A 57,671-nucleotide genomic window follows, 5' to 3' on the forward strand; every position below is an offset into this window, starting at 1 on the left:
TTCCGCGTCGCCGGGCAGCTGCACGACGTACGGGGTTTCGCCCGGACGAACGTAGTGCAACCGCCGCCGCGCCTCGGCCTCGACCTGCGCCGGGTCCGCGAGCTGCTGCTTGCGCTGCTCCAGCTGACCCACCTCGGCCCGCAGCGTCTCCTGCGACGAGGTGGTCTGCCGCAACTCCTCGCGCTGCGCCAGGTAGGTCCGCAGCGGCACCGCGATGCTCAGCGCCAGCGCGCACACCACCATCGCCAGCAACGCGGCCCGCCGGGTGCCGGTCATCCCGAACGCGCCGCCCGTGCCGGCGCCGGCCCGGGTGCGCGCCCGCGACTGCGGACGTGCCTTCGGCCGGGGCTTCGGAGCCGCCTTCGGCTTCTTCTCCCGGCCGGCCTTCTCCTCCCGGGCAGGGCGGGACCCCGACGCGGCCTTGCGCCTGCGCCCGCGTCGCGAGTCCCGCTCCCGCTCGGCCATCAGCCCTCCGCGGTGAACCGGGGGAAGGCCAGGTCGCCCGCGTAGCGCGCGGCGTCGCCCAGCGCCTCCTCGATGCGGAGCAGCTGGTTGTACTTCGCGGTGCGCTCGCCGCGGGCGGGCGCGCCGGTCTTGATCTGACCCGCGCCCACCGCGACCGCGAGGTCGGCGATGGTGGTGTCCTCGGTCTCGCCGGAGCGGTGGGACATCATCGACTTGTAGCCGTAGGACTTGGCCAGCTCGACCGCGTCCAGCGTCTCGGACAGCGTGCCGATCTGGTTCACCTTCACCAGCAGCGCGTTCGCGGCCCGCCGGGAGATGCCCTCCTCCAACCGCTCCGGGTTGGTCACGAACAGGTCGTCGCCGACGATCTGCACGCGCTCGCCCAGCTCGGAGGTCAGCTGCACCCAGCCGTCCCAGTCGTCCTCGGACAGCGGGTCCTCGATCGACACCAGCGGGTAGGCGTTGACCAGCTCGGTGTAGTAGCCGGTCATCTGCTCGGCCGAGCGCTTCTGCTTCTCGAAGGTGTAGGCACCGTCGGAGAAGAACTCGGTGGCGGCCACGTCGAGCGCCAGCGCGATGTCGCGGCCCGGGGTGTAGCCGGCCTTCTCGATCGCGACCAGGATCAGGTCGAGCGCGTCGCGGTTGCTGGACAGGCTCGGCGCGAAGCCGCCCTCGTCGCCCAGACCCGTGCCCAGGCCCTTGCTCTTCAGCACGGACTTGAGCGAGTGGTAGACCTCGGCGCCCCAGCGCAGCGCCTCGCGGAAGGAGTCCGCGCCGATGGGCGCGATCATGAACTCCTGGATGTCGACCTCGGTGTCGGCGTGCGCGCCGCCGTTGAGGATGTTCAGCATCGGCACCGGCAGCACGTGCGCGTTCGGCCCGCCGACGTACCGGAACAGCTCGAGGCCGCTGCTGGCCGCCGCCGCTTTGGCGACCGCGAGCGACACGCCGAGGATGGCGTTCGCGCCCAGCCGCGACTTGTCGGGCGTGCCGTCCAGGTCGACCAGCTTCTGGTCGACCACGCGCTGCTCGACGGCCTCGATGCCCACCAGCTCGGGGCCGATCTCGTCGAGCACGGCGGTGACCGCCCGCTCGACACCCTTGCCCAGGTAGCGCTTGGCGTCGCCGTCCCTCAGCTCGACCGCCTCGTGCTCACCCGTCGACGCACCGGACGGAACCGCGGCGCGCTCCAGGGTGCCGTCGTCCAGCGCCACCTCAACCTCGACGGTGGGGTTGCCTCGCGAGTCCAGGATCTCGCGGGCGCCGACCTGCTCGATGACCGCCACGTGCGCTCCCTCGTCAGACCTTCTGCCTGCCAACGGGCACGAGCCTAGTTGGTGCCGCCGAACCCGGCGTTGTCGCACCCGCGGACATCTGAACCGTTTCCGAAAACCGCACCCAGAACCACCCCGCTGAGACCATTGCGCCCGGTGGCACCACCCTTCGCGACAGTCCACGCGGGACATCCCGTCATCCGGTCGGCCGTCGATCCACGACCGACTCGCGGGTAGCGTTGATCCGACCATGACGGACAGCACATTCGACGCCTTCAGGAGGGCCGAGGCCCTCCTGGCCGACCGCCGCCCCCTGGAGGCGCTGCGGGCGTTGCAACTCGTCCTGGAGGAGGCGGGCGACGAGCCGAGCGTCCAACTCCTCGCCGGCCGCGCCTACCTCGGCTCGGCCCAGCTGAAACGGGCCGAGGAGGCCTTCCGCAAGGTCCTCGAGCTCGACCCGAGCGACTACTACGCGAGGTTCGCCCTCGGTCGGACCCTGCAACGCCAGAACCGGCTCCCGGAGGCGCTGGCCCAACTGCGGATGGCCGCGGCGATGAACCCGACGCCCGAGTACCAGGAGGCGCTGGGCGAGGTCAGCGCGCGGATCGCGGTGGAGCGGGACCGGTAGGCCGGGCCGACGCGCGACCCGCCCGCGCGACCCGCCCGCGCAACCCGCACGGCCGGACTGCACGGCTCACGGCGTCTGGCTGGCCTTGGCGTAGGCGTCGGCGCCGGAGTAGACCTCCTGGCCGTACTCCACGGAGTTGTTGTAGTCCATCACCGCGGCCCACCAGCCCTCGCCGGTGCCGAGGTCGCGGCCCGAGGAGCACAGGTAGCGCGCCGCGGCCAGGGCGGCGTCGTCGATGTTCTGGGGGTCGGGCGCGAGGCCGTCGCCCGAGGCGCGCACCGCGTAGCGGACCCACGTGGTGGGGATGAACTGCATGGGGCCGACCGCGCGGTCCCACTTGAGGTCGCCGTCGAGCACGCCGCCGTCGCTGTCCGCGATGGCCCGGACGCCGGGTGAGCCGTCCAGCGGGATCCCGACGATCGGCACCGACGGCCGGCCGTCCTCGCCGAGCTTGGCGCCGCCGATCGTGCCGTGGTGCGACTCGATGCGGCCGATGCCCGCCAACGTCGCCCACGAGATCCGGCACGCGGGCGACTGCTCGCGCATGAGCAGGTCGGCGACCGCGTAGGCCTGCAACGCCCGCGCCGGCACGTCGGTCTTCTCCGACACGGCCGCGGCCCACCCGGCCAGGGTCGGCACGGACGCGGTGGCGGACGGGACCCCGGAGGGCACGACGGCCGCGCCGGGTGCCGCGACACCCGGTCGGACGGCCTGGAAGGGCACCGGGAACGGCGGGTCGGCCACGGTCTCGGACCGCCGGTCGAACACGCTCAACGCGTACGCCCCACCGCCGATCACCGCCAGCAGCAGCGCGACCAGGGCGACCCGCCCCAGCACGTGGCCCGCGCCGCCCTTGGAGGACGCACGCGGTTCGACTTTGGACGGCGGCGGTACGACCACGAGCCCAGGCTACGTGCTCCACGCCACGTCACGTCCCGAAGGAACCGTTTCGTCCGATTCATCACCTCGACGCAACCCGGGGCGCCCCCGCCGCCCCCGTCCCGAATCGGACGGTAATCGCCCTGATCGACACGAATCACCCCCGGGCGGCCACGCACCGACACCACCCGAACACAAACCCGCTGCTCATGTGACACGGGCGTGCTGGACAGACCAAGCCAGCCTTGCCTAAGTTCGAACAGCCTAAGCTCACTCCCGGTTAGGAAAGATCAAGTGCTGCTCGCCAACGGCCTCATCGGCTTGCGCGAGGGTTTGGAAGCAGCCCTCGTCGTCAGCATCCTGGTCGCCTTCCTGGTGAAGACCGACCGCCGGGAACGCCTGCCCTACGTCTGGCTGGGCGTCGGCGTCGCGGTGGTGCTGTCCGTCGCCGTGGGCGCGCTCATCACGTTCACCACCGCGACGCTGACGTTCGAGCAGCAGGAGGCGTTCGGCGGGAGCATGTCGCTGCTCGCGGTCGCCTTCGTGACCGGGATGATCTTCTGGATGCGGTCGACGGCCCGCACGATCGCCGCCGAGCTGCGCGGGAAGATGGACCAGGCGCTGAACGTGGGCCCGGTCGCCGTCGTCGGCCTCTCCTTCATGGCGGTCGGCCGCGAGGGCCTGGAAACCGCCGTCTTCTTCTACTCCAGCGTGCAGAGCGCGGGCGGCGGCACGACGCAGCCGCTGATCGGCTTCCTGATCGGCATCGCCGTCGCGATCGCGCTCGCCTACGGCCTGTACCGGGGCGCGATCCGCTTCGACCTCGGCAAGTTCTTCACCTGGACCGGCGCGCTGCTGGTGTTCGTCGCGGCGGGCGTCCTCGCCTACGGCCTGCACGACCTCCAGGAGGCCGCGATCCTGCCCGGCCTGAACACGCTCGCCTTCGACCTGAGCGACGCGCTGCCCGAGGGCGAGTGGTTGGGCGCCCTGCTCAAGGGCATCTTCAACTACTCGCAGCGCACCACCTGGTTGCAGGCGATCGCGTGGCTCGCGTACGTGGCGATCGTCCTGCCCCTGTTCCTCATCCGCCCGCGCGCCCGCGCCGCGGCCAAGTGAAAACCGGAGAACCACCCGTGACCATCGCCGCGAGAAGCCTCGGCATCGGATCCCTGCTCCTGCTCACCGCCGCGTGCGGTGGAGGCGGCACCGACGCGAAGTCCGCCGACGGCCCGATCGCGGTCGAGGCGTCCGACGACGCGTGCAAGGTCGCCAAGAGCACCGCGAACACCGGCAACGTGACGTTCGAGGTCACGAACAAGGGCACCAAGGTGACCGAGTTCTACCTCTACGCCGAGGGCGACCGGATCCTGGGCGAGGTCGAGAACATCGGACCCGGCCTGACCCGGCGGCTGATCGTCGAGGTCACCGAGGCGGGCAAGCTCCAGACCGCGTGCAAGCCGGGCATGAAGGGCGACGGCATCCGCGCCGACTTCACCGTGTCCGGCGAGGGCAGGAAGTCCACCGACGACAACGCGAAGCTGGCCGAGGCGACCGCGGGCTACAAGCGGTTCGTGAACTCCCAGGCGGACAGCCTGCTGACCAAGACGACCGAGTTCGTGGACGCGGTCAAGGCCGGCAAGGCCGAGGACGCCAAGGCCCTGTACCCGATCGCGCGCACCTACTGGGAGCGCATCGAGCCCGTCGCGGAGAGCTTCGGCGACCTCGACCCGAAGATCGACGCCCGCGAGGACGGCCTGGAGCCCGGCCAGGAGTTCACCGGCTACCACCGCCTCGAGAAGGACCTGTGGACCACCGGTCTCCAGGCCGACTCGGCGAAGATCGCCGACCAGCTGCTGACCGACGTCAAGGAGATCGCGGACAAGGCCAAGGGCGTCGAGCTGACGCCCGTGCAGCTGGCCAACGGCGCGAAGGAGCTGCTGGACGAGGTCGCGACCGGCAAGGTCACCGGCGAGGAGGACCGCTACTCGCACGCCGACCTGTACGACTTCCGCGCCAACGTCGACGGCTCGCAGGCCGCCATCAGCGCGCTGCGCCCGGTGATCGCGGAGAAGGACGCCGCGCTCGCCACGTCTCTGGACGAGAAGTTCAAGGCGCTCGACGCGCTGCTCGAGTCGCACCGCAAGGGTGACGGCTTCAAGCTCTACACCGATCTGACCCCGGACGAGGTCAAGGCGCTCGCCGCCGCCGTCGACGCGCTCGGCGAGCCGATCTCCCGGGTCGCCGAGGTGGTCTCGAAGTGACCGGGCTGCCGCGCCGCCGCCTCCTCGGCCTGGCCGGGGCGGGTGTCGCGCTCGCCGGCGCCGGCGCGGCAGTGGGGTCGCTGGCCTCCTCCTCACCGCGGATCGAGACCACGTCGGCGTTGGCCGACGCGGTGCCGTTCCACGGCGAGCACCAGGCGGGCATCGTCACGCCCGCCCAGGACCGGATGCACTTCGTGGCGCTGGACGTCACGACCACCAAGCGCGACGAGCTCGTCGCGTTGCTGGAGGAGTGGACCGAGGCGGCCAGGCGGATGACCGCGGGCCAGGAGGCCGCCGAGGGCGGCGCGGTCGGCGGGCACGCCGAGGCGCCGCCGAAGGACACCGGCGAGGCGCTGGACCTGCCCGCGTCCGCGCTGACCCTGACGATCGGCTTCGGCCCGTCGCTGTTCGACGGGCGGTTCGGGCTGGCCGACCGCAAGCCCGCCGGGTTGATCGACCTGCCGCGGTTCCCCAAGGACGACCTCGACCCGAAGCGCGTCGGCGGCGACCTGTGCGTCCAGGCGTGCGCGAACGACCCGCAGGTCGCCGTGCACGCGATCCGCAACCTGGTGCGCATCGGCTTCGGCCGGGTGTCGGTGCGCTGGTCGCAGCTCGGCTTCGGCCGCACGTCGTCCACCTCGACCGCGCAGCCGACGCCGCGCAACCTGTTCGGGTTCAAGGACGGCACGAACAACGTCAAGGCCGAGGACGGCGACGCGCTGCGCGACCACGTGTGGGTGCAGCCCGGCGACGGGCCGGACTGGCTGACCGGCGGCACCTACCTGGTGGCCAGGCGGATCCGGATGCACATCGAGATCTGGGACCGGACGTCGCTGACCGAGCAGGAGGCGATCGTCGGGCGGAACAAGGGCGTCGGCGCGCCGCTCGGCCAGCTCGCCGAGTTCGACCCGATCGACCTGCACGTGCGCGGCAAGGGCGGCGAGTACGCGATCGCGCAGGACGCCCACGTGCGACTCGCGTCGGCGGAGGCGTTGGGCGGCACCAGGATCCTGCGCCGCGGCTACAACTTCACCGACGGGTCGGACGGGCTGGGACACCTGGACGCCGGACTGTTCTTCGTGGCGTTCAACCGGGACACCGCGAAGCAGTTCGTGCCGATGCAGCAGGCGCTGTCCACAAAGGACAGAATGATGGAGTACCTGGAGCACAACGGCTCCGGGCACTTCGCCGTGCCGCCGGGCGTCCGCGAGGGCGGCCACTGGGGCGACACGCTGTTCCGCTGAGCCGGGGGGCATGGCCCGGGAACCGTTGCCCGGCAACGAAAGCTCCGGGCCTACGGGTGGTGACCGGAGCCGGTGGGCGGGCGGTTCGCTGCGACGAAAGTCCGGACCCGCGCGGCGGCGGCAAGGACGTTGTGCGGCACCAAAGCCCCGAGCCGCAGGGCGAGCCCGCGGTCCGCTGCGGCAAACCCGGACCCGTGGCAGCCACCGGACCTCGTGCGGCACCAACGTCCCCGGACCGCAGGGCGAGCCTGCGGTCCGCTGCGGCGAAAACCCCGAGCTACAACGGCGGCAAGGCGGGTGGGGTGGCGGCCGGGCGTTGTGCCAGGGCCTCCAGGGCCAGGCGCACGGCCGTGTCCAGCTGTGGGTCGCGGCCGGCCACCCGGTCCTGCGGCGTGATCACGACCTCCACGTCCGGGTCCACGCCGTGGTTCTCCACGCCCCAGCCCGGACCGCCGAACCACGTCGCGTAGCGGGGTTGGGTGACGAGCGTGCCGTCGACCAGGTGGTAGCGCATGTCGATCCCGATCACCCCGCCCCACGTGCGGGTGCCGACGACCGGGCCGATGCCCATCTCCTTGATCGCCACGTTGACGATGTCGCCGTCCGAGCCCGCGAACTCGTCCGCGATCGCCACGACCGGCCCGCGCGGCGCGTCGCCCGGGTAGCTGTCGGCGGTGGTGAAGCCGCGGGCCACCGACCAGCCGATGATCTTGCGGCCGAGTTTTTCCACCACCAGCTCGGAGGTGTGGCCGCCGCCGTTCTCGCGCACGTCCAGCACCACGGCCTCGCGGCCCAGCTCCACCCGCAGGTCGCGGTGCAGCTGCGCCCAGCCCGCGCCCATCATGTCCGGCACGTGCAGGTAGCCCACGCGACCGTCGGACAGCTCGCGCACGCGGGCCCTCCGGTCGGCCACCCACGCGTGGTAGCGCAGCGGCTCGTCGTCCTCCAGCGGCACGACGACCACCCGGCGCGGCTCGCCGCCGCCACCGGGCCGCACGGTCAGCTCCACGGGCTTGCCCGCCGTGCCGACCAGCAGCGGCGCCGGACCGAGCCGGGAGGAGACCTGGCGGCCGTCCACCGCGACGATCCGGTCGCCCGCCCGCACCGCGACACCCGGCGCGGCGAACGGCGAGCGGGCCGCCGGGTCCGACGACTCGCCGGGGATCACCCGGTCCACCCGCCACTCGCCGGACTCGTCGCGCGACAGGTCCGCGCCGAGCAGCCCCACCCGACGACCGCGCGCACCGCCGCCGGCCGGGATCACGTACGCGTGCGAGGTGCCGAGCTCGCCCTGCACCTCCCACAGCAGGTCGACCAGGTCGCCGTAGCTGCCCAGCCGGTCGACCAGCGGCCGGTACCGGGTCAGCACGCCCTGCCAGTCGACGCCGCCCATGTCGGTGCGCCAGAAGTGGTCCCGCATCAGCCGCCCGGCCTCCGCGTAGGCCTGGCGCCACTCGGCGGCCCGGTCCACGACCACCCGCACCCGGCCGAGGTCCACCTCGACGCAGTCGTGGTCGTCGCCGTCGACCTTGCGGTCCGTCGGCACGATCCGCAGGTCGCCGCCGTCCAGCACGGCCATCCGCTGGCCGTCGCCGGTGACCGCGAACCCGTCCGCGCCGTCGACCAGCACGTCGGTCCGCGTCTTCGCCAGGTCGAACCGCTCCAGCACGGCGCGCGGCGGCCGGGTCTCGGCGCTCGGCAGGTTGTCGCCGAGCACGCCCCGGGTCGGGTTGCGCAACCACAGCAGCCCGCCCTTGGCCGCCGTCAGGCCCTCGTACCGGGCCGCGCCGACCGGCACCGTCACCACCCGGTCGGCCAACCCCTCCAGGTCCACCACGGTGATCGGGTTCTCGTCGTCCTTCTTGTCGTCCTTGTCGCCGCCGTCGTCGCCGACCGGACGACCGAGCCGCAGCGGGTCGAACGGGCTGGGCGTGGTCGCGGCCAGCGGCAGCAGGTAGGGCCGGCAGCCGGTCGGGAACGACAGGTCGAACACGTGCGCGTCGTACACCGGGTCGAAGCTGCGCACCGAGAGGAACGCGAGGTAGCGGCCGTCCTCGGTGAACGTCGGCGAGAAGTCGGAGAACCGCAGCGGCGTCACGTCCACCACGGACAGGTCGGTCGTGTTCGTCATCCTGATGTGCTGCAACGGACGCGGGCCGGGGTGCGACCAGGCCAGCCAGTTCGAGTCCGGGGAGAACGCCAGGTCGCTCACGTGCGGGTTGGCGTCCCGCAGCACGTCGCGCACCTCGCCGGACTCCACGTCGACCAGCAGCAGCCTGCCGTCGTGGGTGGCGACCGCGAGCCGCCGCCCGTCCGGCGACACCTCCAGCTCCAGCACCCGACCGAGCCTGCCGACCGCGACCCGGCGCGGTGCGTTGCCCGGCTCGACCCCGCCGACCGGCGAGAACTCCAGGCCCTCCTCGCCGTCCGCGTCGGTCACCCACACCACGCCGTCGCCGACGACCCTGGGCAGCCGCGCCCGCACGCCCGGCTGCTCGGCCAGCGCGCGCACCGGGCCGTCCCGGTGGGTCACCCAGTGCACCGTGCCGCGCACCTCGACCACGCTCGCCCGACCGGTGCGGTCCGGGTGCACGTCGTCCGGGCGCGGCGGCACGTGGCGGGGCCGGCGCGCGGTGCGCGGACCGCCGAGCGCGATCTCCAGCGGGCGCGGCTCCGCGTCGAGCGAGTCGAGGATCCACAGCTCGCCGGCGTGCTGGTAGACCACCCGCTCGCCGTCGGTGGTCGCGGCGCGGGCGTAGAACTCCTGGTCGGTGTGCCGGCGCAGGTCGGAGCCGTCGGGCGCGACCGAGTACACGCTGCCGACGCCCTCGTGGTCGGACAGGAACGCGATCCGGTCGCCGATCCACATCGGGCTCGTCAGCGACGCGGTGAGGTCGGTCAGGATCCGGGTGAACTCGCGGTCCGGGCCCGCGACCCACAGCTTGCCCGCCATGCCGCCCCGGTAGCGCTTCCACCACGCCGGGTCCCGGCCGTAGACGCTGGTGACCACGACCCGGTCGTCGGGGCCGAACGAGACGTCGTCCACCCAGCCGAAGGGCAGCCGCTGCGCCGGGCCGCCGTCGACGGGCACCGAGTACGCCCACTGCCGGTTCGTGGTGGCCTGGCCGACCGAGCTGACCGCGAGCACGTCGCCGCCGGGCGTCCAGCCGCGCACCCCGGTCGAGTGGTCGCCCCAGTAGGTCAGCCGCTCGACCGCGCCGCCCTCGACGTCGGCGAGGTGCACCTCGGGCGCGCCGTCGCGCCTGCTGGTCCACGCGAGCGCGGCGCCGGAGGGCGAGAAGTGCGGTGAGGACACCGGGACGTGATCGGCGCTCACCCGCCAGGCCCGGCCGCCGCCGGTCGGGGCGAGCCACACGTCGTCCTCGGCGACGAAGGCGACCAGGTCGCCGTGGACGTGCGGGAAGCGGAGGTAGCCCGGTTCGGCGGTCACCCCGACGACGTTAGCGCCGACGACCGACAATCGCGATCATGTCCGGCGGACCCGCGCCGAATCCCACCCCGCGGGGCGGAGATTCGCCCACGAAGATCACCGCGGTGCGGCGGTCGCCGGGGGTGGTGGCGACCGCGGCCGTGCCTCGCGCTGCCCGGGGGTGGTGGGCCGGAGGCGGTCGGTGGGCGCGGTGGTGCTGGTGGGGCGCGGTGGAGCGGAAACGGTGGTGCGGTGGGGTTCCTAGCGGCCGTAGGTGGCGGAGCAGGTGGACGACGGCGAACCGTCCTCGACGCACTTCGCGCCGTCCACGAGGTTCGGCGCGAGCCGGAAGTCGTCGGGGTCGCCGCCCGTCTCGCCCTTCGGGTTGTCCGCGGTCTTGCGGCCGGCGAGCACCCACATGACCTTCAGCGCCGGCGCGGACGGCTTGAGGCCGAACGTGGTCAGCGCGGCCGGGCTCTTGACGTCCTGCGGGTCGTAGCAGGTGTAGGCGCGACCGGTGGTCTGGACGGTCTTGCCGTCGCCGTAGGCGAACGTCAGCGCCTTCGACTCGGGCCACGCCACGCCGCCGGCGGGGAACTCCGCGGACACCTCGGCGACGACCGCGTTCAGCACCACGTCCATCCCGGTCTGCGAGGTCATCAGCGACCGGCAGGCCGGCAGCAGGGCGTCCAGCGGGAGCACCTGCTGGGTCTTCCACGTCACGGTGATCCGGGCTTCGGCGCCACTGCCGTCGGTGACCTCCAGCAGGTTCTTCTTCTTCACCGCGGCCGCGGCGGGAGACGTCGCGGTCGGCGGCAGGGTGAGCACCGCGGTGGTCGTGATCATGGCGGCGGAGCCGGTGCCGACCGATCCGGGCTTCGCTCCACAACCGGAGACCAGTACCGCCACACTCAGCAGGGCACAGGCGGAACGCTTCATCATGCGACCGTATCGCCGACCACTCGATCGGCGTAACAACTATCACTGCCAGTAAGTGCGCCAGTCCTCTGCGGTCATCGAAACGACCCCCGCGGCCCGTGCCGCGTCCTCCGCTTGGCGCACCCGCGTCTCGAATGCCCGCGCGACCGCGCGCAGCGCCGCCTCCGGGTCCTCGCCCGCGAGCTTCGCCCGCGCCGCCACCGCGAACAGCGCGCCGCCCGCGTCGCCCTCCGGGTCGGGCAGCAGGTCGGCCGGGAAACCCGCACGTGCGACCCGCTGCGCCAGCTTGCCCGCGAGGGCCGCCGCCGGCTGGCCGAGGGCGACACCGTCCACGCTCGACGTCCGCTGCTTCTCGGCCTGCTTCAGCTCCTCCCAGCGGTGCTCCTGGGTCGACGCGTCGCGCACCGCCGGGTCGCCGCCCGCGAACACGTGCGGGTGCCTGCCGACCAGCTTGGCCACCAGGTCGCCCGCCACCTCGTCCACGCCGAACGGCTCGAGGTCCTCGGCCGCGACCCTGGCGTGGAACAGGACCTGGAGCAGCACGTCGCCCAGTTCCTCCCGCATCGCCGCCCGGTCGCCGTCCTCGATGGCCTCCAGCAGCTCGTAGGTCTCCTCGACCAGGTACTGCCGCAACGACTTGTGGTCCTGCTCGGCGTCCCACGGGCACCCGCCGGGCGACCGCAGCCGGTCCATCACGGCCACCGCGCGCAGCAGCGACGTGCCGACGGGGTTGCGCACCACCGCCGCGCCGCCCGCGAGCAACTCCGCCGCGGCCGGCTCGGCGAGCGACGTCGTCAGCAGCACCACCGGTCCGTCGACGGTCACCGCCGAGCCGACGCCGAGGGCGCCCCAGAACTCCGGGTCGAGCCCCTCGCCCGCGAACACCGCCGCCGCGCCCCGCAGAGCGGGAAGCGCGGCGGCGGGCAGCACGGTGTCGTCCGGACCCAGCAGGACGACGGTGTTCACGACTTCGTCTGGCGCGTGGGCGCGGTGAAGCCGGCCAACTCCTTCTCGCTGGGCGAGAGGTAGAACAGGGTCGGGTCCCACACGCCGTAGCGCGGGTTCACCTCGATCTTCACGTCGTTGGTCAGCGACTGCACCACGCGCAACCCGATGAACTGGAGGATCTGCGGCGACAGCGCGGCCGACGACGACTCGCCGGTCGACCTGGCGTTGGTGTTGCGCTCCTTGAGCAGCGTCACCATCCACACCGACGACTCCTGGCGCGGCTGGAACGCGGCCACCGTGCCCTCCGCGACGCCGAACACCGGCAGCGTGGCGAACTCGGGGTCCTCGTCGGACCGGACCTTCTGGTTCTCCGCGGCGAGCTGCTGGTTGTCCGTGCCCTTCGGCGCGGCCGCGACGTACTCGGCCATCTTCTCCGGGTGCGCCGCGACGTCCTTGGCCTTGTCCCGCGCCTCGGTCTCGTCCCGGGCGTAGAAGTAGTCGAACGTGACCTCGGTGCGGTCGATGTGCCGCCGGCCGATCTCGACCATCAGCAGCTGGTCGGCCGCGCGGGTGCGGAAGTTCGACGCGCTGTAGACGGTCGCCTCGGACGCCGCCTCCGCGCCGCCGGCGTCCTCGATCGCCTGGGACACCGCGGCCTCGTCCACCTGGACGCCCTCGCGCTGCGCGGCGGTCGCGATCAGCTCGTGCCGGATGATCGTGCCCGCGACACTGCGCGCCACGTCACCGAGCTTGTGCTGCTGCAACGCCTGTTGCGCGGCGGGCTTCTCCTTGAGGACGGTCGAGGTCCAGTCCTGGACCTGCTCCAAGGGGATGACCTTGTCGCCGATGATCATGGCCGTGCCGACCCGGCTCGGACCCGTGCCGCATCCGGACGCGACCAGCAGTGCCGCCGCCGCGCCGACCAGGGTGAAGCGCCTGTGCAGTGTCCTCACGCCCCGTACCTTCTCACGAACCCGTGACGCTGCTCACGGGAGTACCCGCCAACGCTTCGAGGAAGTGCGCGCACCAGTCCAGCAGTTCGCCGTCCCGCAGCTGGGGCGCGCCCATCCGGCCGCCGGCCGCTCCCTCGGTCGGCCGAGGCGTCGTCACGGTGCGCGTCGCGGGCTTGTGCACCGCCTTGGGGAACAGCCGGCGCAACCGGACGAGCTGCGAGTCCCGCAGCTCCAGCGGCGCGAACCGGACCGCGCTGCCCTGGAGCGCCACCTCGGTGACGCCGTGCCGGCGGCAGGTCTGCCGGAACCGCGCCACCGCGAGCAGCCGCTCCACGGGCAGCGGCGGGGTGCCGTAGCGGTCCTTCAGCTCGTCCCAGACGGCCTGGAGCGCCGCCTCGTCGCCCGCCGCCGCGATCTTGCGGTAGGCCTCCAGCCGCAGCCGCTCGCCCGGCACGTAGTCGTGCGGGATGTGCGCGTCCACCGGCAGCTCCACGCGGACCTCGGCCAGCTCCTCCTCCGGCTCGCCCTCGGCGCCCGCGTGCCGGCGGAACGCCTCGACGGCCTCGCCGACCAGCCGCACGTACAGGTCGAACCCGACGCCCGCGATGTGCCCGGACTGCTCCGCGCCCAGGATGTTGCCCGCGCCGCGGATCTCCAGGTCCTTCATCGCCACCGCCATGCCCGCGCCCAGCTCGGTGTTCTGCGCGATGGTCGCGAGCCGGTCGTGCGCGGTCTCGGTGAGCGGTGCCTCCGGCGGGTACAGGAAGTAGGCGTACCCGCGTTCCCGGCCGCGGCCGACGCGACCGCGCAGCTGGTGCAGCTGGGACAGGCCGAGCATGTCGCCGCGCTCCACGATCAGCGTGTTGGCGTTGGAGATGTCCAGGCCGGTCTCCACGATCGTCGTGCACACCAGCACGTCGTACTCGTTCTCCCAGAACCCCTGGATGATCTTCTCCAGCTTGTCCTCGTTCATCTGGCCGTGCGCGGTGATCACCCGCGCCTCGGGCACCAGGTCGCGCAGCCGCCTGGCCGCCTTCTCGATCGAGGACACCCGGTTGTGCACGTAGAACACCTGGCCGTCGCGCAGCAGCTCGCGCCGGATCGCCGCGCCGACCTGCTTGTCGTCGTACGTGCCGACGTAGGTCAGGATCGGGTGGCGCTCCTCGGGCGGGGTGAGGATCGTGGACATCTCGCGGATGCCCGCGAGCGACATCTCCAGCGTGCGCGGGATCGGGGTGGCGGACATGGTCAGCACGTCGACGTGCGTGCGCAGCGCCTTGATGTGCTCCTTGTGCTCCACGCCGAAGCGCTGCTCCTCGTCCACGATCACGAGGCCGAGGTCCTTGTAGCGCAAGCCCTTCTGCAACAGCCGGTGGGTGCCGATGACGACGTCCACGTCGCCCTCGGCCAGTCCCGCGATCGTCTGCTCGGCCTCGAGCTGGTCGGTGAACCGGGACAGGCCCTTGACCTTCACCGGGAACGCGCGCATCCGCTCGGTGAACGTGTTCAGGTGCTGCTGGGCGAGCAGCGTGGTCGGCACCAGCACCACCACCTGCTTGCCGTCCTGCACCGCCTTGAACGCCGCGCGCACCGCGATCTCGGTCTTGCCGTAGCCGACGTCGCCGCAGATCACCCGGTCCATCGGGACCGAGCGCTCCATGTCCGCCTTCACCTCGTCGATCGCGGCCATCTGGTCCACGGTCTCGGTGAACGGGAACGCGTCCTCCAGCTCGCGCTGCCACGGGGTGTCCGGCGCGAACGCGTGGCCCGGCGCGGCCTGGCGGGCCGCGTAGAGCTGCACCAGCTCGGCCGCGATCTGCTTGACCGCCTTGCGCGCCTTGGCCTTGGTGTTCTTCCAGTCGCTGCCGCCGAGCTTGTTCAGCGTGGGCAGCTCGCCGCCGACGTACCGGGACACCTCGTCCAGCTGGTCGGTCGGCACGAACAGCCGGTCGCCCGGCTGGCCGCGCTTGGAGGAGGCGTACTCCAGCACCAGGTACTCGCGGGTCGCGCCGGCCACCGTGCGCTGCACCATCTCGACGTACTTGCCGATGCCGTGCTGCTCGTGCACCACGTAGTCGCCCGGTCGCAGCGCCAGCGGGTCGACCGCGTTGCGCCGCTTCGACGGCATCCGGCGCATGTCCTTGGTGGACGTGCCGTGCCGGCCGCCGGTCAGGTCGGTCTCGGTGAGCACCACCAGCGCGAGGCCCGGCAGCGCGAAGCCGTCCTCCAGCGCGCCGCGCACCACCGTCACCGAGCCCGCGGGCGGCGGAGCGGTCAGCGCGTCCACGCACTGCGCCGGCACGTCGGCGTCCCGGAGCTGCTCGGCGGCGCGCTGCGCGGTGCCCGCCCCCGGCACGACCAGCACCGCCGTGCCGCCGGACGCGGTGTGCGCGCGCAGGTCGGCGAACGCCCGGTCGACGTCGCCCTGGTAGGCCTCGACGTGCTTGAGCTCCAGCCGCACCACGTCCGCGCCCTCGGAGGTGAGCTGGGACAGCGTCCACCACGGCCGGCCGCGCTCGCGCGCCGAGTCGGCCACCTCGGCCAGGCTGCGGTAGGCCGACGCGCCGAGGTCGATCGGCGCCTTGCCGCCGCCCGCCGCGGCCATCCAGGACGCCTCGAGGAACTCCTGGCCGGTGCGCACCAGGTCGTGCGCGCGGGCCCGGATCTTCTCCGGGTCGTTGAGCAGCACGTGCGTTCCGGCCGGCACCACGTCGGTGAGCAGCTGCAACGCGTCCGCGCACAGCGCCGGGATCAGCGCCTCCATGCCCTCGGACGGGATGCCGTCGGCGAGCTTCTCGAGCATCTCGTGCAGCTGGGCGTCGGCCTCGTGCTCGGCGGCCAGTTCCGCGGCCCTGGTCTTGACCGCGTCGGTCAGCAGCAGCTCCCGGCACGGCGGCGCGGTGAACGCTTCGACGGTCTCCGGCAGCGAGCGCTGGTCGGCGACCGAGAACGGCCGGATCTCGCTGACCTCGTCACCCCAGAACTCGACCCGCAGCGGGTGCTCGGCGGTCGGCGGGAACACGTCGAGGATGCCGCCGCGCACCGCGAACTCGCCGCGCTTCTCGACCATGTCGACCCGCGCGTAGGCCAGCTCGACCAACCTCGTCAGCAGCGCCTCGAAGTCCTGTTCGACGCCGACCACCAGGTCGACCGGCGCGAGGTCGCCCAACCCCGGCGCCATCGGCTGGATCAGGCTGCGGACGGTGGTGACGACGACCCGGAGCGGGTCGTCGCCGGGGTGCGCGAGCCGGCGCAGCACCTGGAGCCGCGCGCCCACCGTGTCCGCGCGGGGCGAGAGGCGTTCGTGCGGCAGCGTCTCCCAGGACGGGAACAGCGCGACCGCGCCCGGCTCGATCAGGTCGCCGAGCACCCTGGTCAGCTCGTCGGCCTCGCGGCCGGTGGCGGTGATCGCGAGCACCGGCGCGTGGGTGGCCAGCGCGGCGGCGAGGATCGGGCGGGCGGCGGGCGGGCCCTCGAGTTCGAGCGAGGGCACGCCGAGCGAGTCGGTCAGCGCGCGCAGCGCCTTGTCGGGCAGGACGGCGGACAGCAGGCCGGACAGCGGACCGGGCTGGGGCATGGAATTACGCTCCCGAAGCAACGAGGACAGACCCCTGCCCGGGACCTGAGGTCCTCCGGTAAGGGGTGCTCGCCTTCCAGCCTACGACGACCACGCCACCCGCCGCCGCGCGATTACCGGTTGCACCGGTCGGGATGCTGGTCGGTGTGGAAGAACGCACGATCAGAGCCGACTACGACGATCGGCACATCACCGTCTACCAGGCCTACAACGCGGCCATCGCGGACGCGGCGCTGCGCGCGGGCACCCTCGTGCCGCCGTTCCGGGCCGGCCGGATGACGTGGATCAAACCCTCGTTCCTGTGGATGATGTACCGCTGCGGGTGGGGCCGGAAGCCGGACCAGGAGCGGGTGCTCGCGGTCCGGATGACCCGGGAGGGGTTCGACGCGGCGGTGCGCGCGGCGGTGCCCAGCTCCGTCGTCGGCGGCAAACCCGAAGTGCGCGTGCAGTGGGACCCGGAGCGGGACCTGCACCTGCGGCCGTTGGCCCACCGGGCGATCCAGGTCGGGTTGGCCGGGTCGATGTCCGCCCGGTACACCGGCGAGTGGATCACCGGGGTGACGGACGTGACGCCGTTGGCGCACGAGGTGCACGGGTTGGTGCGATCGGGCGACCTGGTCGGCGCGACGGCGCTGCTGCCCGTGGAGCGGCCGTACTCGGCGGGAGGGCCGTACGACTAGTTCACCCCGACCGGTGCATCCTGGGCGGTATGCGCCGACTCGCCGGGTTCGCCGTGGTGCTGGTGCTCGCGGGCTGCACGACCTCGACCGGGGGCACGGCGCCGTCGTCGGCCGTTCCGGGCGGGTTGGCGGTCACCGAGGTCGTGGGTGGTCTGACGCACCCGTGGGACGTCGGCTTCCTGCCCGACGGCCGGCTCCTGGTGCCGCAGCGGCCCGGCCGGCTGACGCTCGTGGCCGACGGCCGGGCGACGCCGGTCGACGCCGACCTGGGCGACGTGGTGGCCCGCGGCGAGGGCGGGCTGCTCGGGTTGCTGGTGCACCCCGACTTCGCCACCTCGCACCGCTTCACCACCTGCTACGACACCGCGACCGACGTGCGGCTGGTGACCTGGGAGCTGACCGGGACCTCGGCGCGCAAGGTCGTGGACCCGCTGCTCGGCGGGTTGCCGGTGAACCCGAGCGGGCGGCACTCGGGGTGTCGGCTGGCGGTCGACGCGGAGGGCGCGCTGCTGGTCGGCACCGGCGACACGGCCCGTCCGGCGGTCGCGCAGGACCGGTCGAGCTACGGCGGCAAGGTGCTGCGGCTGAACCTCGCGACGGGCGAGGCGTTCGCCGGCGGTGACCGCGTCCACACCTACGGGCACCGGAACGTGCAGGGGATCGCGGTGCGCCCGGACGGTCTGGTGTTCACCGCCGAGCACGGGCCGGACGTGGACGACGAGGTGAACGTGCTGCGGGCGGGCGCGAACTACGGCTGGGACCCGTCGCGCGGCGGTGCCTCGGAGTCCTACGACGAGAGCGTGCCGATGACCGACACCGTCCGGTTCCCGGACGCGGTGCCCGCCGTGTGGTCGTCGGGCCGTCCGACGGAGGCGGTGTGCGCGGCGGCGTTCCTGGGGTCGTCGTGGGGCGCCCTGGACGGGGTGCTCGCGGTGACGGCGTTGAAGGGCTCGAAGTTGTTGCTGCTGACCGTGACGCCGGAGGGCGGGGTGCACTCGGTGTCCGTGCCGCCGGAGTTGGACGGGAAGTACGGGCGGTTGCGCGGCGCGGCCGTGGGGCCGGACGGCGCGCTGTACCTGACGACGTCGAACGGCGACGACGACAAGGTGCTCAGGGTGCGCCCAGCCTGACCAGGCCCGCGACCAGGTCGTCGTGGCCCGCGAAGAAGGTCGCGTCGGCGTGCTCCACGTCCTCCAGGGCGCCGGCCAGGGTGGTCCGGCCCTCGGTGGTGAGGGCCAGCAGCCGGGCCCGCGCGTCGGCCGGGTCGGGCGCGCGGGTGATCAGGCCGCGGTCCTCGAGCTTGCGGACCACCTGGCTGGTCATCATCGTGTCGGTGCCGGCGCGGGCGGCGAGTTTCTGCTGGCTGGGCGGCCCCTCGTGGTCGTGCAGCCACCAGAGGGTGGCGAGCAGGACGAACTGCACGTGGGTCAGGTCGTGCGGCGCGAGCGCGTTCCGCATCGCCCGCTGCCAGGAGAGGGTGACGCGCCAGAGCAGGAACCCGGGACTCTCCCCGGGCCCACCCCACCGCGTCGCCGGTTCGTCGCTCATCGTGCCGAGGATGCCAGCCCCACGAGTCCGTCCATCGCGGCGGGCACGTCGGAGGTGACCAGGGGCCCGAGTTCCCCGGCCGCGTCCCCGTCGATCTCCACCCGGTGCGTGACCCGGAGCCGCCCGCCGACGACCGCCAACCGGTGCCCGAACCGCAGCACGGCACCGGGCACCCGGGTCTCGTCGGTGAAGGACTCCCCCTCGGTGACCTCGATCAACGAGAACACCAGCGGCGGCTGCCCCTCGACCACCATCCGCCCCACCGCCCCGACCACGAACTCCCCGTCGAGACTCACGCTCTCGACCGACGAGTCCCACTCCACCCACCGCCGCACGTCACTCCACAACCCCCACACCGCCGCCGCGCTCGCGTCGGTCTCCACGCTGTGCTCGAACTCGTAATCTGCCATGCACGCATACTATAAGCCCACTTACTTCTTTGTCCAGCAGGGGCAGCCGCCCGACGCGGGACGGGACCGGGGATCGATTCCACGAACTCGCGGGTGAGCCGGAGGGAGAAGCGGACGAGCGACCGATCACGATCGATCAGGGGCCGGTAACGGCGATCTCGGCAGCCGGGGCTGGGCGCAACCTGTGGCACACAAAGGGTTCGGCACGCTCGACCGTGCGGGCGACGACCCGAAGGCGCGTGACCGGTGGACGCGGGACTCGTTCCGCGTGTTGCCCGACCGGCCGCGACCCGCCGACACCACACGGTTTTCGGGGAGCCCGCAGGAGAGGCGGACAAGCAGCCGATCACGATCGACCGGGACCCGAGCGCGGTGATCTCGGCGGCCGGCACCGGGCGCAACCTGTGGCGCACAAAGGGTTCGGCACGCTCGAAGGTCCGGGGCGACGACCCGGAGGCGCGTGACCGGTGAGCGCGGGAGAGGCGGGCAAGCAGCCGATCGCGATCGACCGGGACCCGAGCACGGCGATCTCGGCAGCCGGGGCTGGGCGCAACCTGTGGCGCACAAAGGGTTCGGCACGCTCGACCATGCGGGCGACGACCCGGAGGCGCGTGGCCCGGTGGGCGCGGGACTCGTTCAGCTTGTTGCCCGACCGGCCGCGACCCGGTGGCACCGCACCGTTTCTGGCGAGTCGCCGAGCGCCGTCCCGCGTGTCGACCGCCTCGGTCGGGCCTGTCTGGCGCGGCTAGGCCAGCGTGGAACAAGCGAACAAGAGGACGAGGGGATTGTTGAACGATGCTACGAGGGAACCACGGCTAGCGGCGGGTGCGGAGGCGGGGTTTGTGGTCCATGTGGGAGAGGCCCTTCCAGGCCAGGTTCACCAGGTGGGCGGCGACCTCGTCCTTCTTCGGTTTGCGGACCTCCAGCCACCACTGGCCGGTCAGCGCCACCATGCCCACCAACGCCTGGCTGTACAGGGCCGCCAGCTTCCGGTCGTACCCCTGCTGGGTGAAGTGCTGCCCCAGGATCGACTCGACCTGCGACGCGATGTCGTTCAGCAACGACGAGAACGTCCCGTACGACGAGGCCACCGGCGAGTCGCGCACCAGGATCCGGAACCCGTCCGTCGAGCCCTCGATGTAGTCCAACAACGCGCACGCCGCCTGTTCCAGCAGCTCACGGGGGTGCCCCCCGGACAACGCGTTCACGATGTGGTCCATCAGGTACTGCATCTCCCGGTCCACCACGACCGCGTAGATGCCTTCCTTGCCCCCGAAGTGCTCGTACACCACGGGCTTCGACACACCGGCGCGGTGGGCGATCTCCTCGATCGAGGTGACCTCGAACCCCTTCTCCGCGAACAGCGCGCGAGCGACGTCGAGCAGCTGCTCGCGTCGCTCCTTGCCGGTCATCCGAACACGCGGCACCGGCGTCTCGTCCCGTCTCCCCGCCATCCCGGTCACCCTAAACACCGGCCCCTCGCGGACGTCGCGAGGGGCCGGCGCGCGGGAGCTACTTCTTCACGGAGATCCGCGCGAGCCGCTGCTCGTTCGGCCACCGCACGTTCGTCGCCCACCCGAACTTCTCGAACACCCAGATCAGCCGCGCCGAGGTGTCGATCTGCCCCCGCTTGACACCGTGCCGCGCGGACGTCGGGTCGGCGTGGTGCAGGTTGTGCCACGACTCGCCGAACGACAGGATCGCGAGCGCCCACACGTTCGCCGAGCGGTCCCGGGCGGCGAACGGCCGGTCGCCCACCATGTGGCAGATCGAGTTGACCGACCACGTGACGTGGTGCAGGAACGCGACCCGCACGAGCCCGGCCCAGAAGAACGCCGACAGGGCGCCCGCGAACGACCAGGTGATCAAGCCGCCGAGCAGCGCGGGCGCGAGCAGCGAGATGATCGTCCACAGCCAGAACAGGTCGTCGACGCGGCGGAGGTCCTTGTCCGCCAGCAGGTCGGGCGCGAACCGCTGCGCGTTGGTCTTGTCGCGCTCGAACAGCCAGCCCATGTGCGCGTGCCAGAAGCCCTTGGCCAGCGCGACCGGGCCGGAGCCGAACAGCCACGGCGAGTGCGGGTCGCCCTCGCGGTCGGAGAACGCGTGGTGGCGGCGGTGGTCGGCGACCCAGGTGATCACCGGGCCCTGCAACGCCATGCTGCCCGCGATGGCCAGGCCGATCTTGAGCGCGCGGTTGGCCTTGAACGACCCGTGGGTGAAGTACCGGTGGTAGCCGATCGTCACGCCCAGCCCGGCGAGGTAGTAGAACGCGACGAACAACGCCACGTCGACCCAGCCGAGCCCCCACCCCCAGGCGAACGGCACCGCCGCCAGCAGAGCCAGGAACGGCACGATGACGAACACGTAGACGCCGATCTGCTCGGCGTTCCCGCGCTGGCCTTCGAGCATCGGCTTCGGTCCCTTGTCGGGACCCGGCGGCGTGGACCTGCTCTCCAGGGTGCTGGTCATGCGTGTACCTCTATGTGGTCGGGGGCTACCTACGGGACCGTAACTTACGACACCGTAAGTTAGGCGAACCTTGTCCCGCCAGTGCCGAACGGAACTTCACGGCGTGTTCTCAGGAACTCGGGCGTGTCGATCACGGCAGGCGCATCATTCGCTGATGGGGTCGTCCAACGTTCGTCGCCGCCGGGTCGTCCGGATCGTGTCGATCGCGGTGGTCGCGCTGTTCGTGCTCGTCACCGCAGGTCTGCTGGGCGTGGGCTGGTACTACAGCGGCCAACTCCTCGACCCCGACGAGTCCCGGCCGGGCTTCCCGGACACGGTCGCCGGCTCGGCGCGGGGCGTGGTCACGCTCACCGAGTCGCGGGCCGCCGGACTGCCCGGCACGTGGGGCCTGGTGTGGTCGGACGGGCAGGCCAGGGTGGGCCGGGTGGTGTCGCGAGGCAAGGCCGGGGTGACCCGCGAGGTGCTCGACGGCACCCCGCCCGCCGACGGCACGAAGGTGCGCCTGGAGACGACCGTGTGGACTTCGGACCCCCGAACCGCGCACGGCCTGGACTACCAGGAGGTCCGGGTGCCGACCGAGCTCGGCGACGCGCCGGCGTGGCTGGTGCCCGCGACCGCCGACACCTGGGTGATCGCGGTGCACGGCCGCGCCGGCACCAGGGCCGAGGCGCTGAGGGTGCTGCCCGCGCTGCACGAGGCCGGGTTCCCCGTGCTGGACATCACCTACCGCAACGACGCGGGCGCGCCCCCGTCGCCGGACGGCCTGTACCACCTCGGTGACACGGAGTGGCGGGACGTCGAGTCGGCGGTCGAGTACGCGACCGGGCACGGCGCGCGGAAGGTGGTCCTCTACGGCTGGTCCATGGGCGGCGCGCTGGTGGGCCAGTTCCTGACGAGGTCGGCCCGGGCGGACGTGGTCGAGGGGCTGGTGCTGGACGCGCCGGTGCTGAGCTGGACGCGCACGCTGGAGCTCCAGTCGCGCAACCGCGGGGTGCCGACGCAACTGGTACCGGTGGCCGAACTGGTCTCGGACTGGCGCGCGGACCTGGACTTCGACCGGTTCGACCTGCTCGACCACCCGCCCGCGCACCGGCCGCCGACGCTGCTGTTCCACGGCGGTTCCGACGGCACCGTCCCGGTGGCCGCGTCGCGCGAGCTGGCGACCGCGTCGAAGCGCCTGGACTGGCCGATCCACTACGTCGAGTCGCCCGGCGCGGAGCACACCGGTTCGTGGAACCTCGACCCCACCGCGTACGCGGCGAACCTGACCACCTTTCTGGGTACGCTGACGAAACCGGCTTGACCTGCGGGAACACGAAGTGTCATGATCGAATTACCGAGGGATGGCCGCCACATGAGTGGTGGTGCTGACCTTTGGTCGGCACTCGTGACAACATGTGTTCGCGCGGGCGGTGGTCCACCCCCGCCGGTCCGCCATGGTGTAAAGGCAGCACCTCGGATTTTGGTTCCGATGGTCCAGGTTCGAATCCTGGTGGCGGAGCGACACGGCCGGGCCGCACGGCCCGTGCCGCCGTAACCCTGCGTTGCCCGGGGGGTGGGGGTCGCTGCACGAGGACGCGGTCGACGAGCAGGGCACCGTGGCGCCGGCGCTCCACGAGATGTCCGACGCCTGGCTGGTCGGCCGCGCGAGCGAACTCGTGGCCCTGGCCCAGAGCAGCACCTTCGAGGACCAGCTCGACGCGGCGCACGACGTCGACGAGATCCTGGCCGAGGCGCAGAGCCGGGGCGAGCCGCGGATCGTCGGCCAACTGCTGCGCGCGGCGGCCGTGGTCCGGATCGTCACCCCCGACCTGGTCGAGTTCTCCGACTCGGTGCTGGACGAGCTGCTCGCGCACTGCCGCCGGCACGGCCTGCTGGTGCTGGAGGCCGAGGCCCACGCGCTGCGCGGCCGGCGGTACCTGCTCGGCGGGTTCGAGGACAAGGCGCTCACCGAGGTGGCCAGCGGGCTCGCGATGCTGGAGGAGAACCTCGCGCCGGACCCGATGCTCGACAAGCGCACCTGGGACCGGCTGCTCGCCAACGCGCTCCAGACGACCGGGCTCGTGCTCACCCAGCTGGGCGTCTACGAGATGGCGGACGAGGTGCTCGCCCGGGCGCACAACGCGATCCGGGACGGCGGCGGCCCGCACCTGATCTACGTGCACCTGGTCAACCGGACGCGGCTGCTGATCGGGTGGGGCCTGCGTCTCGAACGGGTGAACAACCAGGAGGAGGCGCAGGGCCGGTTCACCACCGCGTCCGCGATCGCCACCGCCGTGGAGGGCCCGTTCCGCGAGTCGCTGCACCCCGGCCGGCGGGACCGCACGGCCGCCGAGCAGGTACCGATCATCGGCGCCGCGCACGCGCTGGCCAAACCGGGCGCGCAGCACATCGCGCGGCTGTGGTCGTTGCGGGAGCTGGCCATGTACGCGCGCGAGCTGATCATCGTGTCGATCGCGCTCGCCCGGTGCCTGGAGATCGAGGAGTTGCCGCAGCAGGCGCTCCAGGTGCTCAGCGACGCGCGCACCCGGCTCGACGCGGACACCTCCGAACCGACCCTGATGCTGTGCCTGGTCCGCGAGTACGCCCGGATGTCCGGCCCGCACGGCGAGCGCACGGTGTCCGCGCTGGAGGACTACGCCCGCGCGCTGGAGGTCGAGCTGTGGCTGATGCAGGAGGCCCGCACCTCGACCCTGTTGACCAGGCGCGACCACGAGCGGCTGACCAGGGCGCACGGCACCGTCTCGCAGCAGGCCATGCAGGACCCGCTGACCGGCCTGCCGAACCGGCGCGCGCTGGACGAGCGGATCGGCGCGCTGCTGTCCGCCCAGACCCACCCGATGGCCATCGCGCTGGTGGACCTGGACGGGTTCAAAGTGGTCAACGACAGGCACTCGCACGCCGAGGGTGACGATGTCCTCCGCGTGATTGCCAGCACACTCCGCCAGGCGTTGCGGGGCGACGACCTGGTGGCCAGGTACGGCGGCGACGAGTTCGTGGTGCTGCTGCCCGGAGCGCCCCTCTCGGCGGCCGAGGCGGCGCTCGGCCGGGCCGTGGAAGCGGTCGCGGACTTGCCATCCGACCTGTCCAGGGGCGTGACGCTGTCCGTCGGGGTGATCTCCGTGCGACCGCACGAGACGGCCAACCAGGCCTTGGCCCGAGCTGACTCCGCGATGTACGTGGCGAAGCGCAGAGGTGGCTGCCAGGTTGCCGCGGTCGAGGGGGAGGCCTCCGCGGAGGCTTAGTATCAGCACCTGGCGGGAGCCAGGCCCTCCCGTCGCAGTCCCGAACCGGAACTAGGGAGAGCGCTGATGTTCGAGGGTGTCCCCACCCCGGTCAGCACGATCGTCCTCGCAGCGGGTGAAGGCACCCGCATGCGCTCAGCCACCCCCAAGGTTCTGCACCGCGTGGCCGGCCGGACTCTGGTCGAACACGCCGTGCGCGCCGCCGCGGGCACCGACCCGGACCACCTGGCCGTGGTGGTCGGGCACGGCCGCGCCGCGGTCGCGGAACACCTCGACACCCTCTCGACCGCGCTGGAGCGCAAGGTCGTCATCGCGGTGCAGGACGAGCAGAAGGGCACCGGCCACGCGGTCGGCTGCGGTCTGGCCGAACTGCCCGCCGACCTGGCCGGCACGGTCGTCGTGACCTACGGCGACGTCCCGCTGCTGGACGCCGACACGCTGCGCGCGCTGCTCGCCGAGCACGGCGCGCGGGGCAACGCGGTGACCGTGCTGACCGCGGTCGTCCCGGACCCCACCGGGTACGGCCGGATCGTGCGCGACGCCGACGGCTCGGTGGCCGCGATCGTGGAGCAGAAGGACGCCACCGACGCGCAGCGCGCCATCACGGAGATCAACTCGGGCGTGTACGCGTTCGACGCGGCCGTGCTGCGGGACGGCCTGTCGCGGTTGTCGACCGACAACGCCCAGGGCGAGCTGTACCTGACCGACGTGCTCACCATCGCCCGCGCCGACGGCCGCCCGGTGGGCGCGCTCGCCACCTCCGACGCGTGGCTGGTCGAGGGCGTGAACGACCGCGTGCAGCTGGCCCGGCTCGGCGCCGAGCTCAACCGGCGGATCGTGGAGGGCTGGATGCGCTCCGGTGTGACCGTCGTGGACCCGGCCACCACCTGGCTGGACGCCGACGTGCGGCTGGAGCGGGACGTCCTGGTCGAGCCGGGTGTCCAACTGCGGGCGGGCACGGTCGTCGGCGAGGGCGCGGTCGTCGGTCCGGACACCACGCTGTCGGGCTGCGTGATCGGCGCGGGCGCGTCGGTCGTGCGCACGCACGGCACCGGCGCGGAGATCGGCGCGGGCGCGTCGGTCGGCCCGTTCGCCTACCTGCGGCCGGGCACGTCGCTCGGCGCGGACGGCAAGATCGGCACGTTCGTCGAGGTGAAGAACTCGACCATCGGCGCGCACTCGAAGGTGCCGCACCTGAGCTACATCGGCGACACCACCGTCGGTGAGCACTCGAACATCGGCGCGGCCAGCGTGACGGTGAACTACGACGGCGTGCGCAAGCACCGCACCGTCATCGGCTCGCACGCCCGGACCGGCTCGGACAACATGTTCGTCGCTCCCGTGACGGTGGGTGACGGCGCCTACACGGGCGCGGGCACCGTGGTGCGCCGCGACGTGCCGCCGGGCGCGCTCGCCGTGTCCGGCGGTGCCCAGCGCAACCTCGAGGGCTGGGTCCTCGACCGCCGTCCGGGCACCGGTTCCGCCCAGGCGGCGGAGCGTGCCCTGTCGTCCGAGAATGGCGAGCAGACAGAGGAAAGGCGCCGACCGTGAACCCCACCATGCCCGGGACACCCAAGAAGAACCTGATGCTCTTCGGGGGACGCGCCTACCCGGAGCTGACCGAGCAGGTGGCCAAGCACCTGAACGTGTCGGTGACGCCGCAGTCGGCCTACGACTTCGCCAACGGCGAGATCTTCGTGCGGTTCGAGGAGTCGGTGCGCGGCTGCGACGCGTTCGTCGTGCAGTCGCACTGCGCGCCGATCAACCAGTGGCTGATGGAACAGCTGATCATGGTCGACGCGCTGAAGCGGGCGTCCGCCAAGCGGATCACCGTGATCATGCCGTTCTACCCGTACGCCCGGCAGGACAAGAAGCACCGCGGCCGCGAGCCGATCTCGGCCCGCCTGGTCGCGGACCTGTTCAAGACCGCGGGCGCGGACCGGCTGGTGGCCGTCGACCTGCACACCGCCCAGATCCAGGGCTTCTTCGACGGCCCGGTCGACCACCTGTGGGCGATGCCGCTGCTGGCCGAGCACATCAAGTCCAAGTACGCGGGCCAGGACATGACGATCGTGTCGCCGGACGCGGGCCGCACCAAGCTGGCCGAGAAGTGGGCCGACACGATGGGCGGCGCGCCGATCGCGTTCATCCACAAGACCCGCGACCCGAACCGGCCGAACGAGGTCGTGGCCAACCGCGTGGTCGGCCAGGTGCGCGGCCGGCTGTGCGTGGTGATCGACGACATGGTCGACACCGGCGGCACGATCACCAAGGCGGTCGAGCAGCTGCTGGCCGAGGGCGCGTCGGACGTGGTCATCGCGGCCACCCACCCGGTGCTGTCCGGCCCGGCGGTGGACCGGCTGGAGGCGTGCGGCGCGCGCGAGGTCGTGTTCACCGACACCCTGCCGATCCCGATCGAGAAGCGCTTCGACGCGATGACGGTCCTGCCGATCGCGCCGCTGCTGGCGAGGGTCATCCAGGAGGTCTTCGAGGACGGCTCGGTGACGAGCCTGTTCGACGGCAACGCCTGACCGCCCCGGGTCACCCGAAGCCGGCACGCTCCCGAGCGCGCCGGCTTCGTCCCGTTCCGCGACCGGTCCGGTGACATGAGCCTGCGCGCGACCGCGCGGCGGACCCGACCGAGCCGGGAGCGTCGACCGAGCCGTACCGGTGGTCGCACGCGGAGGCGCCCCGGAGCACCTCCCGGGGTGGGGCGACATCGCTCAGGACGATCGCGCTCACCGGGCCCGCCGCGGTCCTCGCGGCGGTCGACGAACTCGATCGGATGACACGTTCGAGTGAGAACGCCGGGGTTACCGGGAACCCCGATTAGGACGTCGGACGACGGCGGGCCTACACTGGTCGGGTTGCCTCGGCGAGGGCGAGCATCACGCTCGGCGTGATCGACGCGGCGGTTGATGATGCCGCGCGTGTTCACCATCTTCCGCGCCGCCCGCCGCCGCAGGCCGACCCACCCCGCTCGAACGCCCCGCCCGACGTACAAGGCCAGACCGTTAGGAGAGCCCCACCGTGTCCGAGGTCCGTCTCGCCGCAGAGCAGCGCACCGAGTTCGGCAAGGGCGCCGCCCGCCGCACCCGCCGCGCCGGCAAGATCCCCGCGGTTCTTTACGGCCACGGTTCCGACCCGAAGCACCTGGCTCTGCCGGCGCTGGAGTTCGCCCGTGTCGTCCGCGAGCACGGTCACAACGCCGTCCTCACCCTGGACATCGACTCGTCCAGCGAGTTGGCGTTGACCAAGACCGTCACCACGCACCCGATCAAGAACTACATCGAGCACGTCGACCTGCTGCTGGTCAAGCGGGGCGAGAAGGTCACCGTCGAGGTGCCCGTCGTCATCACCGGCGAGCCCGGCCCCGGCATCCTGGTCACCCAGGACCTGACCACCGTCCAGGTGGAGGCCGACGCGCTGAACCTGCCCGAGCAGATCGAGATCTCTGTCGCGGGCGTCGCCGCCGGCACCCAGATCCACGCCTCGGACCTCGCGCTGCCCGAGGGCGCGAACCTGATCACCGACGCCGACGCGCTGGTCCTCGCGGTGAACGCCGCGCCGACGGCCGCCGACCTCGAGGGTGGCGACGGCGACGCCGCCGAGCCCGAGGCCTCCGAAGAAGGCTGAGCCCATCACGTCGGGCTGGTCGAACGGCACGCCCCCTCCGCCTCACGGCTGGGGTGGCGTGCCGTCCGCGTATCTGAGCCCGGCGCAGGTGCGCGCCACCCGGTTCCCGCGAAGACGCGGGGGCAAGGGCTACGACCCGGCGCAGGTGGACGCCGTGGTGTTGAAAGTGGCGGATGCGCTCTCGGGGCGGATCGTCCTGCACCCCGACCGGATCCGCGAGGTCGTGTTCCACGAAGTGCCCGGCGGGTACGACCAGAAGCCGGTGGACGAGTTCCTCGGTCGCGTCGAGTGGCAACTCCGCGCCGGGCTCGTGCCGCCGACGAACCTCGGCACCGCCGACGAACTGCTGGCGGTGAAGCTGCCCAAGGCGTCGGGCGGCTACGATCGCGGCGAAGTCGACGCCTTCCTCAAGCGGGCCGCCGCCGCTCTCGCCGGCACCGGGCGGATGACCTCGACCGAGGTGCGCCACACCAGGTTCAGCCTCACGTCGGGCATGCGGCGCGGGTACCGGGTGCAGGCCGTCGACGCCCTGTTGGACGAGCTTGAGCAGGAGTTGCGGTTCCGTGGTCGATGACGTGACCCTGGTCGTCGGGTTGGGCAACTCGGGCCCGAAGTACGAGGGCAACCGGCACAACGCCGGGTTCCTGGTGCTGGACGTGCTGGCCGACCGGATCGGCGGCCGGTTCAAGGCGCACAAGGGTGGCGCCGAGGTGGTCGAGGGCAGGCTGTCGGGGCACCGGGTGGTGCTGGCCAAGCCGCGCGGCTACATGAACAACTCGGGCGGGCCGGTCGCGGGCACCGTCAACTTCTTCAAGCCGGCGTCGGTGATCGTCGTGCACGACGAGCTGGACCTGCCGTTCGCGGTCGTCCGGCTCAAGCTCGGCGGCGGCGACAACGGGCACAACGGCCTGCGGTCCATCACGAAGTCGTTGGGCGGCAAGGACTACCACCGGGTGCGCTTCGGCGTGGACCGGCCGCCGGGTCGGATGGACCCGGCCGACTACGTGCTGCGGGACTTCTCACCGGCGGAGCGCAAGGAGCTGGCCTTCGAGCTGGACCGGGCGGCGGACGCGGTCGAGGCCCTCGTGGCCGAGGGCCTCGAAGCCGCCCAGAACAGGTTCCACTAGGGCACAAATTCCACTAGGGCACAGGTTCCGCCAAGGCACAGCTTCCGCTAGCCCGGCACGAGCACCGACGCCGCCGAGCGGCGCAGCTTGCCCGACGGGGTCTTCGGCAGGCTGCCGGGCTTCAGCACGACCACGGTGTACGGCCGCAGGCCGACCGCGTCGACCACCCGCGCGCTGATCTGCTTGGACAGCTGCTTCACCGCCTCGTCCTCCCCCGCCAGCCGCGACTCGACCACGACGGCGAACCGCTCGCGCCGGGTGCCCGCGTCCAGCCGCACGGCCACCGCGTTGCCCGCGCGCACGCCCTCGACGGACGTGGCGGCGCGCTCGATGTCGGTGGGGTAGATGTTGCGGCCGCCCATGATGATCACGTCCTTGCGCCGCCCGCACACCACGACCTGGCCGTCGACCACGTAGCCCTCGTCGCCGGTGTCGAGCCACCCGTCCGCGTCCTGGGTGTCGCGCGGCCCGTCCACGGTCAGGTACCCGGGCGTCACGGCCTCGCCGCGCACCCGCAGCTGCCCGACCTCGCGCTCACCGCGCACCGCGCCCGCGTCGTCCACGACCTGCACCTCCAGGCCCGGCAGCGGCGGCCCGAGCAGCGGGAACGACCGCGCGCCCGGCGCGTCCGCCGGCACCGGCACGGCCCGCCTGCCCGCCTCCAGCTCCTCCGGGTCGACGTGGTCCACCGCGATGCCGGTGAACGCGGGCGCGAACGCGACGCCCAGCGTGGTCTCGGCCATGCCGTAGGCGCACAGCACGCACTCGGCGCGCAGCCCGAACCGCTCCCCCGCGTCGGTGAACGACTTCACCGCGACGGGGTCGATGGGCTCGGCGCCGTTGAGCGCGATGCGCAGCGTGGACAGGTCGAACGCGCCGTCGGCGACACCGGCCATCCGCCGGGCGGCGATGGCGTAGGCGAAGTTCGGCGCGGCGGTGATCGTGCCGCGGTACCGGCTGATCAGGTCCGGCCACAGGGTGGGCCGGGCGAGGAAGTCGACCGGGGTCACCTTCACCAGGTCGATGCCGAACAGCATGGGCACGGTCAGGAAGCCGACCATGCCCATGTCGTGGAACAGCGGCAGCCACGACACCATGCGGTCGGTCTCCGGGTCCAGCACGGCCGCGGTCTCCATCGCCTTGGCGTTGGACCACAGGTTGCCGTGGGTGATCCGGACGGCCTTCGGGTCGGCGGTGGAGCCGCTGGTCAGCTGGAGCAGCGCGGTGGCGGACTCGGCGACCTCGACCGGTTCGGCGAGCGGGTCGCCGTCGAGCGAGTCGAGGGTCCGGTAGGCCACGCCGTGCTCGTCCAGCACGGCGGCCAGCGCGTCGAACGGGCTGCCGAGCAGCACCAGCCGCGCGTCGATCATGGCCAGCACCCGGAGGGTGTCGTGCGCCCACTCGGCGAGGTCGGTGCGCGCGGTGGGCTGGTGCAGCATCGTCGTGCTGCCGCCCGCGAGCCACACGGCCTGCACGGCGGGCGCGATGGCCGCCGGGTCGCCCGCGAGGATCGCGAGCGACGCGCCGGGTGCGACGCCGGCCGCGACGAGCGCGCCCGCGGTGCGCGCCGCCCGCTCGTTGACCTCGGCCCACGTCCGGCGCACGGGTGTGCCCGGTTCACCCGTGGTGATACCCCTCGACCGGCCTCCCGCGCCCCTCGCCGTTGCCACCATCGTGTCCACGAACCGGCTCATGCGCATCAGGGTAGAACGGACACCGGGAGCATTGAGCCGATAGGGCGAAACAACTAGGCCGTCATCAGGCGATACTCCCCGGTACCAACACGAAGGAGGTTCGGGTGGAACGGGCGGGTTTTCCGGTGGGACAGGACGTGCCGGCGCATCCGGCGCCGTTGCTGAGCGCGCAGGACCTGCGCCAGGTGTCGTTCCACCGCCCTCCACCCGGGATGCCGGGGTACGACGAGCACGAGGTGGACGAGTTCCTCGACCGCATCGAGGAGACGCTGCGCGGTCGCGACGACGTCTCCGAGGACGAGGTGAGACGCAAGCGGTTCCGCGGCGCCAGACCGGGCTACCACGCGGCCGAGGTCGACGTGTTCATGGACCTGGTGGCCGAAACGCTCAAGAGCACACCGCAGCTGCGCCAGGCCGCCGCGCCGGCGCAGGGCGCGCACGCCACGCACACCGGGTTGCGCCCGGCGCCGCAGCTGACGCCCGCGGACGTGCGCGGGGTGCGGTTCCACAAGCCGCGGCCGGGCAACCGGGGCTACCACGAGGGTCAGATCGACCAGTTCCTGATCCGGATCGAGAAGACCCTGAGCGGCCGGGACGACCTGACCGCCCAGGAGGTCCAGGAGATCGAGTTCGGCTACGCGCCGCCGGGTCAGGCGGGCTACGACGACGAGGACGTGGACACGTTCCTCGACCTGGTCGTGGTCACCCTGGAGCGCAACCCGCAGCCCGCGCCGCTGACGATGCCGATCCCGCCTGCCCGACCGCGCTCGCAGCCGGGCACCCGGCCGCTGACCGCGCGGGACGTGCGCACGGCCGCGTTCGGCAAGCCGCCGCGCGGTCGCCGCGGCTACCAGGAGTCCCAGGTGGACAAGTTCCTCGACCGCATCGAGAACACCCTGCTGGGCCAGGACGACCTGACCGCGCAGGAGATCCGCGAGATCCGCTTCTCCCGACCGATGTTCGGCCGCCGCGGCTACGACGAGAACGAGGTGGACGCGTTCCTCGCCCGGGTGGAGAAGCAGCTGGGCGACGGACCGCTGCGCCCGGCCGACCTGCCCCCGATCACGTCGTGGAAGCAGCTGCGGATGATCAAGATCCCGACCGCGCAGGTGTCCCAGCGCGGGTACCGCGCCACGCAGGTGGACCGGGTGCTCGAGGAGATCGGGGTCGCGCTGGACGGCATGATCGGGGCGGACTCGGCGGAGGTCGGCAAAACCCGGTTCGCGCTGTCGCTGATGAACGGGCAGGGCTACGACTGCTCGTTCGTGGACGAGCTGATGCCGTTGCTGGTGGCCGAACTGCGCAAACGGGGCCGGTGACGGAACGGGGTCGGCGGCCCGTGTAGCGTCCGGAGGCATGCGAAAAGGGGGGCTTTTCGTCGTGCTCTGCGTGCTTGCCGGTTGTACGGCCGCACCGGAGGCGACTTCGCCCAGCAACCAGGTGTCCACTCCCACCACGGGTTCCTCGACCAGCGCCACGGCCGCCTCGCCGGTGCCGGACCCGACGGTCCGGGTGGCGAACACGAAGCTCAGCGACGACGAGATGGCCGCGACCGGCGCGGGGTACCGGCCGGCGGAGGAGAAGCCCTACGGCTTCTACCCGCTGCTCCCGTGCCCGGGACCGTACAACACCGACACCCACCAGTCCACGTTGCGCGAGATGCACACCTGGATCGGCAAGGGCTCGGTGGTCAGCCAGTACGTCGTGCCCTACCGGAAGGCGACCGCGCCGAAGGAGACCGTCGAGCAGGCGAAGGCGGCGCTGGACTGCGCGCCGCGCCAGACCTCCGACGGCAAGCCGCTGACGGTGATCGGCGAACTGGCCGTGCCGCCGGTCGGCGCGGACGTCCAGTTCGCCGTGTCGTTCCAGCGCGGTGACGCGGTCGACAGCGTGCTGCTGATCGCGAAGGACGACATGCTCGTGTCGTTGGAGTACATGGGTCCGACCCAGGACGAGGGCCTGCCCGTCCTGGAGCAGCTCGGCAAGTCGGTGGCGAAGAAGCTCAGCTCCTGACCGGTGCGCGGAGGCGGCCGGTCACTCGGCCACCTCCGCGGCCTCCAGCCACTGCGACTCGACGTCCTCGGCCTCGGCGAGCACCGCCTTCAGCTCCTGGTCCAGCGCGATCAGCCGCTCCGGGTCGGTGGCCGCCTCGGCCAGCGCCGAGTGCAGCTGCGTCTCCTTCTTCTTCAACGTCTCGAGCCGGCGCTCCAGCCGGGACAGCTCCTTGCGCGCGGCGCGCTGGTCGGCCGCCGACGAGGGCTGCTTCCCGGACCCGGTTGACGTCGGCGCCGGCACGTCCCGGGCCGCGTCCCGGCGGCGGAGGTACTCCTCGATGCCGCCGGGCAGGTCGGTCAGGCCGCCGTCGCCGAGCAGCGCCACGACGTGGTCGCACACCCGCTCGACCAGGTACCGGTCGTGCGAGATCACCACGAGCGTGCCGGGCCACGAGTCGAGCAGGTCCTCCAGCTGCTGCAACGTGTCGATGTCCAGGTCGTTGGTCGGCTCGTCGAGCAGCAGCACGTTCGGCTCGGCCATCAGCAGCCGGCACAGCTGCAACCGCCGCCGCTCGCCGCCGGACAGGTCGCCCACCGGCGTCCACTGCTTCTGCGAGGAGAACCCGAACCGCTCGGCCAGCTGCGAGGCGGACAGCTCCTGCTTGCCCAGCACGACCCGGCGTGCGATCTCCTCGACCGCCTCCAGCACCCGCATCGACCCGTCGAGGTCGTGCAGCTCCTGGCTCAGGTGCGCCAGTTTCACCGTCTGGCCCTGGATCCGCTTCCCGGCGGCCAGTTCGCGCTCGCCGGCCAGCGCGCGCAGCAGCGTCGTCTTGCCCGACCCGTTCACGCCGACGATGCCGACCCGGTCGCCCGGGCCGATCCGCCACGTCAGGTCGCGCACCAGGGTGCGGTCGCCGACGGTCAGCGTGGCGTCCTCGACCTCCAGCACGGTGCGACCGAGCCGGCGCTTGGCGAACGCCAGCAGCTCCACCGAGTCGCGCGGCGGCGGCACGTCGGAGATCAGCGTCTCGGCGGCCTCGATCCGGTAGCGGGGCTTGGAGGTGCGAGCCGGCGCGCCGCGGCGCAACCACGCGAGTTCCTTGCGGGCCAGGTTGCGGCGCTTCTCCTCGAGGGTGTCGGCGAGCCGGCCGCGCTCGGCGCGGGCGAAGATCCAGTCCGCGTAACCGCCCTCGTACTGCTCGACCTTGCCGCCGACGACCTCCCACGTGCGCGAGCACACGGTGTCCAGGAACCACCGGTCGTGGGTGACGACGACGAGGGCCGTGCGGCGGGCCAGCAGGTGCTCGGCCAGCCAGCGGACGCCCTCGATGTCCAGGTGGTTGGTGGGCTCGTCCAGCACCACCAGGTCCAGTTCCTGCACCAGGGCGGCGGCCAGCGCGACGCGCCGGCGTTCGCCACCGGACATGGTGCCGACCGGGGAGTCCAGGCCCAGCGCGGTGATGCCGAGACCGTCCAGGATGGACCGGACGCGCGCGTCCGAGGCCCACTCGTGCTCGGCGTCGAACCCGAGCGGGTCGATGACCGCGTGGCGCACGGTCGACCCCTCGGCCAGCTCGGTCCGCTGGGTCACCACGGCCATCCGCAGGCCCCGGGTTTGGCTGACCCGGCCCTCGTCCGGCTCGGCGAGCCCGGCGAGCACCTCCAGCAGCGTGGTCTTGCCGCCTCCGTTGAGCCCCACCACGCCGATGCGGTCGCCCTCGCCGACACCGAGCGACACGCCCTCCAGCAGGGGGCGCACGCCGAACGACTTGGAGACCGCTTCCAGGTTGACCAGGTTGGCCATCGACCGTCTTTCCTCGTAGAAAAGGGTTGCTACGCGTGCACTTCGGGCGGTGTCGGACGCGAGGTGTCCTCGGTGCCGACCACCCGGGCGCCGTGCACCGGCCCCTGCGCCACCCGGACCGTGCGGCACACGCCCGCGCCGGCCAGTTCCGCCGCCACCCGCACGGCCGCGTCGCCGTCGGTGCACAGGAACGCGCACGTCGGCCCGGAGCCGGACACCATGCCGGCCAGCGCGCCCGCGTTCACGCCCGCGCGCAGCGTCCGGCGCAGGTTGGGCCGCAGCGACACGGCCGCCGCCTGGAGGTCGTTGCCCAGCAGCAGCGCGAGTTGCCGGGGGTCGCCGGAGGCCAGCCCCTCCAGCACCGCCTCGGCCGCGCCGACCCGGGGCGGGTCGCCCTCGGCGCGCAGCCGGTCGAGTTCGGTGAAGACCTCGGGTGTGGACAGTCCCTGCCGGTCGAACGCCAGCACCCAGTGGAACGGGTGGCGGGCCAGCACGGGCACGATCTGGTCGCCGCGGTCGGTGCCGAGCGCGGTGCCGCCGTAGAGCGCGAACGGCACGTCCGCGCCGAGCTTCGCGGCGACCCGGGACAGCTCGTCCCGGGTGATCTCGAGCCGCCACAGCGACGCGAGCCCGACGAGCGTGGCCGCCGCGTTCGCGCTGCCACCCGCCATGCCGCCCGCCACCGGGATGCTCTTCTTGATCGACACCCGGACCTTCGGGTCCTCGGGGTCGCGGCCGACGTGCGCGGCGAGCGCCCGCACGGCCTTCCACGCGAGGTTGCCGGGCCCGGCGGGCACGTCGTCCGCGCCCTCGCCGTGCACCTCGACCCCGGGTTCGTCGGTCGCCGCCACGGTGACCTCGTCGGTCAGCGACAGCGCCTGGAAGATCGTCACCAGGTCGTGGTAGCCGTCGGCGCGTGGGTCACCGACGGCGAGGTGCAGGTTCACCTTGGCCGGGACGCGGACGGTTACCGGGGGTGGGACTACGGCGAGCACGCCATGAAGCCTACGGGCGTTCGAGGGGTGCTCGCTCCCACCCGCCTCCGACCGGCGCTTTTCCCCCTCGCGGAGGCCGGCGGGGGCGGTCGGGGAAGCGCGAAACCCCCTCCGGCGGGCCGGAGGGGGTTTCGGGCGCGATCGGGTCAGACGGCCAGCACCGAGCCGTTGAACTCCTTGGCGATGTAGTCCTTGACCTGCTGGGACTGGAGCAGCGCGAGCAGGTCCTTGATCCGCTTGTCGTCCTTGAGCTCGGCCCGGGTCACGAGGCCGTTCGCGTTCGGGTTGCCCTCGGCCTTCTCCAGCACCAGCGCGTCGGTCGCGGGCTTGAGGCCCGCGTCGATGGCGTAGTTGCCGTTGACCACCGACGCGTCGGTGTCCTCCAGCGAGCGGGGCAGCTGGGCCGCCTCCAGCGTGACGAACTCCAGCTTCTTCGGGTTGTCCGCCACGTCCGCGACGGTGGCCGTCTTCTCCGTGCCGTCCTTGAGCTTGATCAGGCCGTTGGCCTGGAGCAGCCGCAGGCCGCGCGCCTCGTTGGCCGGGTCGTTGGCCAGGCCGACCTTCGCGCCGGACGCCAGGTCCGCGAGCTTCTTGATCTTCTTGGAGTACACGCCCAGCGGCTCCAGGTGGACCGGGCCGATCCACTCCAGCTTCGCGTTGCTCGACGCCTTGAACGTCTCCAGGTACGGCACGGTCTGGAAGTAGTTGGCGTCGAGCGAGCCGTCCACCAGCGCTGTGTTCGGCTGGACGTAGTCGGTGAACTCCACGACGTCGATCTTGAGGCCCTTGTCCTTGGCGAGGTTGTCGGCCACGTAGCGCAGGATCTGCGCGTGCGGGACCGGGCTCACGCCGACCTTGAGCGCCGCGTCGGGGTTGCTCGCGGCGCCTCCGGTCTGGCCGCTCCCGCAGCCGACCGCGGTCAGCAGCACGGCGAGGAGGGCAGCACGAATACGCATGACTTTCCTTTGTGTCGAAATACAGCGGCGGTCTAGAGCGAGGCGGTGCGGCGGCGGTCGACCGCGCGCGAAAGCCTGGTGAAGCCGAATTGGATCAAGGTGGCGATGACGGCGAGCGCCGCCACGGTCGACCACATGTACCGGTCGTCGAAACCCTGGTAACCCCGGCGCACGGCCAGGTCGCCGAGCCCGCCGCCGCCCAGCACGCCGGCCATCGCCGAGTAGCCGAGCAGGGCGATCGCGGTCACGCCGATCGCGTTGATCAACGCGGGCAGCGACTCGCGCAGCAGCACGGCGCGCACGATGCGCAACGTCGTCGCGCCGGTCGTGACGGCGGCTTCCACGACGGCCACGTGCACCTCGGACAGCACGTTCTGCACGAGTCTGCCGACGAACGGGATCGCGCCGAGGGACAGCGGCACGATCGCCGCCTCCGGCCCGATCGAGGACCCGATCAGCGCTCTGGTGAGCGAGGTCAGCAGGACGAGCAGGACGAGGAACGGCATCGAGCGGCCGAGGTCCACGACGAACCCGAGGAGCTTGTGCACCCACCGGTTCGGTCGCAGCCCACCGGGAGCGGTGAGCTGCAACCAGATTCCGACCGGGATGCCGAGGACCGTGGCGATCACGGTCGCGGCGGCCACCATGTACAGCGTCTGCCCCGTCGAGGGGATCAGCTCGCCGAACACCTTGGGCCAGGGTGTTGCTGGTCTCACTACGCGGCTACTCCCTGAGGACCCTTCGGCGTCCGGCGCACCGCGCCACCCGCGTCCGAGATCCACTCCAAGGCCGAGTCCGCCCGTTCGCCGGTGAGCCCGACGCGGAACCGCGCGACCGGCGTCTCACCGAGTCGGGTCAGCCCGCCGCCCAGCAGGCTCAGCTCGACGCCGAACCTGCTCGTGGCCTCCGGGAGCAGCGCGCCGACGGCCGCGAAGCCGACCAGCACGACATCCGCCACCCGGTCGAACTTCGTTTCCACGCCCGGGTTCTGGTCCACCGCGGGCAGGAGCGAGGAGGCCGTGCGGCTGTCCGCGTCGGACACCAGGTCGAGCACCTTGCCGTGCTCGACGACTCGGCCGTTGTCCAACACCGCGACGTCGTCGCAGATCTTGCGCACCACGCCCATGTCGTGCGTGACGACGAGGACGGTCACCCCGAGTTCGGCGCGGGCGCGGTCGAGGACCGCGAGCACCGAACCGGTGGTTTCCGGGTCCAGGGCGGAGGTGGGCTCGTCGGCCAGCAGCACCGAGGGGCTGGCGGCCAGGGCGCGGGCGACCGCGATCCGCTGGCGCTGGCCACCGGAGAGCTGGTCCGGGTAGGACCCCGCCTTGTCGGTCAGGCCGACGAGGTCGAGGAGTTCGGCGACGCGGGTGCGGCGCTGGGGGCCGGGCACGCCGGCGGATTCCAGCGGCAGCGCGACGTTGCCCGCCGCGGTGCGCTGACGGAGCAGCGAATCCCCTTGCGGCACAACGCCGATCTGCCGGCGGGCGGCGCGCAGCGCGGGGCCGCCGAGCGAGACGAGGTCGGTGCCGTCGACGCGGATCGCACCGCTGTCGGGGCGCTCCAGCAGCGCGACGCAACGGGCCAGTGTGGACTTGCCGGAACCGCTCGGGCCGACGACGCCGAGCACGGTGCCCGCGGCGACGTCGAGGTTCACGCCGTCAAGCGCGCGAACCTGGCCGGTACTGCCCGGAAAGGACTTGGTGAGGTTTTCGACAGTGATCACGTTTTCGCTCCACGACTGCACGCGGCGGCACACGCTCATGGCGTGCGCGACCGACAACTCCAGCTCAGATGGTTGTCCTGCGGATTAGGACGCGAAGATCGGAAAAAGAGGTGCGCCTACGCGGAGAAGCTGCGACAGCCGGACACAGTGCGGCGACCGTGGTCGACGACTCGCCGTCTGGTGAGCATTCGCATCCTGGGCACGTGATCCTCCATCGGTCCTGGCTGAAGCACCTGCCCCCGTGGGGAGGGTGGTTGCTGCGGCGTCGTAGAGCCAGGTCTCTCGGCCGCTCGGGATGGCAGCACGAGTACACCTGACGGACACCGAGAAACGCAAGCCCGGTTGCGGATCGTCCGTCAAATCACACTTTCGGCCGAAGGATCGGCGGCCGGTTCGATGAGGCAGCCTCGGCTATCCGGACGAAATCACCGACCGCCAACTGCTCTCCACGCTCGCCCGGATCCACACCCGCGGCGGTGAGCAGCCTCTCGGCCTCGGGCGCCCCGCCGGCCCAACCGGACAGCGCCGCCCGCAGGGTTTTCCGCCGCTGGGCGAATGCCGCGTCCACCAACGAGAACAGCACCTTCTTGTCCACAGTGGACAGAAGGTCGTGCCGGTCGAACGCGACGAGCGCGGAGTCCACGTTGGGCACCGGCCAGAACACCGAGCGTGACACCGGACCGGCCCGACGCGCGTCGGCGTACCAGGCGAGCTTGACGCTGGGCACGCCGTAGACCTTGCTGCCGGGTCCGGCGGCCATCCGGTCCGCGACCTCGGCCTGGACCATCACGAGGCCGGTGCGCAGGCTCGGCAGCTCGGCCAGCAGGTGCAGCACCACGGGCACCGCGACGTTGTAGGGCAGGTTCGCCACCAGGGCGGTCGGTTCGAGCGGCAGCCGGTCGCGGGTCACCCGCATCGCGTCCGCGTGCACCACGTGGAGGTTGGGGGCGAGAGAGGGCGCACGCTCGGCGGCGGTGGCCGGCAGCCGGGTGGCGAGCACCTCGTCGATCTCCACGGCCACCAGGGCGCGACAGGCGGGCAGCAGGGCCAACGTCAGCGAGCCGAGGCCGGGACCGACTTCGAGCACCACGTCGTCGGGGGTCAGCGAAGCCGCCGAGACGATCTTGCGAACCGTGTTGGGGTCGTGCACGAAGTTCTGACCGAGCTTCTTCGTGGGTCGGATGTCCAGCTCGGCCGCAAGCCGACGGACGTCAGCCGGCCCGAGGAGCTGACTCCCCGGGCCGGTCGAAGAAGCATCACTCATAGCTGGGCATTCTCCACCACGGCGTCCGAGCCGCTCCCGCGAGGCCGCGTCGGCGTCTGGACTGAGCCAATCCGCCCCGCGCGCAGCGCCGGGCGGATTCGCGAGGGAAGACGCCGACTTCAGGCGGCCTCGCCCGCCGCGACGGAGTCGCGGCCAGTGTTACGGCAAGCCCAACTTCGCTTGGCAGGCGGGCCACGCCGAGTAGCCGCCGCGGGCGTCGCGGACCTTCGTCGCGATCGCGATCTGCTGCTCGCGGGACGCCTGATGCGGGTACGCGGCGTACGCGCTGCCGCCGTAGGCGTCCCAGGTCTGCTTGTCGAACTGGAGGCCGCCGTAGTAGCCGTTGCCGGTGTTGATGGCCCAGTTGCCGGTCGCCTCGCACTGCACGAGCCGGTCCCAGTCGCCGCCGTCGGACACCGGCGGGGTCGCGGTGACCTTGGTGCCGATCTTGACCTTCTTCGGCTTGGCTTCCTTGGTGACCTTGGAGCCCAGCTCCTCGCGGCCGGTCTCCTTGCCGTTCGTGGTGGACACGCGGTAGGTCTTGATGACCTCGCCCGCCTCACCCGGCTCGACCACGACCTTCTCGCCCTTGGCGAGGGTGTCGTCCTTGGTCTCCTCGACCGGCGGCGCGACGGACTCCGTCACGTTCACCACCGAGACGCCGGTCCGGCTGATGTGGACCTCGACCCCGTTGGTGATCTTGAGGTCGAGCGCCGCCTCCAGCTTGTCCTCGGCGCCGATGGTGAGCTTCTGCTCCTTGAGCAGCTCGTCCACGGTCAACGCGGTGGTCTTGATCTGCTTCGGCTCGTTCGCGCCGTCGAACAGCGTGATCGTCTTCTGGCTCTTGACCTGGAGCGACAACCCGGACAGCGGGACCGCCATGTCCCGGTTCTCCGAGACCCACGCGCCGTTGTCGTCGATCTTGAGCTGGTCGAGCGCCTCGTCCACGGTGACCGAGTGGACCCAGCCCTCGCGGGACTCGCCGTCGACGGTGGCCTTGACGAGCCGGCCGCGGTCGAGCGAGATCTTGCCGCCGTCGCCCACCTTCGCCGACGGGGCGGGGCTCAGCGCGTCGTGCTCGCCGACCGCGATGCCCTCGTCCTGGAGGATCTCGCCCACGGTGGACTCGTAGGTGTGGACCGTCTTCGTCTCGCCGTCGATGTCGACCGTGACGGCCTTGTCCATCGCGAACGCGGTCGCCGCGCCACCGCCGATGGTGACCAGCACGGCCGCGACGGCGGCCTTGAGGAAGCGCTTCTTCCACTTCCGGGAGGCCTCGACCATGGCCGCGGGCGGGGCGTCCGGCCGCTCGGTGAGCAGCGTGCCCGCGACCCGGTCCTGGGAGACCTCGTCCGGGATGATGATCGGCGGCAGGAACGTCGTCTCCGCGTTGATCAGCCTGATCAACTCGTCCACGTCGACGTTCGCGCTCGCCAACAGGTCGTCCGCGTCAGGCCCGAGGACCTCGAGGACGTCGTTGGGGGTGATGCTGAAGACCGTCGTGTCCCACTCGGACGGCTCGGGTCTTTCCAGCAGACCGGTGGCCGTCGCGGGCGACGTCTGCACCGGTGTGAACCAGTCGGTGTCCTCGTTGAACGAGTTCACGGGTTTCCTTACCTCCTGAAGGCGCAAAGCCTCGCTTCACGCTCGTTCGCCATCGGTGGTCAGCTCGTGATCCAGCCGGCAGCTCCCGCGCTTTCGCTCGTCTTCTCGCTTCGGTCAGTACCCGCCCCGACAACGGGTGAGCCCACCGGATACAGGGGGCACGGTCACGGGACCGTAACGGAGGTCGCGAGGTTGCGCAAACACCCCCGGGGGATCTGTGAGTTGGCTCACCCCATCGGGGGACTAGCTCGCTCTGCCGTTTGGAGTAACCCGGGCTACTGCTGCGCTCAGTTACGCAGGTTGAAGACCCGTTCCGCATTTTGGGTGACAGTTGACGCGAGGAGGTCGACTTCGGTGTCACGGAGAGTTGCAAGGTCGCGGAGCGTGTAGTTCACGCAGTACGGCTCGTTGGGCTGCCCGCGGAAGGGGTGCGGGGTCAGGAACGGCGCGTCGGTCTCCACCAGCAGGTGCTCGTCGGGCGTCCACCGGGCGGCTTCGCGCAGGTCGTGGGAGTTCTTGAAGGTGACCGGACCCGCGAACGACAGCACGAACCCCCGGTCCACGCACCGGCGCGCGAAGTCGAGATCACCCGAGAAGCAGTGGAACACCACAGTGGACGGAGCGCCCTCCCGGTCGAGGATCTCCAGCACGTCGTCGTGCGCCTCCCGGTCGTGGATCATCAACGGCTTGTCGACGTCCTTGGAAAGCCGGATGTGCCAACGGAAAGCCTCGTGCTGGTCCTCTTTGGACGAGTAGTCCCAGTAGTAGTCCAACCCGGTCTCCCCGACCGCGACCACCCGGGGCTGACGAGCCAGTTCGGCCAACTCGGCCTTGTCCGCGTCCCCGAACCCGGTGGTCCGCGTCGGGTGCACGGCGACGGCCGCGAACACCCGCGGATCCCACGTCGCCGCCTCCGCAGCCCACCGCGCCGAGGCGAGGTCGTCCCCGACCGTGATCACCCGGTCGACCCCGGCGAGGTTCGCCCGGTCGAGATAACCCTTCACGTCACCGGCCGTCTTCGCGCCGCACGCGTCGAGGTGCGTGTGCGCGTCCACGACGGGCGTCGGCAACGCCTCGGGCAGGGGAGGCAACTCCCCACGTTTCCTGCTCACCGCACCATGATCCCGGCAGGCGTGGTTCCAGTCCACGCCGGCCCGACCTCTCGCGCGCGCCCGCGTAGTAGTGGGGAGCGGCGGGGTCGGACGCCGGCGCGGACCGACGGACCGACGGACGGTCAGAGACCGCGCACCAACGCCCGCCAGGAAGCGGCGGGGAACTCCAGGTGAGGTGCGCTCGGATTCTTCGAGTCGCGGGTGAGCACCTTGGTCGTGCTGAACGCGACTTCGACACAGTTGCCGTTGTTTGCGCTGTAGCTGCTCTTGATCCACTGGACGCCGGACACGGGAGCCTCCCTAGTGTGACTTGGTCTTGAGCAACGCAAGGCTGCGCTGGGTGGACATCGCCACCGACTGCAAGTTGCGCGAAGCCATCTTATAAGTCCGGACGTCGTCCTGGTCTTGGACGTAAACCGCGCCATCGAGCCGTTCGGAGTAGGCGATCGAGCGCGCGTGGTCGAAGTCGAGGATCACCATCGGGCCGGTGGTCGCGGTGTGCGGGCCGTCTTCGGGGCGGAGGACTTGAATTCCGATGTTCGGCCGTTGCGCCATCTCGTGCAGGTGCTTCAGCTGCTCCTGCCGGATCTCCGGTGTGCCGACGTTGAGCCGCAGCGCCGCCTCGCCGATCACCGCCTGGAGTCGGAGCGGCTCCTCCTCGGTGAGGCGGTTGGCCCGGGTCAACCGGAAGGACGCGAACCTGTCGGCGTGGTCGCGCCGGACGAAACCCGTCGCCTCGGTGATCGCCTGGGCGTACGCCTCGGTTTGCAGCAGACCCGGGATCACCATCGGTTCGAACAGGAACTCACTGCCCGCCAAGCCTTCCAGGCCCACGAAGGTCTTGAACCAGTCCGGCACGAGGTGGGTCCACGGCGCCCACCACGTCTTGCCTTCGCCATTGCCGGTTAGGGAGATCAACCGATCGATGTCGTGTCGGGACACACCGTAGAACTCCAGCAGCACCAGGATGTCCTCGGGCATCTGCTGATAGCGGCCGTTCTCCATGCTGCTCAACTTCGCCCGGGCGATCCCGGTCGACTCCTGGACCTGTTGGGGCGTGATCGCCACCTGCTTGCGGTGGTTGGCGAGTTCCACACCGATCAGCCAGCGCAGCGCGGACGGGTCATTGCGAGCGGTCATGAAACACATCTTGCCGCACAAGTCGCCATTCGAGGTTCACTCTATCGTGCGATCCTTGCACCCAAACATTTGGCGCTACCGTCGTCACATGGGATTGCAGCCGGAATTGGAATCAGCAATGCAAAACTCCGCGCCGAAGGTCTTCGCGCTGGTGGGCACGCCGAAGTCGCCGGACGAACCGGCGTATGTCGGCTACGGGTTGGAATTCCGGGAACCCGCGCAGGCCGTTTTGTGCATTGAAGGGGACACGTGGACGGGGGACAGCGCGGAGGCGTTGCGGGACTTGCACCAGGTGATCGCGGATGCCCGGATCGTGTGGCTGCCGCTGGAGTCGACGGGGTGACGGGGTTGGCCCGGCACCCGGGCTAGGAGCTGATCGCGGCGTCGTACAGGGCCTTCTTGCTGACGCCCGCCGCCTCCGCGACCTCGGCCGCCGCCGACTTCATGCGTTCGCCGTCGGCCACCCGCTGCTTCACCTCCGCCACCAGCACGTCCATCGACGGCGCCTCGGTCGGCGCGGCACCGGACAGGACCACGGTGATCTCGCCCCGGACACCCTCCTCCGCCCACGCGGCCAACTCCGCCAACCCGCCGCGCCTGACCTCCTCGTAGGTCTTGGTCAACTCGCGGCACACCGCGGCCCGACGGTCGGCGCCCAGCACGTCCGCGGCGTCGGCCAGGGTCGCGGCCAGGCGGTGCGGCGACTCGAAGAAGACGCACGTGCGGGGCTCGGTCGCCAACCCGAGGAACCACCGCCGGCGCTCGCCCTGCTTGCGGGGCGGGAAGCCCTCGAAGCAGAAGCGGTCCGAGGGCAGGCCGGAGACGGCCAACGCCGTGGTCACCGCCGACGGGCCCGGCACGCACGTCACCGTGATGCCCTCGTCCGCGCACGCCGCCGCCAGCCGGTACCCCGGGTCCGACACGCTGGGCATGCCGGCGTCGGTCACCAGCACGACCGTCGCGCCGCCGTGCAGCGCCTCCAGCAACCCCGGCAACCGGCTCGTCTCCACCTGGTCGTAGAAGCTCACCACCCGACCGGTGGGCGTCACGTCCAAGGCGGACACGAGCGAGCGCAACCGCCGGGTGTCCTCGGCCGCGATCACGTCCGCCGTGCCCAAGGCGTCGACCAGGCGCGGCGAAGCGTCCCGGATGTCGCCGAGCGGAGTAGCGGCGAGCACCAAACGGCCTGATCCAGATACAGGTCTCACGACTCTCACCCTACGATCGCCACCGTGAGCCTGATCGCACCGCAGTCCGCAGACGACGTGGTCGACGCCGGCGAGACCCCGCCGGCCGCCCCACCACCGGGCAACGACCGCGAGTCCCGCGCGGACCTGCTTCAGCCCGGACCGATGAGCAGTCCCCTGCGGGGCTGGCTCGTCACCGTGATCGTCACGTTGATCGGCGCCGGCGTCCGGTTCTGGAACCTCGGGTACCCGACGGACAAGGGCACGCCCAACTTCGACGAGAAGCACTACGTCCCCCAGGCCGCGCAGGCGCTGCGCAACGGCGGCTACGAGGACAACCCGGGCTACGAGGTGGTGGTGCACCCGCCGCTGGGCAAGCAGCTGATCGCGATCGGCGAGTGGCTGTTCGGCTACGACGCGGTGGGCTGGCGGTTCGCCTCCGCGCTGGCGGGCACGATCATGATCCTGCTGGTGGTCCGGGTGGCGCGCAGGCTCACCCGGTCCGACCTGCTGGGCGCGATCGCGGGCATCCTGCTGATCGCCGACGGCATGAGTCACGTGCAGTCCCGGATGGGCATGCTCGACGCGTTCCTGTCGCTGTTCGTGCTGGTGGCGTTCGTGTGCCTGGTCGCGGACCGGGACCAGACGCGCGCCCGGCTGGCGCTGGCGGTGCGCGAGGGCTGGGTGGACCGGTCGCCGTTCGGGCCGTCGCTCGGGTTCCGCTGGTGGCGCTTCGGCACGGGTGTCGCGCTGGGCCTCGCGTGCGGCGTGAAGTGGTCGGGCGTCTGGTACATCGCGTTCTTCGGCGTGCTGGTGGTCGTGTGGTCCGCGACGGCCAGGCGCGCGGCGGGCGTGGAACGGCCGTGGGTCGGCGCGCTGGTGAAGGACGCGCTGCCGTCCGTGCTGTCGCTGGTGGTGCTGCCGGTGCTGGTGTACCTGGCCACCTGGTGGGCGTGGTTCGGCAGCGAGACGGGCATCGACCGGCACGTGGCGGGCGTGAAGATCCCCGAGGAGTCGTGGATCCCGGACGCGCTGCGCGCCCTTTGGTACAACAACGGCAACGTGCTGGAGTTCCACACCAAGCTGGTCACGTCGGAGACCAACCACCACCCGTGGGAGTCGAAGCCGTGGACGTGGCCGATGGGGCTGCGGCCGATGCTCTACTACTTCCCCGGCACGGTCGAGGGTTGCGGCGCGGCCGGGTGCGTCGCCGCGGTGATGCTGGTCGGCACGCCCGCGATGTGGTGGCTCGCGTTCCCGGTGCTGGCGTGGGCGCTGTGGCGGGCGATCGGCCGGCTGGACTGGCGCTACGCGGCCGTGCTCGTCGGCTACGGCGCGGGCTACCTGCCGTGGTTCGTCAACCTCGACCGGCAGATGTACTACTTCTACGCGATGCCGATGGCGCCGTTCCTGGTGCTGGGCATCACGCTGGCGCTGGGCGAACTGCTGGGCAAGGCCCGCGACGGCGCCGAACGCCGCGGCACGGGGCTGCTCGTGGTGGCGCTGTACGTGGGTCTGGTCGTGGCGAACTTCGTGTGGCTGTGGCCGATCCTCAACGGCGACCCGATCACCCAGGAGATGTGGGACGCGCAGCGCTGGCTGCCGAGCTGGCGGTAGGCGGGCCCGGAAGGCCCGCCCCGCGTCAGCGCACCGGGCGGGTCGGCGGTTCGGGGCGGAACACCCGGGTGACCGGGCCCTCCTTGCTGACGCCCGCCTGGCTCAGGAACGTGCCGAGCTCGCCGCGGACCTGGGCCAGCGTCGGCCGGCGCTGGGGGTCCGGGTCGAGCGCGCTCGTCAGCAGCCGCAGGTGGGTGCTGGTGGTCGGCAGCTTGACGCACGGCTCGCCTTGCGCGGCGGCCATCAGCGACGAGATCGGGTTCTCCCGGGTGCCGCGGGGCGGCTGGCCGGTCAGCGCGTAGCTGACGGTCGCGGCGAGCTGCCAGGCGTCGGAGGCCGGGCTGGCCGCCTCGCCGCGCGCGGTCTCCGGCGCGAGGAAGTCGGGCGTGCCGACCATCATGCCGGTGGCGGTGAGCGTGCTGTCGCCCTTGGACCGGGCGATGCCGAAGTCGATCAGGTGGGCGGTGCCCTCGCCGTCGACGATCACGTTGGACGGCTTCACGTCCCGGTGCAGCACGCCCCGGTCGTGCGCGGCGGCCAGCGCGTCGGCCATGTTGACCCACAGCCGCGCGGCGAGGTTGTCCTGGAGCAGACCGTTGGACACCACGACCTCGGACAGCGGCTTGCCGTCGATGTACTCCATGACGATGGCCAGGCCGTCCGGGTCCTGCACGATGTCGAACACCCGCACGCAGTTCGGGTGGCGCACGGCGGCCAGAGCGCGCGCTTCGCGCAGCATGCGCTGCTCGGTGTCGTTGTCCGGCGCGTGCGCGAGCTTCACCGCGACCGTGCGGTCCAGCTGGGTGTCGACCGCGAGCCACACCGTGCCGAAGCCGCCGCTGCCGAGCTGGCGCACCCGGCGGAACCGGCCGCTCGCCGGGTTCCACACCTTGCCGGGCTCGGGGGTCGTCGGCTGGGACGCGGTGGACGCGCCGGGGCCGAAGGGCAGCGGGCCGGGCGTGTCGGCGAGCTTGGACGGCTGGGCCGACTGCTGCTGCTGCTGCGCGGGCTGGTTCACCGAGTGGTCGACGCGCGTGGGCGGCGGCTGCGCGGCGGGCTGCTGGGTCGGCGGCTTCTGGACCGGTGGCACCGGCGGCTGGGTCACCGGGCGCACCGGCTCGACCGGCGCCTCGGACACCCTGGTCGGCGGGTAGTGCCGGTTGGGCGGCGTCGGCCGGTACGGCGGAACGGGCTGGTAGGGCGGGATCTGCGCGGGCTGGTAGGGCGGCGGCTTCTGCCCGCCCTGCTGGTGCCCGTGCTGGGGGTTCTGCTGCGGGTTGTGCTGGGGGTTCTGCTGCGGGTTGTAGGGCGGCGGGTTGTGCGAGACCGCGGGCTGCGGTGCGCCGCGATCGCGGCCGGGGCGGTTCAGCATGGCCGTAGTCAACCCGAAAACCCGCACCACGAGGGAGCCGATCAGCGCAATCGGGAAGAACCCGAGCAGCAGGTGGCCCACCAGCGTCACCGGCAGTGCCGACACGGCTACCAGCAGGAACAGGAACGGCGGCCAGAACACCCGGCGCGGCCAGCTCGGCCCGAGCCGGAACGCCGAGCCCGCCTGGAGCATCACGAAGATCAGGCACAGCAGCGCGAGGAACGCGGTCAGGCACGCGGCCACCAGGAAGACCACGCCGTTCGTGTTGGTGATCGCGCCGTAGATCGGCGGCGAGTCGACCAGGTAGTCGCCCTGGGTGAACACGCCGCACGGCGAGTCGCCCAGGGTGTCCATACCGGGCAGCGACCCGGCCCGCAGCACCTTGTAGGTGTTGGAGAACAGCACGTAGGGCAGCACGAGGGTGCTCAGCACGCCGATGATCGCGAACAGCGCGCCGACCACCGGACCGTAGGAGTTGCCGACGACCCGGCGCACGGTGATCGCGAGCAGCGCGCCCACCGTGGGCAGCACGCCGACCAGCGCGCCCATCGCGGTCACGGTCCAGGCCCAGTCGCCGGCGCAGAGCGGCACGCCGGCCCAGCCGTGCAACCACGCCAGCAACGACTCGGCCAGGTCCACGCCCCACCACTCCTTCGCGTCGCCCCTCAGGGTACGGGGACCGGCCGCTCCGACAGGTCCACCTCGTGGTGTCGGTCCGCTCACCCGGGGGAACGGACGAGTACCGCCGGGTGACCCCTCCCGCGCCGGGCGCCCTCCTCGGTAGCGTCGGTGTGGTGGCTGGCCTGATCACCGTGGCGGTGCCCGTCGGTCGAATGGACCACGAGGTGCGCGGAAGATCCGGGCTGGTGGCGTCGTTGCGCGGGCCGGGCGGGCGGATCGTGGTGCTGCACGGGCCGGACGGCGTCGGCAAGTCCACCGTCGCCGCCGAGCACGCGCGCGGCGCGGCCGTGACGACGTGGTGGCTCGACGCCGCGCACCCGCTCGCGCGCCGGGAGTTGGCGCTGCGCGTCGGCGCGCCGGTCGAGGCCTCCCCCGCCGAGCTGTGGGCCGCGCTGGACGCGGTGGTCGCGCCGTGGCTGCTGGTGCTGGACGACGCCGAACCCGCGGTCGTGGCGCGGTGGCTGCGCCGGCCCAAGGCCAACGGCACGGTGCTGATCACCTCGACGTCGGACGCGTGGCCGGGCGCGACCGCGCTCCGGGTGCCGCCGCTGCCCGCGAAGTACGGCGCCGCGGTGCTGCTGGACCTGGCCCGGCACGCGGGCGACCGACCCCGGGCCGAGGCGCTGGCCGCGGCACTGGGCGGGTCGCCGCTCGAGCTGCGGCTGGCCGGCCGGTTCCTGGCCGCCGCGGTCGACGTGCCGGTGCTGCCCGGTGAGCTCCTGCCCCGGACGTTCGCCTCCTACCCGGTCGACGTGCCGGCGGTGGACCTGGCCGCGCGGAGGCACCCGGCGGCCCGGCCGCTGCTGGAGGTGCTGTCCGGGCTCGCGCCGACGCCGATCCCGCCCGCCCTGCTGGACGCGGAGGCGCTGCGGGCGGTGCCGGGGCTCGAGGGGATCACCGCGGACGAGCTGGGTGTGCTGCTGGCCGACCTGGTCCGGCTGGGTCTGGTCGACCGGCGGACGTCGACGCTGGCCGTGCACCCGCTGGTGCGCCGGGCGTGCCGGGGCGGTCGGCTCACCGGCCTGCTGGACGTGATCACCGCGCGCGACGAGTCGGTGTGGGCGGCGGTGCTGCCGCTGTGCACCGACCTCGGCGACTCGGCGGCCGCGGCGGACGTGCGGCTGCGGGTCGGCCGGTCCTGCCGCCGGCACGGCCTGGTGGAGGACGCGGAACGGCTCTACCGCTCGGCGCTCGCGACCCGGTCCCGGCTGTTCGGCGAGCACCACCCGGCCGCGCTGGAGGTCCGGGCGAGCCTCGTCGCGCTGCGGCACGACCGCGGCGAGTACGCGCGGGCCGCCGACGAGTACCGGTCCCTGGTGGCGCTGCTGGCCGACGTGCTGGGCCCGGACCACGAGCTGAGCCTCGTCGCGCGGGCCAACCTGGGCGTCGTGCTGTGGCGGCGCGGCGAACTGGCCGAGGCCGAGGCCGTGCAGCGGGACCTGGCGGGCGCGCTGGGCCGGGTGTTCGGCCCCGAGCACGGGCACACGCTCGCCGCCCGACAGCGGCTCGGGCACGTGCTGCGCCGACGTGGCGAACTGGAGCGGGCCGAGGTCGAGTACCGGTTCGTCGCGGTGAGCAGGCGGCGGCAGCTGGGCGACCACCCGGACACGGCGAAGGTCGAGGCGCGGCTGGAGGCCGTCATCCTCGACCGGCTGGAGGACTCACTCGGCGAGTCGTGACGGTGCCCGTCGCGGAAAGTGAAGGGGCACAAGGAAAAGGGGGGTCCGGCCGAAGCCGGACCCCTCCTCCGCGCGCGGACTTGCCGCTAGCCCACGCGCTGCCACAAAGCAGGCACCGAAGGCGGTTCCCAGCCGGCTTGGGCCGTGTGCCCCTGCAAGCACCTGTACCCGACACCGTTGTACGTGACCTGCGTTCCGGCCGCGTACGCGGTGCCCTGCTGCCAGGTCGTCTGGCCGGGGTTGCCGGTCGTCGTGGTGGGACCGGTCGGCCTCGTCGTGCTCGTGGGAGGCGTTCCGCCCTCGATGACCAGCTGGAGGCCATACGCCTGGAGGATCTCGTTGACCGGCTGGAAGTACATGATCCCGCCGGACGAGCAGTCCCCGGTACCGCCCGAGGTGACGCCCTGCGCCTGGTCGCCCGCCAGCCACGAACCACCGGAGTCGCCGGGCTCGGCGCACGCGTTGGTCTTGGTCAGGCCGGACACGGTTCCCTCTTGGTAGGTCACCGACGCGTTCTTCTGCTGGATCGTGCCGCAGTGCCACCCGGTGGTGGAGCCGGACCGGCAGACGGAGGCGTTCAGGGGCGCCTCGGTCGAACCGGCCACCGCGACGGTGCCGGAGTACCGGTTGACCAGGCCGCGCGGGGTGTTGCCCGCCGCGACGCGCACCCAGGCGTAGTCGTTGCCCGGGAAGCTGGAGCCCTGGAACGAGCCGCTCGGCTGCGTGGTCGACGCGCCCTGCGTGCCGCAGTGGCCCGCGGTGACGAAGCCGCCGTTGACCGAGAAGCCGACGGAGCAGCGCGTGCCGGCGCCGATGTAGTACGCGTTGCCGCCGATCACGTCGATCAGCGGGCGCGGGTTCTCGGTGGACTGCTCGACGCGCACGTCGGCCAGGTCGAGGCCGCTCGCCTTGGCGAACGCCTTGCCGGCCTCGACGTCGCGGGCCGACACGACCACGGTGTTGTTCTGCGTGTCGACGTACCAGCCCGGCACCGTCTTCGGCGCGTTGCGGGAGTTCTGGTCCAGCTTGACCTTCAGGGCGTCGAGCTGGGCCAAGCTCTTGTCCACCAGCTTGGGCGTGGCGCCCGCGTCCCGGACGAGCTGGATCTGACTCTGGATCTGGCTCTGGATCTGGCTGTCGGGCCTGGTGCCGACGATCAGCTGCGTGCCGTCCGCGTTCATCCACGCGCCGGCGAACGCCGGGCCGAGCTTGGCCTTCAGGGCGGCCTCCGTGCGACCGGCCTCGGCCTCCTTCGCGATGCGGGTGCGGGCCTGGTCGGGGCTGATCTTGAAGTCCCTGGCCATCGCCGCGATCACGGCGGCGTCCTGGGACTCCTGTTGTTGCGGCGGACCGGCGTTCGCCGTGCTGGTCAGAGCAACTGCCACTCCGGTGGCGCTCAGGACCGCGACGGCGACGGCGGCGGCGATGCGTCGAGTCATCCGCTGTCTCCTTGCAGGGGTGGTGACACGGGATGCGGGGCCGTTCGCCACGACGCTAGCCATCTGCAAGATCAGGCGGATATTCCAGTCAAGTCATACCGTTGACTTATGGTCCATACCACTGGGGATCGTCTACCGGTGTTGACCTGCGACGTCACAGCAGGCTGAGCTGCGTCCCCTTCTTCCGGCGCCGCGGCTGGGAATCGCCGATCTGCTCGAAACCCCGCAGTTCGGCCAGGAACGGCGACCGCGGCCGACCCGCGGTGTGGCTGAGGAACAGGTGCCGCTGCGCGCGGGTCATGCCGACGAACAGCAGCCGGCGCTCCTCGTCGGTGTCCTCCTCGTCCGGCGCGCCCGGCCAGCGCAGCGGCAGCAGGCCGTCCTCGCAGCCGACGACGAAGACCACGGGGAACTCCAACCCCTTCGAGGCGTGCAGGGTGAGCAGCGAGATCCGGTCCGCGCGCGGGTCCCACGTGTCGACCTCGACGCCGAGCGCCAACTCGGTGTGGAACCGCTCGAAGTCGTCGCCGCACTCGGCGGCCAGCGGCTTGAGCAGCTCGTAGGCCGTGTGGTCCTCCCCCGCGACCGCGCGCACCCGGTCCAGCACCGTCGCGCCCGCCGCGAACGGCACGTCCTTCACGATCCGCGCCACACCCGGCCGGTCCGCGAGCCGGTCGTGCGACCGCTTCTGGAACGGCAGCCCGGACGCGGTGAGCGCCTCCACGACCGCGCGCGACTGCCGGTCGGTCCGGTAGAGCACGGCGAAGTCGGAGAACCCGAGGTTCTGCGTGCCGTCGGTGGACACCAACCCGCTGTCCAGGGCGTGGAACGACGCGCCGCCGATGACCTGCTCGATGGTCCGCGCCACGAAACCCGCCTGCGCGGCCTCGGACGACGCGTGGTGCACGCCGATCCGCGCGTCGCCGTGCTCGCCCATCGGGGTCAGCTCGCGGCCGGGCACCAGGGTGGTCGGCGTGATCACCCGCAGCGCGCCCTCGACCACCCGGGCGCTGGACCGGTAGTTGCGGGTCAGGTGCACGGTCCGCGCGGTCGGGAAGTCCTCCGCGAACCGCAGGAAGAAGCCGACGTCCGCGCCGCGGAACCGGTAGATCGCCTGGTCCGGGTCGCCGATGGCGGTGATGTTGCCGTCCCGCGGCGCGAGCAGCCGCAGCAGCCGGTACTGGGTCTCGTCCACGTCCTGGTACTCGTCCACGCAGATCCAGCGGTACCGCGCGCGGTAGTGCTCGACCAGCTCCCGGTCGTTCTCCAGCAGCTTGACGGGCAGCTCGACCAGGTCGTCGAAGTCGACCAGGTTCCGCTCGCGCAGCGCGCCCTTGTAGTCGGGCGAGTCCTTGAGCTGCTCCTGCTGGTCCGGGTCCGCGATGCCGAAGTCCGGCGCCAGGCCCGCGCGCTCGTGCTGGTCGCGCAGGATCCGCACGCCCAGGGAGTGGAAGGTCGCGATGGTCATCCGGGCGTCCGGCACGAGGTGCGCCAGCCGTTCGGCCATCTCCTCGGCGGCCCGGCGGGTGAACGTGATCGCGAGGCAGTGCGCCGGGTCCACGCCGTGCGCGGTGACCAGGTGGGCGAGCCGGTGGGTGAGGGTGCGCGTCTTGCCCGTGCCGGGGCCGGCGATGATCAGCAGCGGTCCGCCGGTGACCGACGCGGCCGCCCGTTGCTCGGGGTCGAGCCCGTCCAGCAGCCCGGAACCCGGCTCGGCCTTCGGCTTCGGTTGCGGCTGCTCGACCTTCGGCCCGGGCCGGTAGGTCTTCCTGTCCACAGTGGACTGCACCGGCTCGGGCCCGTCGAACAGGCCGGGCGCGGCCGTGCGGCGGTGCAGCTCGCCCGGTTCGAACAACCGGATGACGCCGTACTCGCCGTCGTACCCGGCGTCCCGGACCACCTCGCCGCGCCGCAGCCGGCCGACGGCCTCGCCGAGCAGCGTGGAGTGGGCGGAGATGTCGTCCACCGGAACGTCCTGGAGGATCCCCAACTCCGGCCCGAGCGCGGCCGTGAGCTTGTCGATCTCGCCCTGCACCCTCTTGCTCTTCGGCCCGGTGCCGGCGATCTCGCCCACGATCTCGGGCAGCGGCACGAGGTTGCGGAACGGCGCCGTGCCGGCGGGCCGGAACCCCTCCTCCCGGTCGGCCAACTCCTCGACCCGGCTGAGCACGCCGACCGTGAGCGGCTTGCCGCACTCGGGGCAGATCCCGTGGTGCGCAAGGGTTTCCCCGGGTTCGAACCGCACACCGCACTTGCGGTGCCCGTCGACGTGGTACTTGCCCTCCTCGGGGAAGAACTCCAGCGACCCGGCGTGCCCGATCCCCGTTTCCAGCGCCCTCTTCACCGCGTAGTAGTCGAGGTCGGTGTCGAACAGCGTGGCCTCGCGCCCGAGCGCGGGCGGCGAGTGCGCGTCGGAGTTGGAGACGAGCCGGTACCGGTCCAACCCGGACACCCGCCAGTTCATCTCGGGATCGCTCGACAACCCGGTCTCGACGGCGAAGATGTGGTCGGCCAGGTCGACGTAGCAGTCGGCCACCGCGTCGAACCCGGACTTCGACCCGAGCACCGCGAACCAGGGCGTCCACACGTGCGCCGGCACGAGATAACCGCCGCACTCCAACGTGATCTCCAACAGGTCCCGCGAGTCGAGCCCGAGGATCGGCCGCCCGTCCGACCCGAGGTTCCCGATCCGCCCGAGCCGCGCGTTGAACTCCGCGGCGCTCTTCAGGTCGGGCATGTAGACGAGGTGGTGCACCTTCCGCGTCTTGTCGCCGCGCTTGTAGATCGTGGAGATCTCCACCGACAACATGAACCGCACCGGCGCGCCCGCCAACCGGGGCGCCAACGTCCGATCGATCTCCCGCTCCAGCTCGTCCCGCAACCGGAACACCCCGGGCTCGGCCTCCACGAGCGTCTCGCGAAGGTGGTCGTACCAGGCGGGATGGGTGAAGTCCCCGGTACCGACGAGGGAAATCCCCTTGCGCCGAGCCCACCAGGTCAGGTGCTCCAGATCGCAATCCCGGCTGCACGCCCGGGAGTACTTGGAGTGGATGTGGAGATCAGCGACGAAGCGCACCACAAGATCCTACCGACCCGGGCGACGCCCATCGCGGTCACACCACCGCGGTCCGCGCCGAACGGCAGGCGCCCCGGACGACCGGCAGGCTGCGATCGCCAAGCGGTCGACGTGCCCCGGTTCCGCCGGTGGCCGTGATCCGCCGTCGTGCCACTCCGGCGGAAGCCGCCGGAACCCCGCCCGGGAAGGGGCGCACCTACGCCATCGAGTGGCACTGGACCTGACCGGGCTCACCGCCGCAGCCGCGGGTCGTGCGACGGGTCGGGGTACAGGGGTGGGCAGCCTTCGGGGCGGAGTTCGAAGTGCCACGGTTCGTTGCGGTAGACGAGGCACAGGCCGTGTTCGGCGCCGTGGGCGGCCAGCCAGGCGCGGGCGGCCGGAGGGCCCAGGTCCACGGCGTGGCCCGCGACGTGGGCGGAGGTGTCGGGGGTCGCGACCCAGCGGGCGGCTTCCTCCGCGGAGCCGTGTTCGGCGATCGCCTCGCGCAGCAGTGCCGCCTGGTACTCCGGGGAACGCCAGCCGCCGTTGACGACGAAGCCGACGCCGTCGGCCGCGGCGGCGGCCGCGGCACGGCGCAGGGCGTCCAGGAGCGCGGGGGCGAGGTTGGTCACGGCCGGTGTCGTGGTGTCGAAGACCGTCACGGGCTCGGAGACGGCGCCGTGCGCCTCGCCGAGGGCGCGGCGGGTGGCCGATTCGCTGGTGGGCACGGTGACCAGGCAAGTGGGCACGGCGTTGTCGGCGCGTACCCGGTTTTCGATAAGCCCGCGATACGCACCCACCCCTAGCATCGGGGGCATGCGCGTGCTGGTCGTGGAGGACGAGCCCTACCTGGCGGAGGCCATCCGCGACGGACTGCGGCTGGAGGCGATCGCCGCCGACCTCGCGGGCGACGGTGACACCGCGCTGGAGTTGTTGAGCGTCAACGCCTACGACATCGCGGTCCTCGACCGGGACATCCCCGGTCCCTCCGGCGACGAGGTCGCGGAGAGCATCGTCGCCTCCGGCAGCGGCCTGCCGATCCTGATGCTCACCGCCGCCGACCGGTTGGACGACAAGGTCTCCGGGTTCGGCCTCGGCGCCGACGACTACCTCACCAAACCGTTCGAGCTGCGGGAACTCGTGCTGCGGCTGCGGGCGCTCGACCGGCGGCGGGCGCACAACCGGCCGCCCGTGCGGGAGATCGCGGGACTGCGGGTGGACCCGTTCCGCCGCGAGGTCTACCGCGACGGCCGCTACGTCGCGTTGACCAGGAAGCAGTTCGCCGTGCTGGAGGTGCTGGTCGCCGCCGAGGGCGGCGTGATCAGCGCCGAGGAGCTGCTGGAACGGGCGTGGGACGAGAACGCCGACCCGTTCACCAACGCGGTGCGGATCACGGTCTCGGCCCTGCGCAAGCGGCTCGGCGAGCCGTGGATCATCGCCACCGTCGCGGGCGTCGGCTACCGCATCGACCGGAACGCGGCCGGACGTGGATAGGGAGCCGGGGCTCAGCGTCCGCCTCAAGCTCACCCTCAGCTACGCCGGTTTCGTGCTGATCGCGGGCACCCTGCTGCTCGCGGCCGCGCTGGTGTTCCTGCTGAACTACCGGGACTGGGGCAGCGACCCGGTGTCGGGCATGGCGATCGGACCGTCGCCCGGCGGCCTGGTGCGCGGTTTCGCGCCGAGCGCCGCCCTGGTGCTGGTCTTCCTGCTGGTGTTCGGCCTGGCGGGAGGGTGGTTCCTGGCCGGGCGCATGCTCGCGCCGCTGTCCCGGATCACCGCCGCCACCCGCAAGGCCGCGAGCGGGTCGCTGTCCCACCGGATCCGGCTGCCGGGCCGCGAGGACGAGTTCCGCGAGCTGGCCGACGCCTTCGACACGATGCTCTCCCGGCTCGACGCGCAACTCGCCGAGCAGCAGCGGTTCGCCGCCAACGCCTCCCACGAGCTGCGCACCCCGCTCGCGATCACCCGAACGCTGCTCGACGTCGCCCGCACCGACCCGGACCGGGAGGCGGGCGACCTGGTCGACCGGCTGCACCTGGTCAACAGCCGGGCGATCGACCTCACCGAGGCGCTGCTCCTGCTCAGCCGGGCCGACCGGCGGTCGTTCGCCCGGGAGCGCGTCGACCTGTCGCTGGCGGCGGAGGAGGCCACCGAAACCCTTCTGCCCCAAGCGGAACAACGCGGCATCACCATCGAGACCGGCGGCGAGGTCGCCCACACCAGGGGATCGCCCGCGCTCCTGCTCCAGCTGGCGACGAACCTGGTGCACAACGCGATCGTGCACAACCTGCCCGAGCACGGCGCGGTGCGGGTCACGACCGGCCACCGGCACCGGGCCGTGGTGCTCGTCGTGGAGAACACCGGCGAGCCGCTGTCCGCGCAACTGGTCGCCACGCTGGTCGAGCCGTTCCGGCGCGGCGCCGAACGCGTTCGCACCCACCACGCGGGCGTGGGCCTCGGCCTGGCGATCGTCAAGAGCATCACCGAGGCCCACGACGGCACCCTCACCCTCACCCCGCGCCCCGGCGGCGGACTCCGCGTCACGGTGCGCCTGCCCGCCGCGCCACCGCGCTGACCGCGTGCTCAGCGGGCGGACAGCCGCCGCTCGGCGATCCCGGTGAGCACGTGCCGGGCC

General features: G+C 72.0%; 49 protein-coding genes, 1 tRNA gene and 1 riboswitch (2 of these 51 running past the window's edge). Of the genes, 21 read left to right on the forward strand and 29 right to left on the reverse strand.

What is annotated here, in order from left to right; all coding sequences use genetic code 11:
* Both AB0G50_RS07585 and eno read right to left on the reverse strand, forming a co-directional pair.
* Positions 1-465, reverse strand: the 5' portion of a protein-coding gene (locus AB0G50_RS07585) for a septum formation initiator family protein (RefSeq protein ID WP_360103382.1). It extends 90 nt beyond the left edge of the window; 465 of the gene's 555 nt are visible here — the first part of the coding sequence; it begins with the start codon at positions 463-465; its stop codon lies beyond the left edge, outside the window.
* The gene (eno, locus tag AB0G50_RS07590) at positions 465-1,751 is read right to left on the reverse strand and encodes a phosphopyruvate hydratase (RefSeq protein ID WP_360103384.1); all 1,287 of its coding nucleotides are present in this window, start codon (positions 1,749-1,751) and stop codon (positions 465-467) included. The genes AB0G50_RS07585 and eno overlap by 1 nt, the downstream gene beginning before the upstream one ends.
* Before the next feature lie 238 nt (positions 1,752-1,989).
* Here eno and AB0G50_RS07595 point away from each other — a divergent pair, with 238 nt between their 5' ends.
* A complete protein-coding gene (locus AB0G50_RS07595) occupies positions 1,990-2,367 on the forward strand; it encodes a tetratricopeptide repeat protein (RefSeq protein WP_360103386.1) in 378 nt (125 codons plus the stop codon).
* 66 nt (positions 2,368-2,433) lie between these two features.
* Here the strand turns inward: AB0G50_RS07595 and AB0G50_RS07600 are convergent, their stop codons facing one another.
* Complete coding sequence (locus AB0G50_RS07600) at positions 2,434-3,267, reverse strand: lytic murein transglycosylase (RefSeq protein ID WP_360103388.1); 834 nt, start codon at positions 3,265-3,267, stop codon at positions 2,434-2,436.
* Positions 3,268-3,540: 273 nt separating this feature from the next.
* Between AB0G50_RS07600 and efeU the strand changes: the two genes are divergently transcribed.
* The 3 genes from efeU to efeB are packed head-to-tail and all read left to right on the forward strand — an operon-like array spanning position 3,541 to position 6,751.
* Entirely contained in the window at positions 3,541-4,362 is an 822-nt protein-coding gene (efeU, locus tag AB0G50_RS07605) for an iron uptake transporter permease EfeU (protein ID WP_360103390.1), read from the forward strand.
* A 53-nt stretch (positions 4,363-4,415) separates the two neighbouring features.
* A complete protein-coding gene (gene efeO, locus AB0G50_RS07610; RefSeq protein WP_360103504.1) occupies positions 4,416-5,507 on the forward strand; it encodes an iron uptake system protein EfeO in 1,092 nt (363 codons plus the stop codon).
* Positions 5,504-6,751, forward strand: a complete 1,248-nt coding sequence (efeB, locus tag AB0G50_RS07615; protein ID WP_360103392.1) for an iron uptake transporter deferrochelatase/peroxidase subunit — start codon at positions 5,504-5,506, stop codon at positions 6,749-6,751. The genes efeO and efeB overlap by 4 nt, the downstream gene beginning before the upstream one ends.
* A gap of 277 nt (positions 6,752-7,028) precedes the next feature.
* Here efeB and AB0G50_RS07620 read toward each other — a convergent pair whose 3' ends face one another.
* From AB0G50_RS07620 to mfd, 5 genes are all read right to left on the reverse strand, one after another.
* Entirely contained in the window at positions 7,029-10,202 is a 3,174-nt protein-coding gene (locus tag AB0G50_RS07620; protein ID WP_360103394.1) for a PDZ domain-containing protein, read from the reverse strand.
* A gap of 240 nt (positions 10,203-10,442) precedes the next feature.
* Positions 10,443-11,027, reverse strand: a complete 585-nt coding sequence (locus AB0G50_RS07625) for a hypothetical protein (RefSeq protein ID WP_360103396.1) — start codon at positions 11,025-11,027, stop codon at positions 10,443-10,445.
* A 135-nt stretch (positions 11,028-11,162) separates the two neighbouring features.
* Complete coding sequence (locus AB0G50_RS07630) at positions 11,163-12,086, reverse strand: MazG family protein (RefSeq protein WP_360103398.1); 924 nt, start codon at positions 12,084-12,086, stop codon at positions 11,163-11,165.
* Positions 12,083-13,021, reverse strand: a complete 939-nt coding sequence (locus AB0G50_RS07635) for a hypothetical protein (protein ID WP_360103400.1) — start codon at positions 13,019-13,021, stop codon at positions 12,083-12,085. The genes AB0G50_RS07630 and AB0G50_RS07635 overlap by 4 nt, the downstream gene beginning before the upstream one ends.
* Before the next feature lie 13 nt (positions 13,022-13,034).
* Positions 13,035-16,598, reverse strand: a complete 3,564-nt coding sequence (gene mfd / locus AB0G50_RS07640) for a transcription-repair coupling factor (RefSeq protein ID WP_360103402.1) — start codon at positions 16,596-16,598, stop codon at positions 13,035-13,037.
* Positions 16,599-16,732: 134 nt separating this feature from the next.
* On the opposite strand from mfd, the gene AB0G50_RS07645 reads away from it, so the two are divergent.
* Together AB0G50_RS07645 and AB0G50_RS07650 are read left to right on the forward strand one after the other, a co-directional pair.
* Positions 16,733-17,278 carry a DUF4291 domain-containing protein gene (locus tag AB0G50_RS07645; protein ID WP_360103404.1) on the forward strand — a complete coding sequence of 182 codons (546 nt, stop codon included), beginning with the start codon at positions 16,733-16,735 and terminating at the stop codon, positions 17,276-17,278.
* Positions 17,279-17,307: 29 nt separating this feature from the next.
* Positions 17,308-18,408, forward strand: coding sequence for a PQQ-dependent sugar dehydrogenase (locus tag AB0G50_RS07650; protein WP_360103406.1), 1,101 nt, complete (start codon positions 17,308-17,310; stop codon positions 18,406-18,408).
* Here AB0G50_RS07650 and AB0G50_RS07655 read toward each other — a convergent pair.
* From AB0G50_RS07655 to AB0G50_RS07670, 4 genes are all read right to left on the reverse strand, one after another.
* Positions 18,389-18,826, reverse strand: coding sequence for a MarR family winged helix-turn-helix transcriptional regulator (locus AB0G50_RS07655; RefSeq protein ID WP_360103408.1), 438 nt, complete (start codon positions 18,824-18,826; stop codon positions 18,389-18,391). The genes AB0G50_RS07650 and AB0G50_RS07655 overlap by 20 nt on opposite strands.
* Entirely contained in the window at positions 18,823-19,236 is a 414-nt protein-coding gene (locus AB0G50_RS07660) for an SRPBCC family protein (protein WP_360103410.1), read from the reverse strand. The genes AB0G50_RS07655 and AB0G50_RS07660 overlap by 4 nt, the downstream gene beginning before the upstream one ends.
* Before the next feature lie 815 nt (positions 19,237-20,051).
* The gene (locus AB0G50_RS07665) at positions 20,052-20,648 is read right to left on the reverse strand and encodes a TetR/AcrR family transcriptional regulator (protein ID WP_360103506.1); all 597 of its coding nucleotides are present in this window, start codon (positions 20,646-20,648) and stop codon (positions 20,052-20,054) included.
* 100 nt (positions 20,649-20,748) lie between these two features.
* On the reverse strand, positions 20,749-21,705 hold the full coding sequence (locus AB0G50_RS07670) for an acyl-CoA desaturase (protein ID WP_360103412.1): 957 nt from the start codon (positions 21,703-21,705) through the stop codon (positions 20,749-20,751).
* Between the two features lie 154 nt (positions 21,706-21,859).
* On the opposite strand from AB0G50_RS07670, the gene AB0G50_RS07675 reads away from it, so the two are divergent.
* The 8 genes from AB0G50_RS07675 to pth all read left to right on the forward strand — a co-directional run bounded on the left by AB0G50_RS07675 (position 21,860) and on the right by pth (position 29,713).
* Positions 21,860-23,008, forward strand: coding sequence for an alpha/beta fold hydrolase (locus tag AB0G50_RS07675; RefSeq protein WP_360103414.1), 1,149 nt, complete (start codon positions 21,860-21,862; stop codon positions 23,006-23,008).
* A 127-nt stretch (positions 23,009-23,135) separates the two neighbouring features.
* Positions 23,136-23,206, forward strand: a tRNA-Gln gene (locus AB0G50_RS07680).
* A gap of 43 nt (positions 23,207-23,249) precedes the next feature.
* A complete protein-coding gene (locus AB0G50_RS07685; protein ID WP_360103416.1) occupies positions 23,250-24,950 on the forward strand; it encodes a GGDEF domain-containing protein in 1,701 nt (566 codons plus the stop codon).
* A gap of 66 nt (positions 24,951-25,016) precedes the next feature.
* A complete protein-coding gene (glmU, locus tag AB0G50_RS07690) occupies positions 25,017-26,501 on the forward strand; it encodes a bifunctional UDP-N-acetylglucosamine diphosphorylase/glucosamine-1-phosphate N-acetyltransferase GlmU (protein WP_360103418.1) in 1,485 nt (494 codons plus the stop codon).
* A gap of 8 nt (positions 26,502-26,509) precedes the next feature.
* On the forward strand, positions 26,510-27,481 hold the full coding sequence (locus AB0G50_RS07695) for a ribose-phosphate diphosphokinase (protein WP_360103420.1): 972 nt from the start codon (positions 26,510-26,512) through the stop codon (positions 27,479-27,481).
* Positions 27,482-27,980: 499 nt separating this feature from the next.
* Positions 27,981-28,586 (forward strand): 50S ribosomal protein L25/general stress protein Ctc, encoded by a 606-nt coding sequence (locus AB0G50_RS07700; RefSeq protein WP_360103422.1) that lies wholly within the window; start codon positions 27,981-27,983, stop codon positions 28,584-28,586.
* Positions 28,587-28,644: 58 nt separating this feature from the next.
* Positions 28,645-29,160, forward strand: coding sequence for a DivIVA domain-containing protein (locus AB0G50_RS07705; protein WP_360103424.1), 516 nt, complete (start codon positions 28,645-28,647; stop codon positions 29,158-29,160).
* Positions 29,150-29,713, forward strand: a complete 564-nt coding sequence (gene pth, locus AB0G50_RS07710; RefSeq protein WP_360103426.1) for an aminoacyl-tRNA hydrolase — start codon at positions 29,150-29,152, stop codon at positions 29,711-29,713. Before AB0G50_RS07705 ends, pth begins: the two co-directional genes overlap by 11 nt.
* Before the next feature lie 47 nt (positions 29,714-29,760).
* On the opposite strand, the gene AB0G50_RS07715 is transcribed toward pth, so the two are convergent.
* Positions 29,761-31,407: a fatty acyl-AMP ligase gene (locus tag AB0G50_RS07715; protein ID WP_360103428.1), complete on the reverse strand. Its 1,647-nt coding sequence runs from the start codon at positions 31,405-31,407 to the stop codon at positions 29,761-29,763.
* Positions 31,408-31,532: 125 nt separating this feature from the next.
* Here AB0G50_RS07715 and AB0G50_RS07720 point away from each other — a divergent pair, with 125 nt between their 5' ends.
* Both AB0G50_RS07720 and AB0G50_RS07725 read left to right on the forward strand, forming a co-directional pair.
* Positions 31,533-32,726: a DivIVA domain-containing protein gene (locus AB0G50_RS07720; RefSeq protein ID WP_360103430.1), complete on the forward strand. Its 1,194-nt coding sequence runs from the start codon at positions 31,533-31,535 to the stop codon at positions 32,724-32,726.
* Between the two features lie 121 nt (positions 32,727-32,847).
* On the forward strand, positions 32,848-33,420 hold the full coding sequence (locus AB0G50_RS07725) for a hypothetical protein (protein ID WP_360103432.1): 573 nt from the start codon (positions 32,848-32,850) through the stop codon (positions 33,418-33,420).
* A gap of 21 nt (positions 33,421-33,441) precedes the next feature.
* Here the strand turns inward: AB0G50_RS07725 and AB0G50_RS07730 are convergent, their stop codons facing one another.
* The 10 genes from AB0G50_RS07730 to AB0G50_RS07775 form a co-directional block, all read right to left on the reverse strand.
* Positions 33,442-35,208 carry an ABC-F family ATP-binding cassette domain-containing protein gene (locus tag AB0G50_RS07730; RefSeq protein WP_360103434.1) on the reverse strand — a complete coding sequence of 589 codons (1,767 nt, stop codon included), beginning with the start codon at positions 35,206-35,208 and terminating at the stop codon, positions 33,442-33,444.
* A gap of 29 nt (positions 35,209-35,237) precedes the next feature.
* Positions 35,238-36,203 (reverse strand): 4-(cytidine 5'-diphospho)-2-C-methyl-D-erythritol kinase, encoded by a 966-nt coding sequence (locus AB0G50_RS07735; RefSeq protein WP_360103436.1) that lies wholly within the window; start codon positions 36,201-36,203, stop codon positions 35,238-35,240.
* Positions 36,204-36,349: 146 nt separating this feature from the next.
* Positions 36,350-37,159: a MetQ/NlpA family ABC transporter substrate-binding protein gene (locus AB0G50_RS07740; RefSeq protein ID WP_360103438.1), complete on the reverse strand. Its 810-nt coding sequence runs from the start codon at positions 37,157-37,159 to the stop codon at positions 36,350-36,352.
* Between the two features lie 32 nt (positions 37,160-37,191).
* Positions 37,192-37,848 carry a methionine ABC transporter permease gene (locus AB0G50_RS07745; protein WP_360103440.1) on the reverse strand — a complete coding sequence of 219 codons (657 nt, stop codon included), beginning with the start codon at positions 37,846-37,848 and terminating at the stop codon, positions 37,192-37,194.
* Between the two features lie 26 nt (positions 37,849-37,874).
* Positions 37,875-38,885, reverse strand: a complete 1,011-nt coding sequence (locus AB0G50_RS07750) for an ATP-binding cassette domain-containing protein (RefSeq protein WP_360103442.1) — start codon at positions 38,883-38,885, stop codon at positions 37,875-37,877.
* Positions 38,886-39,093: 208 nt separating this feature from the next.
* Positions 39,094-39,187, reverse strand: a riboswitch (SAM riboswitch).
* A 59-nt stretch (positions 39,188-39,246) separates the two neighbouring features.
* Positions 39,247-40,149, reverse strand: coding sequence for a 16S rRNA (adenine(1518)-N(6)/adenine(1519)-N(6))-dimethyltransferase RsmA (rsmA, locus tag AB0G50_RS07755; RefSeq protein WP_360103444.1), 903 nt, complete (start codon positions 40,147-40,149; stop codon positions 39,247-39,249).
* A 159-nt stretch (positions 40,150-40,308) separates the two neighbouring features.
* On the reverse strand, positions 40,309-41,754 hold the full coding sequence (locus AB0G50_RS07760; protein ID WP_360103446.1) for a transglycosylase family protein: 1,446 nt from the start codon (positions 41,752-41,754) through the stop codon (positions 40,309-40,311).
* A 287-nt stretch (positions 41,755-42,041) separates the two neighbouring features.
* Positions 42,042-42,866 carry a TatD family hydrolase gene (locus tag AB0G50_RS07765; RefSeq protein WP_360103448.1) on the reverse strand — a complete coding sequence of 275 codons (825 nt, stop codon included), beginning with the start codon at positions 42,864-42,866 and terminating at the stop codon, positions 42,042-42,044.
* Positions 42,867-42,988: 122 nt separating this feature from the next.
* A complete protein-coding gene (locus AB0G50_RS07770; protein ID WP_360103450.1) occupies positions 42,989-43,156 on the reverse strand; it encodes a DUF397 domain-containing protein in 168 nt (55 codons plus the stop codon).
* Positions 43,157-43,166: 10 nt separating this feature from the next.
* A complete protein-coding gene (locus AB0G50_RS07775; RefSeq protein ID WP_360103452.1) occupies positions 43,167-44,027 on the reverse strand; it encodes a helix-turn-helix transcriptional regulator in 861 nt (286 codons plus the stop codon).
* A 67-nt stretch (positions 44,028-44,094) separates the two neighbouring features.
* Here AB0G50_RS07775 and AB0G50_RS07780 point away from each other — a divergent pair, with 67 nt between their 5' ends.
* On the forward strand, positions 44,095-44,349 hold the full coding sequence (locus AB0G50_RS07780; RefSeq protein ID WP_360103454.1) for a hypothetical protein: 255 nt from the start codon (positions 44,095-44,097) through the stop codon (positions 44,347-44,349).
* A gap of 22 nt (positions 44,350-44,371) precedes the next feature.
* Here the strand turns inward: AB0G50_RS07780 and rsmI are convergent, their stop codons facing one another.
* Positions 44,372-45,214 (reverse strand): 16S rRNA (cytidine(1402)-2'-O)-methyltransferase, encoded by an 843-nt coding sequence (gene rsmI / locus AB0G50_RS07785; protein WP_360103456.1) that lies wholly within the window; start codon positions 45,212-45,214, stop codon positions 44,372-44,374.
* A gap of 144 nt (positions 45,215-45,358) precedes the next feature.
* On the opposite strand from rsmI, the gene AB0G50_RS07790 reads away from it, so the two are divergent.
* A complete protein-coding gene (locus AB0G50_RS07790) occupies positions 45,359-46,810 on the forward strand; it encodes a phospholipid carrier-dependent glycosyltransferase (RefSeq protein ID WP_360103508.1) in 1,452 nt (483 codons plus the stop codon).
* A gap of 25 nt (positions 46,811-46,835) precedes the next feature.
* Here AB0G50_RS07790 and AB0G50_RS07795 read toward each other — a convergent pair whose 3' ends face one another.
* Entirely contained in the window at positions 46,836-48,821 is a 1,986-nt protein-coding gene (locus AB0G50_RS07795; RefSeq protein ID WP_360103458.1) for a serine/threonine-protein kinase, read from the reverse strand.
* Positions 48,822-48,976: 155 nt separating this feature from the next.
* On the opposite strand from AB0G50_RS07795, the gene AB0G50_RS07800 reads away from it, so the two are divergent.
* The gene (locus AB0G50_RS07800; protein ID WP_360103460.1) at positions 48,977-50,542 is read left to right on the forward strand and encodes a tetratricopeptide repeat protein; all 1,566 of its coding nucleotides are present in this window, start codon (positions 48,977-48,979) and stop codon (positions 50,540-50,542) included.
* A gap of 86 nt (positions 50,543-50,628) precedes the next feature.
* Here AB0G50_RS07800 and AB0G50_RS07805 read toward each other — a convergent pair whose 3' ends face one another.
* The 3 genes from AB0G50_RS07805 to AB0G50_RS07815 form a co-directional block, all read right to left on the reverse strand.
* A complete protein-coding gene (locus tag AB0G50_RS07805) occupies positions 50,629-51,981 on the reverse strand; it encodes a carbohydrate-binding protein (RefSeq protein ID WP_360103462.1) in 1,353 nt (450 codons plus the stop codon).
* Positions 51,982-52,135: 154 nt separating this feature from the next.
* Positions 52,136-55,057, reverse strand: a complete 2,922-nt coding sequence (locus AB0G50_RS07810; RefSeq protein WP_360103464.1) for a UvrD-helicase domain-containing protein — start codon at positions 55,055-55,057, stop codon at positions 52,136-52,138.
* A gap of 230 nt (positions 55,058-55,287) precedes the next feature.
* A complete protein-coding gene (locus AB0G50_RS07815; protein WP_360103466.1) occupies positions 55,288-55,764 on the reverse strand; it encodes a D-alanyl-D-alanine carboxypeptidase family protein in 477 nt (158 codons plus the stop codon).
* Between the two features lie 88 nt (positions 55,765-55,852).
* Between AB0G50_RS07815 and AB0G50_RS07820 the strand changes: the two genes are divergently transcribed.
* A complete protein-coding gene (locus AB0G50_RS07820; protein ID WP_360103468.1) occupies positions 55,853-56,530 on the forward strand; it encodes a response regulator transcription factor in 678 nt (225 codons plus the stop codon).
* Entirely contained in the window at positions 56,523-57,611 is a 1,089-nt protein-coding gene (locus AB0G50_RS07825; protein ID WP_360103470.1) for a HAMP domain-containing sensor histidine kinase, read from the forward strand. The genes AB0G50_RS07820 and AB0G50_RS07825 overlap by 8 nt, the downstream gene beginning before the upstream one ends.
* An 8-nt stretch (positions 57,612-57,619) precedes the next feature.
* On the opposite strand, the gene AB0G50_RS07830 is transcribed toward AB0G50_RS07825, so the two are convergent.
* On the reverse strand, positions 57,620-57,671 hold the 3' end of the coding sequence (locus AB0G50_RS07830; RefSeq protein WP_360103472.1) for a UDP-N-acetylglucosamine--N-acetylmuramyl-(pentapeptide) pyrophosphoryl-undecaprenol N-acetylglucosamine transferase. Its footprint extends 1,049 nt past the window's final position; 52 of the gene's 1,101 nt are visible here — the last part of the coding sequence; its start codon lies off the right edge, out of view; it ends in the stop codon at positions 57,620-57,622.

This window comes from Actinosynnema sp. NPDC020468, from assembly GCF_040642015.1.
In the GTDB taxonomy this organism is placed as follows: domain Bacteria; phylum Actinomycetota; class Actinomycetes; order Mycobacteriales; family Pseudonocardiaceae; genus Actinosynnema.

Coding starts and splice junctions, on each gene's coding strand:
- AB0G50_RS07595 (WP_360103386.1), top strand. CDS start 1,990: ATGACGGACAGCACATTCGACGCCTTCAGGAGGGCCGAGGCCCTCCTG.
- AB0G50_RS07625 (WP_360103396.1), bottom strand. CDS start 11,027: ATGATCACGACCACCGCGGTGCTCACCCTGCCGCCGACCGCGACGTCT.
- mfd (WP_360103402.1), bottom strand. CDS start 16,598: ATGCCCCAGCCCGGTCCGCTGTCCGGCCTGCTGTCCGCCGTCCTGCCC.
- AB0G50_RS07645 (WP_360103404.1), top strand. CDS start 16,733: ATGCTGGTCGGTGTGGAAGAACGCACGATCAGAGCCGACTACGACGAT.
- AB0G50_RS07650 (WP_360103406.1), top strand. CDS start 17,308: ATGCGCCGACTCGCCGGGTTCGCCGTGGTGCTGGTGCTCGCGGGCTGC.
- AB0G50_RS07655 (WP_360103408.1), bottom strand. CDS start 18,826: ATGAGCGACGAACCGGCGACGCGGTGGGGTGGGCCCGGGGAGAGTCCC.
- AB0G50_RS07660 (WP_360103410.1), bottom strand. CDS start 19,236: ATGGCAGATTACGAGTTCGAGCACAGCGTGGAGACCGACGCGAGCGCG.
- AB0G50_RS07665 (WP_360103506.1), bottom strand. CDS start 20,648: ATGACCGGCAAGGAGCGACGCGAGCAGCTGCTCGACGTCGCTCGCGCG.
- AB0G50_RS07670 (WP_360103412.1), bottom strand. CDS start 21,705: ATGACCAGCACCCTGGAGAGCAGGTCCACGCCGCCGGGTCCCGACAAG.
- AB0G50_RS07675 (WP_360103414.1), top strand. CDS start 21,860: ATGGGGTCGTCCAACGTTCGTCGCCGCCGGGTCGTCCGGATCGTGTCG.
- glmU (WP_360103418.1), top strand. CDS start 25,017: ATGTTCGAGGGTGTCCCCACCCCGGTCAGCACGATCGTCCTCGCAGCG.
- AB0G50_RS07695 (WP_360103420.1), top strand. CDS start 26,510: ATGCCCGGGACACCCAAGAAGAACCTGATGCTCTTCGGGGGACGCGCC.
- AB0G50_RS07715 (WP_360103428.1), bottom strand. CDS start 31,407: ATGAGCCGGTTCGTGGACACGATGGTGGCAACGGCGAGGGGCGCGGGA.
- AB0G50_RS07730 (WP_360103434.1), bottom strand. CDS start 35,208: ATGGCCAACCTGGTCAACCTGGAAGCGGTCTCCAAGTCGTTCGGCGTG.
- AB0G50_RS07740 (WP_360103438.1), bottom strand. CDS start 37,159: ATGCGTATTCGTGCTGCCCTCCTCGCCGTGCTGCTGACCGCGGTCGGC.
- rsmA (WP_360103444.1), bottom strand. CDS start 40,149: ATGAGTGATGCTTCTTCGACCGGCCCGGGGAGTCAGCTCCTCGGGCCG.
- AB0G50_RS07780 (WP_360103454.1), top strand. CDS start 44,095: ATGGGATTGCAGCCGGAATTGGAATCAGCAATGCAAAACTCCGCGCCG.
- AB0G50_RS07790 (WP_360103508.1), top strand. CDS start 45,359: ATGAGCAGTCCCCTGCGGGGCTGGCTCGTCACCGTGATCGTCACGTTG.
- AB0G50_RS07805 (WP_360103462.1), bottom strand. CDS start 51,981: ATGACTCGACGCATCGCCGCCGCCGTCGCCGTCGCGGTCCTGAGCGCC.
- AB0G50_RS07820 (WP_360103468.1), top strand. CDS start 55,853: ATGCGCGTGCTGGTCGTGGAGGACGAGCCCTACCTGGCGGAGGCCATC.